The organism is Dyella sp. C11 (genome assembly GCF_003121485.1).
In the GTDB taxonomy this organism is placed as follows: Bacteria; Pseudomonadota; Gammaproteobacteria; order Xanthomonadales; family Rhodanobacteraceae; genus Dyella.
In genome coordinates, this window is record NZ_QAVX01000011.1 from 1 (window position 1) to 57671 (window position 57671).

At 64.7% G+C, this 57671-nt stretch carries 45 protein-coding genes (1 of these 45 running past the window's edge); 18 read left to right on the plus strand and 27 right to left on the minus strand.

Annotated features, from left to right (window positions below; translation table 11 throughout):
- Window positions 1-260: 260 nt before the first annotated feature.
- The 6 genes from DK366_RS11770 to DK366_RS11795 form a co-directional block, all read right to left on the minus strand.
- Entirely contained in the window at window positions 261-836 is a 576-nt protein-coding gene (locus DK366_RS11770; RefSeq protein ID WP_109125757.1) for a hypothetical protein, read from the minus strand.
- A gap of 65 nt (window positions 837-901) precedes the next feature.
- On the minus strand, window positions 902-2254 hold the full coding sequence (locus DK366_RS11775; RefSeq protein ID WP_109125849.1) for a replication-associated recombination protein A: 1353 nt from the start codon (window positions 2252-2254) through the stop codon (window positions 902-904).
- A gap of 98 nt (window positions 2255-2352) precedes the next feature.
- Window positions 2353-5475, minus strand: coding sequence for a CusA/CzcA family heavy metal efflux RND transporter (locus DK366_RS11780; protein ID WP_109125850.1), 3123 nt, complete (start codon window positions 5473-5475; stop codon window positions 2353-2355).
- Complete coding sequence (locus tag DK366_RS11785; RefSeq protein ID WP_109125758.1) at window positions 5475-6557, minus strand: efflux RND transporter periplasmic adaptor subunit; 1083 nt, start codon at window positions 6555-6557, stop codon at window positions 5475-5477. Before DK366_RS11785 ends, DK366_RS11780 begins: the two co-directional genes overlap by 1 nt.
- Window positions 6554-7801 carry a TolC family protein gene (locus tag DK366_RS11790; protein WP_109125759.1) on the minus strand — a complete coding sequence of 416 codons (1248 nt, stop codon included), beginning with the start codon at window positions 7799-7801 and terminating at the stop codon, window positions 6554-6556. Before DK366_RS11790 ends, DK366_RS11785 begins: the two co-directional genes overlap by 4 nt.
- A gap of 62 nt (window positions 7802-7863) precedes the next feature.
- Window positions 7864-8247: a hypothetical protein gene (locus DK366_RS11795; protein ID WP_109125760.1), complete on the minus strand. Its 384-nt coding sequence runs from the start codon at window positions 8245-8247 to the stop codon at window positions 7864-7866.
- A gap of 212 nt (window positions 8248-8459) precedes the next feature.
- Here DK366_RS11795 and DK366_RS11800 point away from each other — a divergent pair, with 212 nt between their 5' ends.
- Window positions 8460-11510: a ligand-binding sensor domain-containing diguanylate cyclase gene (locus DK366_RS11800; protein WP_109125761.1), complete on the plus strand. Its 3051-nt coding sequence runs from the start codon at window positions 8460-8462 to the stop codon at window positions 11508-11510.
- A gap of 9 nt (window positions 11511-11519) precedes the next feature.
- Here the strand turns inward: DK366_RS11800 and DK366_RS11805 are convergent, their stop codons facing one another.
- The 4 genes from DK366_RS11805 to ald form a co-directional block, all read right to left on the minus strand.
- Entirely contained in the window at window positions 11520-12182 is a 663-nt protein-coding gene (locus tag DK366_RS11805) for a YoaK family protein (protein WP_109125762.1), read from the minus strand.
- A gap of 7 nt (window positions 12183-12189) precedes the next feature.
- The gene (lolA, locus tag DK366_RS11810) at window positions 12190-12849 is read right to left on the minus strand and encodes an outer membrane lipoprotein chaperone LolA (protein ID WP_109125763.1); all 660 of its coding nucleotides are present in this window, start codon (window positions 12847-12849) and stop codon (window positions 12190-12192) included.
- Between the two features lie 167 nt (window positions 12850-13016).
- On the minus strand, window positions 13017-15284 hold the full coding sequence (locus tag DK366_RS11815; protein WP_232821024.1) for a DNA translocase FtsK: 2268 nt from the start codon (window positions 15282-15284) through the stop codon (window positions 13017-13019).
- A 150-nt stretch (window positions 15285-15434) separates the two neighbouring features.
- Complete coding sequence (gene ald / locus DK366_RS11820) at window positions 15435-16499, minus strand: alanine dehydrogenase (RefSeq protein ID WP_109125765.1); 1065 nt, start codon at window positions 16497-16499, stop codon at window positions 15435-15437.
- A gap of 444 nt (window positions 16500-16943) precedes the next feature.
- Between ald and trxB the strand changes: the two genes are divergently transcribed.
- Both trxB and DK366_RS11830 read left to right on the plus strand, forming a co-directional pair.
- Window positions 16944-17909 carry a thioredoxin-disulfide reductase gene (trxB, locus tag DK366_RS11825; protein WP_109125851.1) on the plus strand — a complete coding sequence of 322 codons (966 nt, stop codon included), beginning with the start codon at window positions 16944-16946 and terminating at the stop codon, window positions 17907-17909.
- Window positions 17910-18014: 105 nt separating this feature from the next.
- A complete protein-coding gene (locus tag DK366_RS11830) occupies window positions 18015-19157 on the plus strand; it encodes a GNAT family N-acetyltransferase (RefSeq protein WP_109125852.1) in 1143 nt (380 codons plus the stop codon).
- Window positions 19158-19161: 4 nt separating this feature from the next.
- Here the strand turns inward: DK366_RS11830 and DK366_RS11835 are convergent, their stop codons facing one another.
- Window positions 19162-20559 carry a serine hydrolase domain-containing protein gene (locus DK366_RS11835; RefSeq protein ID WP_157956509.1) on the minus strand — a complete coding sequence of 466 codons (1398 nt, stop codon included), beginning with the start codon at window positions 20557-20559 and terminating at the stop codon, window positions 19162-19164.
- Between the two features lie 100 nt (window positions 20560-20659).
- On the opposite strand from DK366_RS11835, the gene aat reads away from it, so the two are divergent.
- The gene (gene aat, locus DK366_RS11840) at window positions 20660-21394 is read left to right on the plus strand and encodes a leucyl/phenylalanyl-tRNA--protein transferase (RefSeq protein WP_109125767.1); all 735 of its coding nucleotides are present in this window, start codon (window positions 20660-20662) and stop codon (window positions 21392-21394) included.
- A 20-nt stretch (window positions 21395-21414) separates the two neighbouring features.
- Here aat and DK366_RS11845 read toward each other — a convergent pair whose 3' ends face one another.
- From DK366_RS11845 to ispG, 5 genes are all read right to left on the minus strand, one after another.
- Window positions 21415-22092, minus strand: a complete 678-nt coding sequence (locus DK366_RS11845; RefSeq protein ID WP_109125853.1) for a MarC family NAAT transporter — start codon at window positions 22090-22092, stop codon at window positions 21415-21417.
- A gap of 70 nt (window positions 22093-22162) precedes the next feature.
- Window positions 22163-22981, minus strand: a complete 819-nt coding sequence (locus DK366_RS11850) for an HD domain-containing phosphohydrolase (RefSeq protein ID WP_198651523.1) — start codon at window positions 22979-22981, stop codon at window positions 22163-22165.
- 97 nt (window positions 22982-23078) lie between these two features.
- The gene (locus DK366_RS11855) at window positions 23079-23372 is read right to left on the minus strand and encodes a DUF1905 domain-containing protein (protein ID WP_109125768.1); all 294 of its coding nucleotides are present in this window, start codon (window positions 23370-23372) and stop codon (window positions 23079-23081) included.
- Complete coding sequence (locus DK366_RS11860; protein WP_109125769.1) at window positions 23329-24051, minus strand: class I SAM-dependent methyltransferase; 723 nt, start codon at window positions 24049-24051, stop codon at window positions 23329-23331. Before DK366_RS11860 ends, DK366_RS11855 begins: the two co-directional genes overlap by 44 nt.
- An 8-nt stretch (window positions 24052-24059) precedes the next feature.
- Window positions 24060-25316 (minus strand): flavodoxin-dependent (E)-4-hydroxy-3-methylbut-2-enyl-diphosphate synthase, encoded by a 1257-nt coding sequence (gene ispG, locus DK366_RS11865; RefSeq protein WP_109125855.1) that lies wholly within the window; start codon window positions 25314-25316, stop codon window positions 24060-24062.
- 175 nt (window positions 25317-25491) lie between these two features.
- Between ispG and DK366_RS11870 the strand changes: the two genes are divergently transcribed.
- On the plus strand, window positions 25492-26229 hold the full coding sequence (locus DK366_RS11870) for a helix-turn-helix domain-containing protein (protein WP_198651524.1): 738 nt from the start codon (window positions 25492-25494) through the stop codon (window positions 26227-26229).
- Window positions 26230-26233: 4 nt separating this feature from the next.
- On the opposite strand, the gene DK366_RS11875 is transcribed toward DK366_RS11870, so the two are convergent.
- Complete coding sequence (locus DK366_RS11875; protein ID WP_109125771.1) at window positions 26234-28183, minus strand: acetyl-CoA hydrolase/transferase C-terminal domain-containing protein; 1950 nt, start codon at window positions 28181-28183, stop codon at window positions 26234-26236.
- A gap of 78 nt (window positions 28184-28261) precedes the next feature.
- On the opposite strand from DK366_RS11875, the gene DK366_RS11880 reads away from it, so the two are divergent.
- From DK366_RS11880 to DK366_RS11905, 6 genes are all read left to right on the plus strand, one after another.
- A complete protein-coding gene (locus tag DK366_RS11880; protein ID WP_232821019.1) occupies window positions 28262-29734 on the plus strand; it encodes a phospholipase D-like domain-containing protein in 1473 nt (490 codons plus the stop codon).
- A gap of 125 nt (window positions 29735-29859) precedes the next feature.
- Window positions 29860-31245, plus strand: coding sequence for an exodeoxyribonuclease VII large subunit (gene xseA, locus DK366_RS11885; protein ID WP_109125773.1), 1386 nt, complete (start codon window positions 29860-29862; stop codon window positions 31243-31245).
- A gap of 80 nt (window positions 31246-31325) precedes the next feature.
- Window positions 31326-32969: an acetolactate synthase large subunit gene (locus DK366_RS11890; protein ID WP_109125774.1), complete on the plus strand. Its 1644-nt coding sequence runs from the start codon at window positions 31326-31328 to the stop codon at window positions 32967-32969.
- 22 nt (window positions 32970-32991) lie between these two features.
- Window positions 32992-34422 carry an aldehyde dehydrogenase family protein gene (locus DK366_RS11895; protein WP_109125775.1) on the plus strand — a complete coding sequence of 477 codons (1431 nt, stop codon included), beginning with the start codon at window positions 32992-32994 and terminating at the stop codon, window positions 34420-34422.
- 134 nt (window positions 34423-34556) lie between these two features.
- Entirely contained in the window at window positions 34557-36140 is a 1584-nt protein-coding gene (locus DK366_RS11900) for an inorganic phosphate transporter (RefSeq protein WP_198651525.1), read from the plus strand.
- 179 nt (window positions 36141-36319) lie between these two features.
- Window positions 36320-37345, plus strand: coding sequence for a TraB/GumN family protein (locus tag DK366_RS11905; RefSeq protein ID WP_157956510.1), 1026 nt, complete (start codon window positions 36320-36322; stop codon window positions 37343-37345).
- Window positions 37346-37418: 73 nt separating this feature from the next.
- Here DK366_RS11905 and DK366_RS11910 read toward each other — a convergent pair whose 3' ends face one another.
- From DK366_RS11910 to DK366_RS11920, 3 genes are all read right to left on the minus strand, one after another.
- Window positions 37419-38870, minus strand: coding sequence for a peptidase S10 (locus tag DK366_RS11910; RefSeq protein ID WP_232821025.1), 1452 nt, complete (start codon window positions 38868-38870; stop codon window positions 37419-37421).
- A 250-nt stretch (window positions 38871-39120) separates the two neighbouring features.
- Window positions 39121-39825: a DUF4386 domain-containing protein gene (locus DK366_RS11915; RefSeq protein WP_109125858.1), complete on the minus strand. Its 705-nt coding sequence runs from the start codon at window positions 39823-39825 to the stop codon at window positions 39121-39123.
- Between the two features lie 114 nt (window positions 39826-39939).
- Window positions 39940-42909: a sensor histidine kinase gene (locus DK366_RS11920; RefSeq protein ID WP_198651526.1), complete on the minus strand. Its 2970-nt coding sequence runs from the start codon at window positions 42907-42909 to the stop codon at window positions 39940-39942.
- 218 nt (window positions 42910-43127) lie between these two features.
- On the opposite strand from DK366_RS11920, the gene DK366_RS11925 reads away from it, so the two are divergent.
- Window positions 43128-43760 carry a response regulator transcription factor gene (locus DK366_RS11925; RefSeq protein WP_255412600.1) on the plus strand — a complete coding sequence of 211 codons (633 nt, stop codon included), beginning with the start codon at window positions 43128-43130 and terminating at the stop codon, window positions 43758-43760.
- Here the strand turns inward: DK366_RS11925 and DK366_RS11930 are convergent, their stop codons facing one another.
- The 4 genes from DK366_RS11930 to DK366_RS11945 form a co-directional block, all read right to left on the minus strand.
- Window positions 43761-44720 carry an AraC family transcriptional regulator gene (locus DK366_RS11930; RefSeq protein ID WP_232821020.1) on the minus strand — a complete coding sequence of 320 codons (960 nt, stop codon included), beginning with the start codon at window positions 44718-44720 and terminating at the stop codon, window positions 43761-43763.
- Window positions 44721-44899: 179 nt separating this feature from the next.
- Window positions 44900-45667, minus strand: a complete 768-nt coding sequence (locus DK366_RS11935) for an SEL1-like repeat protein (protein ID WP_157956511.1) — start codon at window positions 45665-45667, stop codon at window positions 44900-44902.
- 74 nt (window positions 45668-45741) lie between these two features.
- A complete protein-coding gene (locus DK366_RS11940) occupies window positions 45742-46335 on the minus strand; it encodes an HAD-IB family phosphatase (RefSeq protein ID WP_109125780.1) in 594 nt (197 codons plus the stop codon).
- Window positions 46336-46416: 81 nt separating this feature from the next.
- Window positions 46417-47355: an AraC family transcriptional regulator gene (locus DK366_RS11945; RefSeq protein WP_198651527.1), complete on the minus strand. Its 939-nt coding sequence runs from the start codon at window positions 47353-47355 to the stop codon at window positions 46417-46419.
- Window positions 47356-47533: 178 nt separating this feature from the next.
- Here DK366_RS11945 and DK366_RS11950 point away from each other — a divergent pair, with 178 nt between their 5' ends.
- Window positions 47534-48592 (plus strand): NAD(P)-dependent alcohol dehydrogenase, encoded by a 1059-nt coding sequence (locus DK366_RS11950; protein ID WP_109125782.1) that lies wholly within the window; start codon window positions 47534-47536, stop codon window positions 48590-48592.
- 53 nt (window positions 48593-48645) lie between these two features.
- Here the strand turns inward: DK366_RS11950 and DK366_RS11955 are convergent, their stop codons facing one another.
- Together DK366_RS11955 and DK366_RS11960 are read right to left on the minus strand one after the other, a co-directional pair.
- A complete protein-coding gene (locus tag DK366_RS11955; protein ID WP_109125860.1) occupies window positions 48646-50412 on the minus strand; it encodes a chloride channel protein in 1767 nt (588 codons plus the stop codon).
- Window positions 50413-50584: 172 nt separating this feature from the next.
- Entirely contained in the window at window positions 50585-51340 is a 756-nt protein-coding gene (locus DK366_RS11960; protein ID WP_109125783.1) for a YdcF family protein, read from the minus strand.
- Window positions 51341-51485: 145 nt separating this feature from the next.
- Here DK366_RS11960 and DK366_RS11965 point away from each other — a divergent pair, with 145 nt between their 5' ends.
- From DK366_RS11965 to DK366_RS11985, 5 genes are all read left to right on the plus strand, one after another.
- Window positions 51486-52919 carry a phospholipase gene (locus DK366_RS11965; protein ID WP_109125861.1) on the plus strand — a complete coding sequence of 478 codons (1434 nt, stop codon included), beginning with the start codon at window positions 51486-51488 and terminating at the stop codon, window positions 52917-52919.
- A 145-nt stretch (window positions 52920-53064) separates the two neighbouring features.
- Entirely contained in the window at window positions 53065-53619 is a 555-nt protein-coding gene (locus DK366_RS11970) for an RNA polymerase sigma factor (protein ID WP_109125862.1), read from the plus strand.
- Window positions 53616-54419: a hypothetical protein gene (locus tag DK366_RS11975; protein WP_109125784.1), complete on the plus strand. Its 804-nt coding sequence runs from the start codon at window positions 53616-53618 to the stop codon at window positions 54417-54419. Before DK366_RS11970 ends, DK366_RS11975 begins: the two co-directional genes overlap by 4 nt.
- Window positions 54412-55008 (plus strand): YigZ family protein, encoded by a 597-nt coding sequence (locus DK366_RS11980; protein WP_109125785.1) that lies wholly within the window; start codon window positions 54412-54414, stop codon window positions 55006-55008. The genes DK366_RS11975 and DK366_RS11980 overlap by 8 nt, the downstream gene beginning before the upstream one ends.
- 69 nt (window positions 55009-55077) lie before the next feature.
- The gene (locus tag DK366_RS11985) at window positions 55078-56847 is read left to right on the plus strand and encodes an ABC transporter transmembrane domain-containing protein (RefSeq protein WP_109125786.1); all 1770 of its coding nucleotides are present in this window, start codon (window positions 55078-55080) and stop codon (window positions 56845-56847) included.
- Window positions 56848-56850: 3 nt separating this feature from the next.
- Here DK366_RS11985 and DK366_RS11990 read toward each other — a convergent pair whose 3' ends face one another.
- A protein-coding gene (locus DK366_RS11990) for a DUF308 domain-containing protein (protein WP_109125787.1) crosses the window boundary here: on the minus strand, window positions 56851-57671 show its 3' portion. The gene runs 538 nt beyond the window's last position; the window shows 821 of its 1359 coding nt (coding positions 539-1359); the start codon falls outside the window, past its right edge; the stop codon is at window positions 56851-56853.

The window sequence follows — 57671 nt, forward strand, 5'->3', positions numbered from 1 at the left end:
TGTAGGAGCGCACTTGTGCGCGACCAAACCCCTGTTTCGGGAGGTATAGCGGCGGCGAGTCGCGCACAGGGTGCGCTCCCACACACAGGCGACTCCGAAACCCTGTAGGAGCGCACTTGTGCGCGACAAGCCTCTGTTTCGAGAGGTATTGAGGTGGCGAGTCGCGCACAGGGTGCGCTCCCACAGGGCTGCGGCAGCTCTTGTGTGGGAGCGCACCCTGTGCTCGACTCGGCCCGCCAAACCGTCCCTACAGGCGACGATCAACCCACCCGCCGACCATCCCTGCCCAGCCACCACGCCATTACCGCGCCGGCCAGCAGCCAGCCGATGACCTGTTCGATCAACGCGGCGACGGTGAAGTTGGTGGGGAAGCGATACCAGTTCCAGTAAGGGACCATGGTGCTCAGCCATGCAAACACGGCGGCCGCCAAGGCAATGCTCAGCCGCGTCATGAAGCTGAAGGCGGCCAGGCCCATGACGAAGGCCAATGCGAGCGCGGACAGCGTGTCCGAGGCCCATTGGCGCGGCAGCTGGCCGCTCATGTCGGAGAGGTCTTCGCCTTGCGGCATGTAGACCATGAAGGCGTACGGCGACACTTTGGTCTTGGCCGAATAGGCCGCGATGGTGGCCTTGTCGCCCATCTTGGCCGGATCGACCGAGGGCAGGATGAAGACGCCGGCCTGATCGCCCAGGCCCGGATGCAGGGCGGCGAGCACGGTGTCTTCCGCCACGGGCTGCCGCATGCCCACATTGCCCAGACCCAGCGCCATGTGTGCCACGGCGCCCCAGAGGAACATCACGATTCCGCCGAACAGAGCTGCTACGAGCACTCGCATGACGACGACTCCCGTGTGGCTTTCGGTGCCGTGAATCTATGCCCCTGAGACGGCAGCCGGCAACTTTACTTTCGGCCAGTACGGCTTCGTGCGTCGCGACGGGCTTCGCGCAGGCTCAGCAGTTTTTCGCGCAGCTTCAGCTCCAGGCCGCGCTCCACCGGCTCGTAGAACACGGTGCCGTCGAGCGCATCGGGCAGGCATTGCTGGTCGAGCGCGACACCGCCGTCACTGTCGTGGTCGTACTGGTAGCCCTGCCCGTAACCCAGGCCCTTCATCAACTTGGTGGGCGCGTTGCGCAGGTGCATGGGCACGTCCAGCGTACCGGTTTGCTGCACCACGGCCCGCGCGGCGTTGTAGGCCTTGTAGGCAGCGTTGCTCTTGGGCGCGATAGCCAGCCAGATGGCGAGCTGCGCGAGACCGAGTTCGCCCTCGGGACTGCCGAGGCGCTCGTAGGTGTCCCATGCGTCCAGCGCCATGCGCCACGCGCGCGGCTCGGCCAGGCCCACGTCTTCCACGGCCATGCGCGTCATGCGACGGGCGAGATAGAGCGGATCGACGCCACCATCGAGCATGCGCGTAAGCCAGTACACGGCGGCATCCGGATCGGACGACCGCACGGATTTGTGCAGCGCCGAGATCTGGTCGTAGAACTGCTCGCCGTTCTTGTCGAAGCGGCGCGTGCGATCGGCGAGCACCTGGGTGAGCGTGGTTTCGTCGATGCGATGGTCTTCGGCCAGCTCCGAGGCAATTTCCAGCAGTGTCAGCGCGCGGCGCACGTCGCCATCCGCCGCCTGCGCAATGAGCTTGAGCGACTCGTCCGCCACTTGCAGCTGCATGTCGCCCAGGCCGCGCTCGTGGTCTTCCAGCGCGCGCTTGAGTGCCACCACGATGTCGTCCGGTGTCACCGACTCCAGCACGTGCACGCGGCAGCGCGAGAGCAATGCGGAGTTGAGTTCGAATGAGGGGTTTTCCGTGGTGGCACCCACGAAGATGATCACGCCGCGCTCGATGTGCGGCAGGAAGGCATCCTGCTGCGCCTTGTTGAAGCGGTGCACCTCGTCCACGAACAGCACGGTGCGACGTCCCTGCGCGAAATTCGCCTCGGCTTCGGCCAAGGCCTTGCGCACATCCGGCAGGCCGGAAAGCACCGCGGAAATGGCGCGAAAATCCGCGTCCGCATAGCGCGCCACCAGCAAGGCCAGCGTGGTCTTGCCGCAACCGGGCGGCCCCCACAGGATCATGGAATGCACGCGCCCCGCTTCCAGCGCACGGCGAAGCGCCTTGCCGGGCGCCATCACGCGCTGCTGACCCACGATCTCGTCGAGATCGCGCGGGCGCATGCGCTCGGCCAGGGGCTTGAGTTCTTCGGGCTCGCCAAACAGCCCGGGCGTGGGAGACAGCGTGGACATGGCGGACATCACATCTCTGAGCGAGCCATGCAGCGCCACGGCAAAGGCCGCGGCCGGCTCGGAAGTGCCCATGATAGGGCACCCTCCGGCCGGCCGGGACACCGCGTTCAGGCGGATGAATGCACCGACTGGCCGCGCCGCTCCGCGCGCTGCTCCATCCAGTCGTAAAGCACGGGCAGCAACAGCAGCGTGAGCAAGGTGGAGGTAATCAGCCCACCCACCACCACGGTGGCCAGCGGTCGCTGCGTTTCCGCGCCCACGCCGCTGGACAGCAGCATGGGCACCAGGCCGAGGATGGCGACGCTGGCCGTCATCAGCACCGGCCGCAGGCGCAACGCGGTGCCGCGCAACACGGATTCACGCACACCCATGCCCTTGGCGCGCAGTTCGTTGAGAAAGCTGACCAGCACGATGCCGTTCAACATCGCCACGCCGAACACCGCGATGAAACCGATGGCCGATGGCACAGAGAGATACTGCCCCGTGATCGCCAGTGCCACGACACCGCCGATGGTGGCAAACGGCACGTTGGCGAGAATCAACGCGGCGTACTTCATCGAATTGAACGCGGTGTAGAGCAGGATAAAGATGAAGAAGATGGTCGCCGGCACGATCAGCGACAACCGCTTCAACGCACGCTGCTGGTTTTCGAACGCCCCGCCCCACTCCGTGTAGTAGCCGGCAGGCAACTGCACTTTTTGCGCAATGGCGGCGCTGGCCTCCTTTACGAAGCCATCGATATCGCGACCGCGCACATCCATCTGGATCACGGCATAACGCTGCAACTGTTCGCGGCGTATAAAGGAATAACCCTCTGCCTCTGTCACCTCGGCCACCTGCGACAACTGCACGATGGCGCCACCACGCGACTGAATGGGGATGCGCTGGATAGCCTGCAGCGAACGCTTGTCCGCATCGCCCAGCCGCACGGCGATGTCGAAACGCCTTACGCCGTCGATCAGCGTAGTGACGGGCTCGCCACCGATGCCGTTGCGCACCACGGTGAGCACGTCATCGGCGTTGAGGCCGTAACGCGCCAACGCATCGCGATCCACCTTGATGCGGATCTGCGGCTTGCCGAGATTGGCTTCCAACGCCAGATCGGCCACGCCGGGCACGGTGCCGAGCACATCCTTGATACGCGCACTGAGGCGATCCAGCTCGCCAAGGTCATCGCCATACAACTTGAATGCCAGCGTGGCGCGCACGCCGGAGATCAGTTCCTCGATGCGCATCTGGATGGGCTGCGTGTAACTGACCACCGCCGTCGGCAACGCTTCGGACAGTTCACGCTGCATGTCCGCCTCGATGCTTTCCAGCGTTTGGCCTTTGCGCCATTGCTCGCGTGGCTTGAGCGGCGTGTAGACCTCCATGTAGTTCACGTCCGCCGTTTCGCCTTTCTCGGCGCGACCGATCATGGCCAGCGTGGTTTCCACTTCCGGGAATTTCGCCTTGATGCGATCAGCGACCTGTCGGGAGACATCGATGGACTCGTCCAGTGACGCCGAGGGAATGGAGGTAATGCGCCACATGATGGCGCCCTCTTTCAGGTTCGGCATGAACTCCTTGCCCAGGAACGGGAACAACGCAAGGCTGCAGACGAGCGCCACGCCCGCCATGCTCAGCACCCACTTTCGACGCTGAAGCGACCAGGCCAGCACAGCGGCGTAATGCTTCTTGAGGAAGGCCACCAGCCGCGTGTCGCGTTCTTCCTTGGGCTTGAGTACCAACGCTGCCAGCACGGGAATCAACGTGAGTGCGAGCAGCAGCGAACCCGCCATCGCAAAGCTGATGTTGAACGCCATCGGCTTGAACATCTTGCCTTCCAGCCCTTGCAGGCTGAACAGCGGCAGGAACACCACGATGACGATGACGATGGCGAAGGCGATGGGACTGGCCACCTCCTTGGCGGCGGCGAGCACGGCAGCGGTGCGATCCACCGGCAAGCCATGCGCCTTGCGCTCTGCCATGATGCGGAAGGCGTTCTCCACCATCACCACGGCGCCATCCACCATCATGCCGATACCGATGGCGAGACCCGCCAGCGACATCAGGTTGGCCGACAGCCCCGCCTGCTCCATGCAGATGAAGGCAATCAACATGGCCAACGGCAACGCAACGACAACCACGAGCGCACTGCGGAATTCACCCAGGAACAGAAACAGCACGATCGCCACCAGAAGGGACCCTTCGATCAATGCCCGCACCGCCGTGCCGACCGCCTTGTTCACCAGGTCGGTGCGTTCGTAAACCGGCTTGACGATGACGCCTTCGGGTAACGCCTGGCTCACGGTATCGAGCTTGCCCTTCACCGCGTCGACCACGCTTTTCGCGTTCTCGCCGATACGTGCCAGCGCCTGCCCCATCACCACTTCCTTGCCGTCCCGCGTGACAGCGCCCGTGCGTGGCGCGCCGGCCTCTTCCACCGTCGCCACGTCGCGCACGTAGACGGGCGTTCCATCTTCGGTCTTCAGCACGATCTGCCCGATGTCGTGTGCGCTTTGCACCAGGCCAAGGCCGCGCACGAGATATTGCTCTCGACCCACGTCGACAAAATTGCCGCCAACCTGCGCGTTGTTGGTCTGCAGCGCCTCGATGACTTCCTTGAAGCCCAGCCCGTGCGCGATGAGCTTCAGCGGATCGATGCGTACCTGGTACTGCTTTTCCTGGCCTCCCCATGACGTGACGTCGTCCACGCCCGGCGCGGTGCGAAGCATGAGGCGGATGGTCCAGTCCTGCAGCGTGCGCAGGTCGCGGTCGTTCGGTGCGTTCTGGCCTTCGTTATCGGCACGCTCCACCGTGTACCAGAACACCTGGCCAAGGCCGGACGTGTTCGGACCCATTTCCGGTTTGCCATAACCCGCAGGCAAGCGGTCACCCACCTGTTGCAGGCGCTCGTTCACCAGCTGGCGGGCGAAGTAGATGTCCATGTCGTCGCTGAAATAGACCGACACGAAGGACAGCCCGAACAGGCTGACCGAACGCACCTCCTCCACTTTGGGCAAACCCGCCAGCGAGGATTCCACCGGCGTCGTGAGCATCTGCTCGACGTCTTCCGCTGCCAGTCCGGGCGCCTCGGTATAAACATTCACTTGCACGGGCGTGACATCGGGGAAGGCATCGATGGGCAGCTTGCGTACGGCCTGATAGCCGAGCACGCCCACCACGACGAACAGGATCAGCACCAGCAACTTGTAGCGCAGCGAGAGTTCGACAAGACGCGTGAGCATCATTCTTCTCCCAGTTGCGAGCGCAACAGACGTGCCTTGAGTGCGAAGGCACCCTTGCTTACGTAGGTCGCATCGGGCTTCAAGCCCTGGCGCACTTCCACCCAGCCGTTGCGGTTTTCGCCCAATTGCACGGGTACGGGATCGAACACGTTGTTGCCCCGCGCGACGAATACCGTCGACTGGTTTTGCAGCAACACAATGGCGTCCGCGGGAACGGCAAGCGCCTGGCGTCCGCCCACGGCAACACGCGCGTCGACCAGTTCGCCGGGATGCAGCAGATCGCGCGTGTTGTCCACGGCGATACGCACGGCGACAGTGCGGGTCTTTTCGTCCGTCTGATGCGAGCGCTGCACGACCTTGCCAGGCAGCTCCTGATCATGGATGAGGATGCGCGCCGTCGCGCCCGTGGCGGTGCGCTCGGCGTCCGCGGGCGGCATCCGCGCTTCGACCCAGACGGAATCCTCCTTCACCAGCGTAAACAACAGGCGACCGGCATCCACGCGCTCACCCACCAGGAACTGATCGGTGGTGATCCGCCCGTCGGTAGGTGCCAGCAACTCGTAACTGCCATCCGCCTTGGCGGAACCTGCGCGCAACACGCCCTGAATCTGGCCATCCGACAAACCATAGGCACGCAGACGCGCACGCGCGTGGTCGCGTTGCACCTGCACTTCCGTATAGCGCCGCCCCGAAACCGCCTGCGAGCCGAGCGACGACACGCGACGCCAGTCCTGCTCGGCCACGATGAGCGCGCCCTGCGTTTCGGCGACCTGCACGCTGGACAACACCACCAGCGGCTGACCGGCCTTCACCACGTCACCAAGCCTCACCTTTCGCGACAACACCATGGATTCGATGCGTGGCGATACCAATACGGTGGAGTAAGCATCGACCTTGACTTCGCCGGGCGCCCTGATTTCATCAGCGAGTTCGCGTGTGGCGAGTTTGGAGACGACGATGCCGGCGTCTTGAACGGCGCCAGCATCCAGCGACAGCGGGTTGCCGTCCTGTTGCGCGGCGACAGGCAACGCGATGCAAACCAGCACCAACACGCAGGCAGTGAGTTGAATGAAGCGATTCATGGCGAGACATCCTGTGTGCGGCCTTCCAGCCAATCGGTCAGGCGACCTGCGGAAGCGAGGTAATCGAACCAGGCCTGCCAGGCCTGGCTTTCGAGGGCAAGCGCGGAAAGCGCGGTGTCGAGGCTTTGCTTGAGCTGAACCAGGTAATCCGACGTGCTGATTTCGCCGGCACGCCAGAGCTTCTCCAGCAAGATCGCCCGGTCGTCGAACGCGGCGGCGCGACCGTCGCGGAAGGCACGACCGGCAGCGCGCAAGGCGTCGTAACGCGATTGCGCTTCACGCAGGGATGCCTGCGCCACCTGCCGTTGCGAACGCACCGATGCCGCGGCGGCGCCGGCTTCGGCAAGCGCGGCATCCACTTCCGCACGCCCGCTGTTGAGCACCGGCAGCGGCACGGAAACGCTCAGGCCGATCACCTGATCGGTCACGGCGCCGGTACGCACACGCCCACCCGTCACGCTGATGGTGGGGTCGGGAACGCGGGCTCGCCGGGCGACGTCGATGGCTGCCTGCGCCGATGCTTCATCGGCCTGCGCCTTGAGCAACACGGGCTGGCTGTCCACCGGGCGCGGCTCGATGTCCGCGGAAGCGGGCGGCAACTCCAGCGGCAACGCTGGGGCCGACTTCACGGCATCGCCTGCCACCGACTGCAAGGCGGAGAGTGCGGTCGCCTCGTTGCCGACCAGCGACGCTTGCTGGATCTGCGCCTCTCCCAAAGCCAGTGCGGCGAGATCCCGCTCGGGGCTGCTGATGTCACCGACCGCAAGGCGCTCTGCCGCCAGGGCGTCGAAGCGACGCATGAGCGTGACGCGCTGCTCGCCGAGCTCGCGTTGACGCGTCGCCAGCGCGGCGGCGGACCAGCCCTTCAGCCAGCGCGAGGCGATATCGCGGCGCAAAAGCTCCAGCGAGGCCTCGCGGCTACGCGATTCGGCCTCCGCGAGGGATACACGAGCGCGACGCTTGCCTGACAGATCCAGCGGCAACGACACGCCTGCCGTCCGTCGATCAACGTCGGCATTCTCCGCGTCCAGAGTCAGTGACGGGTTGTAGACCGGCTGACCGGCGGCGCGCACCCGGGCCTGGGCAGCCTCCCACTCGGCACGCGAAGCCTGGACTTCGGGATTGGATTCCCAGACGGCCTGCACGGCTTGCCGCAACGACGGCGCGGCAACCGGCACGGCCTGGACGCGGGCAATGCAAAACACACAGGCAGCCCCGACAAGGGCTGCACGCAAGAAAAACATGGGACGATCTCCTGAAAACAATCACGACGAATGCGCCCGCAAGGGCGCGCGGCATGGCGTTTTCAGGCGATGGGTGGGCGCAGCAGAGAGCCGGTGACGGCGGGTACGCGCCCCACCTCAAAGGAAGGAGGCACGAAGGCCGTCACGGCGTTACCGATGGCCAGTGCAACCGACGCAGGCAAGGTGGCACTGTGTGCGCAGGCGCAATGGCAGGACGCGCCCTCACCAAGAAGGCAGTCATCGCCAGCCGACTGGTTGGCGGGCGCAGCCACCAGGGCTGCCCCGGCAACGGCCGCGACACCCGCTACACCCACGTCACGTTCCCCGCCATCGGCCAGGCACAGCGAACCGCTGGCCAGCTTGATCAGCATGACGGCCACGACCAACAGCCACAGGCCGCGATGGCGGCGCAGGCGATTCATCAGTGACGGAGAACGCAAGGACATGCGGTGGATCGTAGGTGGCCAGGCCCGTGTTAGACAATTTCACTGAGCACGGCTGTTTTGTGACGGCCCGAAAACCGGGCACAACCGCAGCGCGCCCGGTGCTGCGGTTACTGCACACACGCTGCCGTGGCTATGATGTGCGCCACGGGGCGGGACGGAGTCTGCAAGTGACGCAAAGGCTGGGGCGAGCAAGCGCGCAGATCGGGGAAGGCATGCCACTCGCCGCTGGCCGTCGGCGCCTTGCCGCGTGGCGGTTTCTGCTCGTCCTGTGCCTGCTGGCGGCGTCCTTCGCGGGATCGGCGCGCGAAAGCGATCCCTGGGCTCCTTTCGACACACCCTGGTTCGACCGGCTGGGCGTTACCGACGGCCTGCCGCACTCCATTACCACCACGGTCGAGCAGGACACACGCGGGCTGATCTGGATCGGCACGCTGTCGGGCCTGGTGCGCTACGACGGCTACCGCATGCAGGTATTCACCGGCAACACCGGTGGCAAGAACGACATCCCGGATGCCTACGTGCGCTGCCTGCTGCCCTTGCCGGACGGCAGTCTGCTGGTAGGCACCAACGCGGGCGGCCTGAGTCGGTTCAACCCGCTCACCAACACCTTTCACAACTATCCGACGGGGCGCGGCGGCACCAGCGACCGCAAGATCTACGCGCTGTCGCCCGACGGCGATCGCGGTGTGTGGATCGCCACCGAGCACGGCCTGGATTACCTGGACCTTCGCACCAACCGCATCACCACCATTCCACCGGTGGATGGCATGTCGCCGCGCAACTTCACGGTGATGCAGGATCGCGAAGGCAACCTGTGGGTTGGCAACAACAACGGCCTGTATGTTCGCCGCGCCAAGGAAACCACTTTCACGCGTGCCGAATCCACGCCCCAGGAAAACGGCATCGATGTCGTGTTGAACGACGGCATCTGGGCGCTGCTGGAAGATCGCGAAGGCCGCTTGTGGGTGGGCAGTACGCAATCGGGTGCCGCGTACCGCGACGATGCCGGCCACTGGCACGCCCTGCCCGGCTTCACCGGCTACCAGAAAGACCGTTCGCGGCGCGCCACCGTGCGTGCCTTCACTGAACTGGCCGGCGACACCCTCTGGATCGCAACCGATGGCGGCGGCGTGCTGGCCTACGATGTGGCCAACAACAGCATGCACGCCATTGCGCACGACACGGCCATGCCCTCGTCGCTGCCCGGCGACTCCGTGCGCGCGCTGCTGCAGGACACCTCAGGAAACGTGTGGGTGGCGACCGACCTGGGTGTCGCGCGCTACAACCCGAATGCTCGCAAGGTCTTCGCACTGCTGCCTTCGAGCAGCGACGCTCGCTCGCTGGGCAACACGAATGTGCGCGGCATTTTCGTGGACAGCCGGCAACGCATCTGGCTGGGCATGAGCTCGGGCCGTATCGATGTGGTCGATCTGGCGGATGCGCAGATTCGTCATCTCGAACTCGGCGGCTCGCAGACGCGGCGCGACGTGCAGGCCTTCGCGGAAATGCCCGATGGCACGATCTGGGTCGGCACGCAGGGGCTGGCGTGGATCGACCCGAACACGTTCGCGATCCACGATTCCGCCGTGCCGGAGATGGACGACAAGCCGGTGCTGCATCTGCTCCCGGACGGTCAACGGCTGCAGATCGCCACGTACGATGGCGTTTATCGTTACGACACGCGAACGCATGCACTGTCGCATTTCAGCCATGACGCCAACGACGCCAGCAGCCTCGCCAGCGACACCGTGCGGCGCATTGCCCATATCGGCGCCGATATCTGGTACGTCACGGGTCGCGGCATCAGCATTGCCACCAGCACCACGCAGACCAAGGGATTCGAGAACCTGCTGAACCGCCCGGGCGACACCACCAGCCTGCCCAACAACCTGGCGAGCTCCATTGCACTGGATGCACAGGGCACGCTGTGGATCGGCACCTACGGTGGCCTTGCCATGCTGCAATCGCGCAGCGCAGGCGACCCCTACCGATTCACCACCATCGGCACGGCCAACGGCCTCGCCAGCGAAAACATCAACGCGGTGCAGCCCGATGACCTGGGCAATCCCTGGGTGAGCCTGGCCAACGGCCTGGCCATGATCGACGCCAACACGCACGCCGTGCATAACCTCAGCGTGCGCGATGGCCTGCGCATTTCCAGCTACATCTATGCGGCAGCCGCCCGCGCACCGGGCGGTGAACTGCTGTTCGGCGGACTGGGTGGGCTCACCGTGGTACGCCCGGAATGGCAGCCACCGGATCGGCCCGATGCATCACTGGCCATCACCTATGCGGCGGTCAACGGCCTGCCGATGGCCTTCGGCAAACTGCCGCGCAATGACGAATCGCTGACCATCCGGGCGCGCAACCGCAGCCTGCGCGTGGATTTCGCCCTGCTCGATTACGAAGCTCCCGCCGAAACCAGCTACAGCTATCGCATGGAGGGCTTCGACGAAAGCTGGATCGAGATTCCGCGTGGCGGCCTGCCCACCGCGCTCTACAACAACCTGCCCCACGGCGACTACAAGCTGCACCTGCGCGCACAGACGCGCGGCATGCAGCCACGCCTGATCGAGTCCACCGTGGACGTGAGCGCCGAGCCGCGCTGGTATGAAACGGTGGCCGCATTCATCGTGGCGGGCCTGCTGTTACTGGCCGCGATCATCGGCATCATCCAGTTGCGCACCCTGTACCTGCGTCGACAGGCCAAGCAGCTGCAGCACCAGATCGACCTGCGCACGCAGGACCTGCTGGTCGCCAACAAGCGCCTCGATGAACTCGCCAACACGGACGCCCTGACCGGCGCATGCAATCGCCGTCGCGTGCTGGAATTCGCCGAGGAAGTCCGCGCGCTCAGCGCGGATGGCAACGCCTGCATCGCGCTACTGGACCTGGATCGCTTCAAGCGCATCAACGACACGCATGGCCACCTTGCCGGCGACGCCGTGATTCGCCACGTGTGCCAGATCATGACGCAGCAGAGCCGTGAGTCCGACTGCGTCGGGCGCTACGGCGGCGAAGAAATGCTGGCCTGCCTGCCGGAATGCCCGCTCGACCAGGGCATGCTGGTCGCCGAACGCGTTCGCGTGGCGCTCGTGGAAAATCCGCTGATCTATGAAGGCCAGGCCATCGTGGTCACGGTAAGCATCGGCGTGGCCGCCTATCGCGCAGGCGAAACCTTGTCGCAATGGCTGACACGTGCGGACGGTGCGCTCTACGAAGCCAAGCATGGCGGCCGCAATCGCTGCGTGGCCGCGCACTGAGGCGCCCGATCAACCGAAGTGTCGGTGGCGATAGATGGCGTAGCCCAAGCCGACCAGGCCGGTCAGTGTCGCCGGCACCAAGAGGACGCGCTCCTGGATGACGGCAAAACCCAGCGCGCCCGCCGTCGCCCCAACAATGAAACACGTCGCCACCAGCAGGCAGACGTGGATGCGCAACATGTCCACGTCGAGGCCGCGCAAACGCTGGCCCAGATAAATGCCCAGATCCGTAAAGATGCCCGACAGATGCGTGGTACGCAGCGTGGCGCCGCTGTACGTGCTGACCATGGCGTTCTGCAGCCCGCAGGCCATGGATGCGAAGTAAAGGCCGAGATCGCTTTCGCGATGGATCAGCGGCGTTGCCACGAACAGCAGCAGCGATTCCAGCATCAGCACCACGCCGTAACGCCGACCCAGCTGCAACGTACGCTGCTGCACGATGAAACCGCTGACCATCGCGCCAAACAGGAAGGCGCCAATCACGAAACCCCAATGCAGGATTTCGGCGGCATCGAGCCCGGCAAGCGCAATACCCAGTTCCGTGCTCGTGCCCGTGAGATGGGTGACCGGCTGATGCCGGAAACACAGGTAACCCACCGTGTTGATGCTGCCCGCGATCATCGCGAGCAGACCACCACCTACCCAGGCCCAGCGCGGCAGCTGGCGCAGCATGGGCCGATCAGTTCTTGATCGGCTGCGTCTGGATCACCGGCAGGTCGCCGATCACGTCGGCACCCGGCGGAGGCACGAAGTTGAAGGTCTCCGGCGGAATCGGCACGTTGCGCTGCCACCCCGAGAAACGAATATCCGTGACGGCACCCAACTGGTCACGGAAAACCATGCGCGCCAGACCGTTCGCATCGAAACCCAGGTCGGCGTAGTCGAACTGCGGGTCTTTCGCCTTCGAGGTCAGGCGCAGCCAGCTCAGGCCATCGTGATCGCCCTGCTCGACCGTGTTGAAGTCCTTGTCCATCTGCTTCACGTCGGTGAGCACGGTGAGCGGACTGTGCGATTCCTCGGAACTTTGCACGCGCACCGTGACCTGCTCCAGGTCCGGATCGTAGAGCCACACGCGACTGCCGTCGGCGACGATGGTCTGCTTGGACGGCGCCAGCGTTTCCCAGCGGAACTGGCGCGGCGCTTCGAGCGCCAGCGTGCCGTTGCTGGCCTTGCCGCTATTGCCGTTCGCGTCCTTCAGCGTCTGCGTGAACTTACCGGTGAGCGAGTGCAGGCCGGTGGTGAACGTATCCAGCCTGGTACGCGCGGGGCCGGCAGCCATGGCGAGGCTACTGATGGAGAGCGCGACGGTGGCGGCGGTGAATAGGAGGAAGCGTTTCATGGTTGCCTTCAGGGGTGAGGCCGGGTGGATTCATGCGGAGCGGTGGCCACAGGCCGCCTCACTCTACTTATCGTCATTCCCGCGAAGGCGGGAATCCAGTGCCTTTCGGTTCAGCCGTGCGCCATAAAGTCACTGGATTCCCGCCTTCGCGGGAATGACGGTCAAAATCAATGCTTCGGTGGCGGCGGTGCCAGCACTTCGCGGTTGCCATTGTGTTGCGGCGCACTCACCACGCCATCCTGCTCCATCTGCTCAATCAGGCGGGCCGCACGGTTGTAGCCAATGCGCAGGTGACGCTGCACGCCGGAAATCGAAGCGCGACGGGATTCGGTGACGATGCGCACCGCCTTGTCGTAAAGCTGCGCGTCGGCATCGCCACCCTCCTCGCCTTCCTGCGGCAGGCCGGAGTCGTTGATGAACTTGCCGTCGCTGGTCGCCTGCACTTCCTCCAGCACGCCCTCGATGTACTGCGGGGCGCCCTGCGACTTCAGCCAGTTCACCACGCCATGCACTTCATGGTCGTCGACGAAGGCGCCGTGCACGCGCTCCGGCGTGGCGGTGCCGGGCGGCAGGTAGAGCATGTCGCCGTGACCCAGCAGCGCTTCGGCGCCGGACTGGTCGAGGATGGTGCGCGAGTCGATCTTGCTCGACACCTGGAACGCGATGCGGGTGGGGATGTTGGCCTTGATCAGGCCGGTGATCACATCCACCGACGGACGCTGCGTCGCCAGCACCAGGTGCACGCCGGCGGCGCGCGCCTTCTGTGCAAGGCGTGCGATCAACTCTTCGACCTTCTTGCCGACGATCATCATCATGTCGGCGAACTCGTCGATGATGATCACGATGTACGGCAGCGGCTCCAGCGGCTCGGCCGCCAGGTTCGGCATCTCGGGATTCGGACGGAACAACGGGTCCAGCAACGGCTGGCCGGCATTCTCGGCGTCCTTCACCTTCTTGTTGAAGCCGGCCAGGTTGCGCACGCCCACGGCAGCCATGAGCTTGTAGCGGCGCTCCATTTCGGCGACACACCAACGCAGGGCGTTGGCGGCCTCCTTCATGTCCGTGACGACCGGCGCCAGCAGGTGCGGAATGCCTTCGTAGACCGAAAGCTCCAGCATCTTCGGGTCGATCATGATCATGCGCACGTCTTTGGCGCTAGCCTTGTACAGCAGGCTCAGCACCATCGCATTCACGGCAACGGATTTGCCCGAGCCCGTGGTGCCAGCCACCAGGAGGTGCGGCATCTTCGCGAGATCGGCCACCACCGGACGACCGGCGATGTCCTTGCCCAGTGCGAGCGCCAGCGGCGACTTCATGGCGTCGTACTTGTCCGAGCGCAGGATCTCAGAGAGGTAGACGATCTGCTTGCGCGTATTGGGAATTTCCAGGCCGATGACGTTCTTGCCGGGAATCACGTCGACCACGCGCACGCTGACCACGGACAGGCCGCGCGCGATGTCCTTGTCCAGGCTCGACACCTGCGAGCCACGCACACCGGCGGCGGGCTCCAGCTCGAAGCGGGTGATGACCGGGCCGGGATACACACCCACGACCTTGGCCTCGATGCGGAAATCCTTGAGCTTCAGCTCGACCTGGCGCGAGAGCACTTCGAGCGTTTCTTCCGAGTAACCCGGACCCTGCTCCGGCGCCTCGTCCAGCAAGGAGAGTGGCGGCAATTCGCCCGGCGCGGAGGCGCCGGTGAACAAGGGAATCTGGGTTTCAAGCTTGGCGCGCTCGCTTTTCACGACGGGCGCGGGCGCGGTTTCGATGCGCACGGGTTCGCGCCTGGCCTGCTTCACGGCCTCGGTCTTCTTGACCACTTCGCGCTCGGCGCGGGCCTGGCGTGCCGCCATCACTTCCGGCGCCTCGCGCAGCTTGCCGCCAAACCAGCCGGCGAGCTTCAGCACGCCCTGCCCGGTGAGATCGGCCAGCTTGAACCACGACAGCCCCGTGGCCAGCGTTACCGCAATCAGGAACATGGCCAGCAGCAACAGCGGCGCGCCCTTGTCACCCAGCGCATGCGACAGGCCGCGACCCACCCACATGCCGATGATGCCGCCCACGCCCTGAGGCAGAACGGGCTCATCGATGTTGAGGTACAGCAGCGCCGGCAAGGTGATGAAGAAGAACACCGAGCCGATCAGGCGCAACGAAGGCTCCCACGGCTGCACGGTGCGCTCGCCACGATGGCGCAGCACCTGGATGCCCAGGAAGAGCAGCAACAGCGGGAAGAAATAGGAAACCAGGCCGAAGATGTAGCGCAGCACGTTGGCGATGTTCGCGCCGATCTCGCCGCCGAAATTGCGCGCGTGATCGACCGTGCCCGCGTGGCCCCAGCTCGGGTCCTGGTCGTTGTAGCTGAACAGGCAGACCAGCAGATAAAGCGCCAGCGGCAGCAACAGCAGCGCACCGGCCTCGCGCAGACGGCGCTTCAGTTCTTCACTGAGGCCTTCGCGCTCTTTCTTGTCCTTCTTGACGTTCGCGGTACGCGGCACGTGGTCCTTATCCCTAGCTTCAAGCGTGAGTCCGGCCGCCAAAAGGGCGGCCGGACGGTACAACATCCGCCGAAGCGGCAGGGCTAGACCTTAAATCATGCCCTTGAGCGCCGGATGAACCAGCTCGCCGCCGTCGACGTTGATGCCCCCACGCAGCGGTTCGAACTGGCGCCATTCGTTGCCGGCGGCCAGACGCTGCACGTACGGCAGGATAGCGGCAGAAATGGCCACCGACGAGGTCTGCGGCACGGCACCCGGCATATTCGTGACGCAGAAGTGCGTTACGCCGTGCACATCGTAGGTCGGCTCCTTCCAGGTGGTCGGACGCGAGGTCTCGAAGCAGCCGCCCTGGTCGATGGAGATATCCACCAGCACCGAGCCCTTCTCCATGGTCTTGACCATTTCCTCGGTGACCACGCGCGGCGCCTTGGCGCTCGGGATCAGCACGGCGCCGACCACGATGTCGGCGGTGGCGACTTCTTCGGCCACGGTCGACTCATAGGCGTACAGCGCGGTGACGTTCGGGCCCATGGCCATCATTTCGGCCAGACGATCCTGGCGCTTGTCGAACACCACCACGTTGGCGCCAGCAGCGGCAGCCAGGGCAGCAGCATTGCCACCGGCAGCGCCGGCGCCCAGCACCACCACCTTGCCGCGCGGCGTGGAGGCCATGCCGCCCAGCAGCTTGCCCTTGCCACCCTGCGGACGATGCAGCAGCGTGGTGCCGATCTGCGTGGCAATGCGGCCGGCGATAACCGACATCGGCAGCAGCAGCGGCAGGCCGCCGTTCTCTTCCACCGACTCGAACGCCACGCCGGTCAGGCCGATGTCCAGCAGGCTCTTGGTCAGCGCCGGCTCGGCAGCCAGGTGCAGGTAGCAGAACAGCAGGTGGTGCTTCTTGAGCAGGGCGAGGTCGCCAGCAATCGGCTCCTTCACCTTCACGATCAGCTCGCCGGCGTCGTACAGGGCTGCGGCGTCCGCCACGACCTTCACACCGACCTTGGAGTAGGCCTCATCGGAGAAGCCGCTCTTGTCGCCAGCGCCGGACTGGATGAACACCTCGTGGCCACGACGCACCAGGTCGGCGGCAGCGGCGGGGAGGAGGGCAACACGACCTTCAAGGGTCTTGGTTTCGGAAGGAATACCGATACGCATGGGGAGTGGATCCTGTGGGGAACTTGAGGTGGCAACGACGCCCGGCCCGCGGGCCCGGCAAATCCGGCGCCGACAGCCTTGAATCGTCCCGGCGTCTTCCCCATCCTTCCGGGTTCGGACGCATCGCTCCGTTTTCGCCTTTCAGCCGTAGGAAACCGCTGGAAGCGATGGAGCGAATGACTGTTCAAGTCGCCAGCAAAGCCGAAGGATTATAACCATGATGGGCAGGCCGTTTTCACACTCCCGCAACGGTGAACAAGCAGACCACCTTTGCGCAGTTGCAGCAAAGTCAACGAGATACGACCGCTCCTGCTGAAAACCAGCTGACAGCCCCCATATAGCGGCGATAGCCGGCGGACCATGCGGCAGAGCATGGTGAAGCCGGCAGAATCGAACTCCATTCACCACGAACACCACCGCCCACCGGGCGGACAGAAGGAACGCATGAACGCATCCACCAAGCACAGCCGCCTGCTGATCCTGGGCAGCGGCCCCGCCGGTTACACCGCTGCCGTCTACGCGGCGCGCGCCAACCTCAAGCCGACCATGATCACCGGCCTGCAGCAGGGCGGCCAGCTGATGACCACCACCGAAGTGGACAACTGGCCGGGTGACGACAAGGGCGTGCAGGGTCCGGAGCTGATGCACCGCATGGCGCAGCATGCCGAGCGCTTCGAGACGCAGATGGTGTTCGACCACATCCACAGCGTGGACCTGAAGCAGCGCCCGTTCCGCCTGAAGGGTGACTCGGGTGAATACACCTGTGACGCGCTGATCATCACCACGGGCGCTACCGCCAAGTACCTGGGCATCGCCAGCGAAGAGAAGTTCAAGGGCAAGGGCGTGTCCGCCTGCGCCACGTGCGACGGCTTCTTCTTCCGCGACCAGGAAGTGGTGGTGATCGGCGGCGGCAACACCGCCGGCGAGGAAGCGCTGTACCTGTCCAACATCTGCAGCAAGGTTTACCTGGTGCATCGCCGCGACAAGCTGCGCGCCGAGAAGATCATGCAGGACAAGCTGTTCGACAAGGCCGCCGCCGGCAAGATCGAGCTGGTGTGGAACCACAGCGTGGACGAAGTGCTGGGCGACGACTCCGGCGTCACCGGCGTGCGCGTGAAGGACGTGAACACCGGCGAGACGCGTGACATCGCCGCGATGGGCTTCTTCGTCGCCATCGGCCACACGCCCAACACCGGCATCTTCGACGGCCAGCTGGACATGCACGACGGCTACATCAAGATCCGCAGCGGCCTGAGCGGCATGGCCACCATGACCTCCGTGCCGGGCGTGTTCGCCGCGGGCGACGTGGCCGACCACGTGTATCGCCAGGCGATCACTTCCGCTGGCTTCGGCTGCATGGCGGCGCTGGATGCAGAGCGCTGGCTGGATCAGCAGGGCCCGGCGAGCTGAGCTTTTTTGATCTCCCGCCCTTGACCGTCATTCCGGCCTGCGCCGGAATGACGGGAATGAAGGCTGAGGCAGGCTGAAAATCTTGTTGCAACTTTGCGGATTGACGTGATCGAAGCCCGCTTCCACGACAGCATCGAACGCATCCCTGCCGAAGCATGGGATGCGCTTCGTCCCGACGACAACCCCTTCGTTTCGCACGCCTTCCTTGCACTGCTCGAACGCACCGGCTGCATTCGCCCGGATTGGGGCTGGCAGGCTCATCACCTGGGGCTTTACGACGACGGCACGCTCGTTGCCGCCGCACCGCTCTACCTGAAAGGCAACTCGCACGGCGAATTCGTCTTCGACTGGAGCTGGGCCAGCGCATGGGAGCGCGCGGGTGGCGACTACTACCCCAAACTGCTCAATGCCGTGCCCTACTCGCCCGTGCCCGGCCCGCGACTGCTCGCCGGCAACGATGCACACACCAGTGAACGACAGCAGGCGTTGACGACTGCCATGCGCACCTTCGCGGAGCGCATGAATCTCTCATCCGTACACGCCAATTTTCTGCGCGACGACGAACTTGCAGCCTTCGAAGGCGAATGGCTCGATCGATCGGATGTGCAATTTCATTGGCACAACCGCGGCTATGCCGACTTCACCCAGTTCCTTGCCGCGCTCAATCACAAGAAGCGGAAAAACATCCGACAGGAACGCACGCACGTCGCACAGAGCGGACTATCCATCGAGATGCGTAGCGGCAACACGCTCGACAAGGATGAGTGGCGACGCGTCCACGCGTTGTACGAAGCCACCTTTGACGCCAAGGGGAATCATGCCGCGCTGACCCGTTCGATGTTTCTCGGGCTGGCCGAAACCCTGGGCAACGGCGTACAGCTGGCGCTTGCACGTCACGATGGCCTTATCGTCGCCATGGCCCTGTTCCTGCAAAGCAGCGACACGCTGTACGGCCGTTACTGGGGTGCGGAGGTCGACGTACCCGGGCTGCATTTCGAACTGTGCTACTACCAGGGCATCGAACACGCGATTGCCCGCGGCATTCAACGTTTCGAGCCAGGCGCGCAGGGTGAGCACAAGCTGGCTCGCGGATTCCTTCCCGTACGCACGCATTCGCGCCACTACCTGGTGAACACGAGTTTCCGCGATGCGGTGCGCCACGCGCTGGCACGCGAGGCCGAGGGCATGGACGACTACGCGCAGGACCTGCTGCAACACAGCCCCTACGCGCACACGTCGTCGCCCTGATCCTTCAGCCCAGCGAAATGCCGGTCACCCGGCCCTCGTTGTCCAGCTCCACGCCAAACTCCAGGTAGTTGCCGGGGCCAAAACGAATCACGTAGTCGTTCCAGGCCTTGTCGTTGTCCTTGCGCCGCCCCTTGAAGATGAAAGAGGAAGGCTCGCCAAACGGCGACACCTGCTTGGCCAGACGTTCGGACAGACCCGAGGCCATCTTTGTCTTCAGTCGTCCAGCGAACATCGCCGGGTCTTCATTCCCTTTCTGCATTTGCGCGAACGCCTTGCGCGCGGTCGCGGTGACAGCGGCGTCTTCACCAGCCGCCGGCTTGCGTGCCGCCGCGGCAATATCCGGATACAACGCCTCGAACGTGGCCGTGACCAGCATCTGGCCCGGTTCCGGATTGTCGCCGTTGTTGGTGAACGCGATGACCTGGATGCCCTGCTTCGGGAAATACTGGTTCGACGTGGTGAACCCGAACGAACCGCCGGTGTGGCCAATGCGCGGCTGGTCGTCCAGCGTGTCGACGAACAGGCCCAGGCCGTAGTCATTGCTGCCGTCCACGGGCTTGGTCATCAACGCATAGTCGGCGGCATGGACAATCTTTCCGCCACGAAGCGCGACGTTCCAGCGTTCCAGGTCATCCACCGTGGAGACCAGGACGCCCGCCGCCCAACCGACGGTAGCGTGGATGGTGGGCGCGGGTTCCAGCTTTCCGTTCGCATGGCGATAGCCCTTCGCCATGCCCGCCAGATGGGATTCGTCGTCCACGGTATAGGTATGGACCATGCCTGCTGCGGCCAACAGGTGCGTCTTCACATAGCCGAGGTAGGACTCGTGCGACGTCACCTCGATCACACGCCCCAGTAGCGCGTAGCCGCTATTGGAGTACGACCAGCGACTGCCCGGCGGGAAATCAAGCGGCTTGTCCTTGATGCGCGCCATGATCTGATCGAACGTGGCCGGCTTCACCGCCCACTGCTCCACGTCCGGCCCGTCCAGATATTCCGGCATGCCGCTGGTATGCGACAGCAACTGCTTCAGCGTCACCTCCTTGGCATGCGGCGCATCCGGCAGGTAGGTGGCCAGGGTGGCGTTGATGTCGAGCTTTCCGGCCTCCTGCAGCTGAAGGATGGCCGCGGCAGTGAACTGCTTGGTGATGGAGCCGATCTCGTAATACGTCGACACCGTGGCCGGCGTCCTGCGTTCGCGATCGCTCAGGCCATAAGCGTGCTGATAGACGAGGTTGCCGTCGCGGTAGATCGCGAGGGTCGCGCCGGGCGTTCCCGTACGTTGCAGCACCATGTCGGCATCACTGTCGATGCGCTTGGCCAACGCCGGATCAAGACCGGGTGACGACGCCATGGCCGCCGGTGCAAGAAGTGCCAAACACCACAAGAAGCGACGCCGCATGCCTGATCCATCGGTTTGTGAAGGAAGGGGCATGCTAACCACATCGCCATGCCAGTAGCATGTACCACGACTCCCGCATGCGCTTTACCCCGCCCACCCCATGATTCGACTGCCCCTGCTCGACGCGACCAGGCCGGAGCACTTTCCTGATCCGCGCAAGGCACTGGACGATCCGAACGGCCTGCTGGCGTTCGGTGGCGACCTGTCGCCGCGCCGGCTGCTGGCGGCGTACGCGCAAGGCATCTTTCCCTGGTTCAACGAAGACGAGCCGCTGCTGTGGTGGTCACCCGATCCGCGCTGCGTGTTCCACACGGAAGCGCTTGTGCCCAACCGCAGCCTGCGCCGACGACTGGCGCAGGTGGATTGGCACGTCACCATCGATCACGCGTTTCGCGACGTGGTGGAGGCATGCGCAGCACCACGCCCCGGACAAAGCGGCACGTGGATCGTGCCAGCCATGATCGATGCCTATGCGCGGCTTCACACCATGGGTTATGCGCACAGTGTGGAAGTGTGGGAACAGGACCGCCTCGTCGGCGGCATCTACGGCATTGCCGTGGGGCGCCTGTTCTGTGGCGAATCCATGTTCAGTCGCGAAAGCGGCGGTTCACGCGTTGCCATCATGGCGCTCGCCAAAGTGCTCCGGCTGTGGGACTTCCCGTGGATCGACGCCCAGGTGACGAATTCGCACCTGTTGCAACTGGGCGCGCAGGAATACCCGCGTACGCAGTTCCTTCGCACCGTCGCCCAACTCACGCAGCTACCGGGGCAGCTTGGCAACTGGTCGTCGTTCACGCACCTGGCACAACTGACCGATTCCATTGCCGACCGCTAGGCGTTCGCGGAAACGCACCGTCACGCCATCGTGGTGATGAAGCCCCATGCGGTCAGCAGATCGTGCACGCCATTGATGGCGAACTGCACGCCAATGCATACCAGCAGGAAGCCCATCAGGCGCGCCATCGCATCGATGCCGGTTTCGCCCAGGAACCGCATGATGCGCGTCGCGCCACGAAGGCAAAGCCAGAACACCACGGCAAACAACACGATGGTGGTAAACACCACGGCGTGAACCATGGGCGTGAGCTTGCCATCGGGAATGGACGACGCCGCGCTGATGATGAAGGCAATGGTGCCCGGCCCTGTCGTGCACGGCATGGTCAACGGAATGAACGACACATCCGGCAACCGGGCGCTGGATTCCTCACCCGCCATTTCCGCCTGCACTTCGTCTTCGGCGGCGCGCGCGGGAGGAAACAGCATGCCGAAGCCGATGTAGCTGACGATCAACCCGCCCGCCAGGCGCAAACCCGGAATGGAAATGCCAAAGCCGCCGATCACCGCATTGCCTGCGTAGAAACAGATCAGCAGCACGACGGTGACGTACAGGGTGGCCCGGTTGATCTGCCGGTTGCGTTCCGCGTCGGGGTAACGCCCGGTCAATGCCAGCAATACCGTGGCACTTGTCAGTGGATTGGCGATGGGCAGCAGGCCCAGCAACCCGAAGGCAACGTAATCGAGGAATTCGATCATGAGCATCCTTTTCCGCGGCACGGCTCAAGACTAACCGGTCAAGCAGCCCTGCAGACAGCACGAACGCTCGTCAATCCACCGCCAGCTGCTCGAGCCCAACCGCCTTGATCTCGTCGTAGTGCTCAAGAAACAAGCCCACGACACTGGGGTCAAGCTGACCGCCCGCGGCATTGCGCAGGTAATCGACGACTTCCATTTCCGGCCATGCCGGCTTGTACACGCGCGGAAAGCTCAATGCATCCCACACATCCACCACGCTGAAGATGCGTGCCGCCAGCGGAATCTCTTCACCCTTGAGGCCCTGCGGATAACCCGTTCCGTCCCAGCGCTCGTGATGCGAATAGGGAATGTCGATGGCCGGACGCAGGAACGCCGTGCGCATCAACAGGTCGCGACCCAACGCCGGATGCGTGCGCATCAAGGTCATCTCGTCCGGTGTCAGCGGACCGGGCTTGATCAATACCGAATCCGGCAGCGCCAGCTTGCCGATGTCATGCAACAAGGCGCCGAACCGCACATGACGGAGCGCATCGTCCTCCATGCCGACACGGCGGGCGAGCGCCACGGTCATGCGCATCACCCGCTCGGAGTGGTCGCGTGTTTCCTTGTGGCGCACGTCCATCGCGGACACCAGCGCACGCAGCGATTGTTCGTTGCCGCTCAGCAGCAGGTGATTGAGGCGATCCATGCGCCGCACGACGCGGCCGATCAGCCAATACAGCAATGCGCCCGTGACCACCACATAAAAACAACCCTTGATGGTGTGCCAGAAGCTGAGCGTTCGCTCGTCCAGGTGAAGGGAAAGCAGCAGCCGATCGGAGAACAGCACCCACAGCAACGCCACCGATACATAGATGGCAACGATGCGAATTTGAGGTTTGACCGTCACCGCGCCTCCCATCGACGTCCACTGCACGCCCACCACGCACAGGCGGCCAGAGCATACCTGCCCTGCGCCCTGCGTACTGCGATGGCAGTCGCCGTGTTCAGGCGTCTTCCGGCTCGATCAATACATCAACGAACTGCCCTGCCCCCAATCCGGCAGCCGCTGCGTACGATTCCTCGAGCTGCAACCAGAACGTGCCGGACCGCTCGACGACGGCACCCCGGAAATCCCGTCCATTGACGCTGCCGCGCACGCGATGACCGTGGCCGCATTTCCATAGCGGCCTCGCTGGCGTGGACCATTGGCTGACTGGATCAAACGGCAGCGGCACCAGCCACGGCCGGTGGTCGCTATGTACGGTGGCGCGAAACGCTACGGCGCGATGCCTGTTCATCCCCGTCCCCCTGACGTGCCCCGGCCAAGAAGATAACGGAGGCGGGGCGTCCGGTGTGAGGGTGAATGGGTTCTTTGATCGACTGGACGTCCAAACCGGCGGTCCGCAGGGCGCCCACCCAGCTCCCGAGGGTACGGAAATACCAGGGCGCCGGCTGGCTGAAGCCCTCGCCACAGCCCACCCAGGAGCCCTCCCGCCAGCCATCGGCATAGGGCTCGATGCCGGCCATGAGGGGGTGAAGGGTCTGGATGACGAGCACACCGCCCGGCGCCAGCAACCCGGGCACGGCCGCCAGCAGCGCATCGACGGATGCGCCACCCAGCAGGGAGAAGTTGCAGACCACCACGTCGGCACGCTCCGCCAGCCTGCCAGCAGCCACGTCGTCGTAGGACGCCACGCGGAACTCGCCTCCACCCTGCATCCTGGCGGCGTCGATCAACGAAGGAATGGCGTCGATGCCGAGCACCTGCACGCCGTTGGCGGCGAGTGCGCGAGCCAGCCACCCTTCGCCGCAGCCCAGGTCGATCACCGTGCGAGGCGATTGTCCGAGCACGGCGTCAACGATGGCCTGGTCCGTCACCAGCCTGCGGCTTTCGATGCGTCCTTCGCGCACGGCGCGTTCCCACGCCTGCGCATTGTCCTGCCACGCATCGAGAATCAACGTCTCGCTGGCAGCCACGGACCGGATCAGCCCGCGCGACTGGTGTATTTGGACGCGACGTAGTTGTCGAGAATGCCGATGAACTCGTGGGCGATATTGTCGCCACGCAAGGTCATGGCCTTCTGGCCATCGATGAACACGGGAGCCGACGGCGCCTCGCCGTTGCCCGGCAGCGAAATGCCGATGTTGGCGTGCTTGGATTCACCTGGACCGTTCACCACGCAACCCATCACGGCCAGCGTAAGGTTCTCCACGCCGTCGTACTTCACGCGCCACAACGGCATCTGTTCGCGTACGTGGTCCTGCACGGTGCGCGCCAGCACCTGGAAGAACTCGCTGGTGGTGCGGCCGCAACCGGGGCAGGCCGTGACAAGCGGCGTGAAGGCGCGCAGGCCCATGGTCTGCAACAGCTCCTGCGCCACGATGACTTCGCCGGTGCGCGAGGCACCCGGTTCGGGCGTGAGCGAAATGCGGATGGTGTCGCCAATGCCTTCCTGCAGCAGCACGGAAAGCGCCGCCGAAGAAGCGGTGATGCCCTTGGAACCCATGCCGGCCTCGGTAAGGCCCAGATGCAAGGCGTAGTCGCAGCGGTCGGCGATGTCGCGATACACCGCGATCAGCTCCTGCACGCCCGACACCTTGCACGACAGAATGATGCGATCGCGCGGCAGGCCGATATCTTCAGCGCGCCTGGCCGAATCCAGCGCGGAACGGATCAATGCCTCACGCGCAACATGCGCCGCATCCCACGGTTCGGCTCGCCCGGCATTCTCGTCCATCAGCGTGGCGACCATGCTCTGGTCGAGCGAGCCCCAGTTGGCACCGATGCGCACCGGCTTGTCGTAACGCAGGGCCATCTCGATGATGGAGGCGAACTGCGCGTCCTTCTTCTTGCCAAAGCCGACGTTGCCCGGATTGATGCGGTACTTGGCCAGCGCCTCGGCGCAGGCAGGCTCCGCTTCCAGCAGCTGATGACCGTTGTAGTGGAAGTCGCCAATGATCGGCACGTCCACGCCCATCATGGCGAGCTTGTCGCGGATGCGCGGCACCGCGGCGGCGGCAGCCGGCGTATTCACGGTAATGCGGACCAGCTCCGAGCCGGCGCGCGCCAGTTCGGCGATCTGCTTGGCAGTACTGGCCGGGTCTTCCGTATCCGTATTGGTCATCGACTGCACCACGATGGGTGCACCGCCACCCACCGTGATCTTGCCGATCTTGACGCCGACACTGGGACGGCGCGGGGCGGAATGGGCGTGACGCGGAGAAGAAGTGGTGTCGCTCATGAGGGGATCGCGCTTGAAGGGACGGCAACGGACGAAAGGATACCCGAAGCGCCCTGCACGCCCTAACACGCGTCGCACCGCGCCGCGCGATGCGGCAAAACCGCACATTGGAACCACTCCTGCTTCTTGAACGAGGATCATGAAGCCATCCCCACGATGGACCCTGGAGTTCCCCATGCTTCACACCTCCTGCCAGGACGGCACCCCGCGCATGGCGCCCTCCACCTCCTGCGCCGGCTGCGGTCACGCGGCCGTCTGCCAGGCCAGCGGCTATGACCGCCCGGAACTGTCAGGATTGCGTCATATAGCTGAACGCGTGGGCCCGCTGCGTACCGGCGAATACCTGTATCGCCCCATGTCGCCGTTCCGCGCGCTCTACGCGGTACAGACCGGCATGGCCAAGACGGTGGCCGTGGATGTGGCCGGGCGCGAACAGGTACTGGCGTTCCACTTGCCGGGCGAAGTGATTGGCCTGGACGCGATGGAACGCGAGATTCACGACAACGCCGTCGTGGCACTGGGCAAGACGCAGTTCTGCCGTTTCCCCTATACCGCCGTACGGCAGGTCTCCCAGCAGCAGCCGGACGTGCCGTGGCATCTGGTGCAATCGGCAAGCCAGCGGATTTCGCGCCTGCAGCTGAGCAGCGGCAACTACATGGCGGAGGAGCGCTTCGCGGCATTCCTGGTCGACCTGCGCGATCGCCGTGCGGTGCTTGGCCTTCCCGCGGATTACCTGCCGCTACCCATGTCGCGTGCCGACATCGGCAACCATCTTCGCCTGACCACGGAAACCGTCAGCCGTCTGCTGGGCCGCTTCCGTCAGCGCGGCTGGGTTCGTGCGGATCGCGAAGGCCTGCACGTACTCGACTTGCCGGCCCTGCGCGAACAGGGCGCCTCATTGCTGCTGCACTGAGGCGCTACACCGCGTTCGTCCTGCGCAGCGCGGCTTTCAGCAGGCGCTGCAGCAGGCGGTCGCGGATGCCGTGCGGGTGCGTGAGATCCATGCGAGCCAAGGCCTCGTCCTCACCACTCACGGCATCGCCGGGCGCCAGCATGGCCTTGAGGATGTCGGACTTTCCCCGCCAGCTGGTGCCACGCTGCTTGAGCCAGTTGAGTGCCGGAAGCAGTCGTTGCTCCACCTCGGTGAAATCGCTGCCGAACGGAAACGCGGGCAGCTGCCCCTTGGATTGCCAGGGCGCCAATGCTTCCCGCAGTTGCTCCGGCCGGTTATTGCGCCAGCGCTCGGGCACCTGGAAATCCGCGGCCAGCTTGCCGTGCGACTTGGCCTCCGCGCACAGCGCATCGATGAAGCGTGCATCGGTAATGGACAGCATCGCCTCGATGCATTCGCTGTCGGTCTTGCCGCGCAAATCGGCCACGCCGTATTCGGTAACAAACAAGTCGCGCAGATGGCGCGGAATGGTGGTGTGCCCGTAGTTCCAGCGGATGTTCGTCTCGACGCCACCACGCCCCTGCCGCGTGGAACGAAGCAACAGGATGGATCGGCCGTCCGCCAGCTCGTGGGCCATTGCCACGAAGTTGTATTGCCCACCCACGCCGCTCACCACCTCACCGTCCTCCAATCCATCGGAAACGGCGGAGCCCAGCAGCGTGGCCATCATGCAGGTGTTGAAGAAGCGTGCGCCGCGCCGCTGCAACGTGGCCAGCATCTGGTGATCGCCATACAGCTGGTTGACGTTGGAGACACGGCACATGTCCAGCGCGTCCGGATCGGCAGCGTCCAGCTCGCCAATCCACCGGTACAGCTCGTGCGAGCCCAGGAAGAACGCGCCGCGAAGGTAGTGCCCGCCGGGGGTTTCCGGGGAGATGCGGCCACTGGCTGCGGCGCGCTCCAGCGCCATGTTGTCCCACGCACGACGCTTGAGGATGCCTGCGCGTTGCAGGTGCATGAAGCCGTCCATCACCATTTCGCTGGCGCCGTAGAGACCCGCGCGAAGTGGCGCCAGGCCACCCAGTCGCGCGGCCAGCGCATGCGTTCCGCCGCGCGGGTCCAGCGCGACCAGCGCACGACGCCACTGCGTGTTGTCTTCCTGCCGCCAGCGCAACCCGTAAACCAGCGCGTCGGACAACGCGCCGATGCCGATCTGCAGGCAACCGCCATCGCGCACCAGCGCGCTGGCATGGATACCTAGCGCGTATTCGGTCACATCGATCGGCTGACGGGGCACGGCGAACAACGGCGGCGCCTTTTCCGTGCGCAGTTCGACATCGAAGTAATCGCTCTTCACCTCGGCGTGCCCGGTGATGTACGGCAGGTCCGGATGCACCACCGCCACGCACAGTGGCCGGGGCTTGCCGGCCTGCACCACGCGGTCGATGAAGTCGAAGGTAAGGTCGGGGTTGCACGAAAGGCTGTAACGCACGCCATCGGGCGTTTCACGACGCGCCACGAGCTGCACGAGCAGGTTGATGTCCTGCACGGCAAGGTCGCGCGCCACGTGCGTGTAGTTCTGGCTGATGTAGTTGCGCTGCGCACTGCCCGAATGCAGCAACGCGCCGGACTGCATGTAGAACTCGTGCACCGCCACGTTCGACGGTAACTGGTTGCGTGCCTGGTCGATGGCGTATTCGGGGTCCACCGCATCGACGCCGAAATGGCGCTCTACGAACGGACCAACGAATCGCGCCTCCAGGCCCGGTGCGGGCCGGGGCCGTGTCAGCGACAGCGCCGTATAAAGCGCGAGCGAACGGGACGTGTCGGCGCGGGTCAGCCGGTAGATCGCATTGAGCAGGTCATGCGGCTTGCCCAAGCCAAGCGGCGCGGCCACGCGCAGATCCGGGCCGATGCGTTCGGCAATCTGCTGGGCGCAGGTGTCGGCGTCGGTGTGACATTGCTCAGGTGACATGGAGCCCGCATGACCGTGACGATGCCGCGTATTGGAGACATGCCCCAAGTGAATACGGCTTGAAGACGCCCCGAAGCCATGTCCTACACTCAGGCCATGAGCCAACCCGCCGCATCCACCCACGCCCGCCTTCTCGCCGAACAGGCATTGAGCCGCGCCGCCGGCGCACCGCTGCTTTCCGGCAACCACGTTGAGCTGCTGATCGATGCCGCCGCCCACTACGAGGCATGGCTGGCAGCCATCCGGGGTGCGCGCGAGCGCGTGCTGCTGGAGAACTACATCATCCGCGACGACGACGTGGGCCGCGAATTTCGTGCCGCCTTGGTGGAATGCGCGCAGCGTGGCGTGTTTGTCGCGGTGGTGTACGACTGGCTGGGCTGCAAGGGCCAATCCCGCGACCGCTTCTGGGCACCCTTGCGTGCCGCTGGCGGCCAGGTGCGCGCGTTCAACCCGCCGCAGTTCGGGCAGCCGTTTGGCTGGGTGAGTCGCGACCACCGCAAGCTATTGGTGGTCGACGGAACTCACGGGTTCCTTTCCGGTGTATGCATCAGCGAAAAGTGGCTGGGCGATGCGTCACGCAACGTGGCGCCCTGGCGGGATACCGGTGTCGCCCTGCATGGCCCCGCCGTGGCCGAGCTGGAGCTGGCATTTGTCGAAAGCTGGGGAAGCATTGGTACGCCGCTGCCGCCCTTGCCGGCCATGGCATCCCAGGAGGAAGCGGGTACGGTCGCGCTGCGCGTGATTGCGACTCAACCAGCCACCGCAGGCATGTACCGGCTCGATCAACTGATCGCCGCCATGGCACGCAAGACGCTGTGGCTTACCGATGCGTATTTCATCGGCGTGGCGCCCTACGTGCAGGCACTGGCCGCCGCTTCGCGCGATGGCGTGGATGTGCGCCTGCTAGTACCTGGCAGCAGCGATATCCCGGCGGTGGCGGGCATGTCCCGCTCGGGTTACCGGCCCCTATTGAAGGCTGGCATCCGCGTGTTCGAGTGGAACGGCTCCATGCTCCACGCGAAAACGGCCGTCGCCGACGGACTGTGGGCGCGTGTCGGGTCATCGAACCTCAACATCGCCAGCTGGTTGAGCAATCGCGAGATCGATGTGGCGGTGGAAGACACAGGCTTCGCCAACCAGCTGGCCGCGCAGTACGAACGCGACCTGGAGAACGCCACCGAGATCGTGCTCGCCCCGGGCCGCTGGCGCCGCCATGCCGACCACGTGCAAAGCAACACCCCGCCACCGCAGCGCGCGCGCCACGTCGGCGGCAGCTCGGGCCGCGCGGCGGCAGGTGCGCTGCGCATCGCCAACACGGTAGGCGCAGCACTCACCGATCGCCGCGTGCTTGGCGACACCGCGACGATGCCACTGGTGATCGGCACGGTCGCCCTGGCGGCGCTCGCCGTGGTCGCCATCCTCTGGCCCGCCGTCATCGGGTGGCCTATCGCCGTGCTGGCGTCGTGGTTCGCGCTGAATTTCGGTGCGCGTGCCTGGCGACTGCGCCAACGCTTCCGACAGCAGGTGAACGAGCTGGACGATCCCGCCTGAGCGGCAATCAATCAATAAATACAGTCAGATAGCCGTCATGCCTTAGGTCGTGACTGCGCTTGATGGGCCAAGCAGATGTAATCCCAGCATTCGACCGACGAATCTCATGATAGGCTCCGTCCTTCATGCGCTCGCCCGACGACTACAGCAACGACCAGGCCGGTCCGCCGCCGCGCCAGATCCTGACGCCCAGTACGCTCAACCGACTGGTGCGGGATCTGCTGGAAGACGCGCTGCCGCTGATCTGGATCGAAGGTGAGCTGTCCAACGTGGCGCGCCCTGCCTCGGGGCATATCTATTTCACGCTGAAGGACGCCGGCGCCCAGGTGCGCTGCGCCATGTTCCGTCCCAAGAGCACCTGGCTGAAGTTCCGCCCGGCGGACGGCATGCATGTACTCGTCCGCGCCCGTGTGGGTCTGTACGAACCGCGCGGCGAATTCCAGCTGGTGGCCGAACACATGGAGCCGGCGGGCGAAGGCGCGCTGCAGCGCGAATTCGAACAGCTCAAGGCGCGACTGGAAGCGGAAGGCCTGTTCGATCCCGAGCGAAAGCGTGCCCTGCCCCGCTATGCACGACGCATCGGCGTGATCACGTCGGCCACCGGCGCTGCTATCCGCGACGTGCTCAGCGTGATGGAACGCCGCTGGCCGCTGGCGGAAGTCGAAGTATTGCCCGTACCCGTGCAAGGCCGCGAGGCGCCGCCGGCCATCGTGCAGATGTTGCGCAAGGCGTCGGCCAGCGGCAGGTACGACGTGCTGCTGCTGACGCGCGGCGGTGGCTCGCTGGAAGATCTCTGGGCGTTCAACGACGAACAGGTGGCGCGAGCCATCCACGCAAGCGCGGTGCCCGTGGTATCGGCCGTGGGCCATGAGATCGATTTCAGCATCGCGGATTTTGTCGCGGACCTGCGCGCACCCACACCCTCCGCTGCAGCCGAACTCCTGGTACCGGACGCCGCAGCCCTTCGTCGTCACTTGCACCAACTTCAACAACGACTGGTGACACTGGAGCAGCGACGCCTGCAGGCCCGCATCCAGCGCGTGGATCATCTGTTCGCACGGCTGCAGGCCCAACGCCCGCAAGCTCGCCTGACACGCGACCGCGAACGCCTGACGCATCTTCAGCGTCGATTGCTCGGCGTGCAGCGCGAACAGACGCAACAGCGACGCAGCCAACTCGAACGCGCCCATGCGCGACTCGTTGCACAACACCCGCGCTTGCGGTTGATGCTGCTGAAACGCCAGCTTGCCGAATTGAACCAGCGCCTGCGCAACACCATCGAGCGCAAGGTGGAACGCGACCGCCTTACCTTGCAGCAAACGGGTCGTGCGCTGCACGCCATCAGTCCGCTCGCCACCCTGGAACGCGGCTACTCAATCCTGTTCGATGCCAACGGCAAGGTCGTGCGCTCCGCGCAAGGTGTCGATGAAGGCACGCCGCTGCGTGCCCGCCTCGCCGATGGCGAGCTGCCGCTGGTGGTAACCCCCAAGCGTTCCTCGCCGAAGAGCTAGTGCGACGCAGGGGCATCGCAGCTCACGCGGCGTGAACGATGCCTATCGCATGCTGCAAGCTTACCTGCGAGGAGCCAGGCATGAAGGCAGCGCAACTGTTCGTAAAGGCTCTGGAAGCCGAAGGCGTGCATCGCATTTTCGGCGTACCAGGCGAAGAAAACCTGGACTTTGTCGAAGCGCTGCGCGACTCCCCCATCGAACTCATCGTGACCCGCCACGAACAGGCCGCCGGCTTCATGGCGGCCACTTGGGGACGGCTCACCGGCGAAGCCGGCGTGGCGCTTTCCACCCTGGGGCCCGGCGCCACCAATCTGGTCACCGCCGCCGCTTACGCGCAGCTCGGCGCGATGCCCATGCTGATGATCACCGGGCAGAAGCCCATACGCGAACACAAGCAGGGCCTGTTCCAGCTGGTCGACGTGGTCGACATGATGCAGCCGCTGACGAAGTACACGCGGCAGATCGTGTCGGCCTCCACCATCCCGGCCCGCATTCGCGAGGCGTTCCGTCGTGCGGAGGAAGAACGCCCCGGCGCCGTGCACCTGGAGCTACCGGAAGACATTGCGCGCGATACGGTGGAAGAAGCCATCCTGCTGCCCACCGAATACGCGCGACGCCCCGCACCGGACGACGCCGCGCTGGTGCAGGCCGCCGAGGCCATCAGCCGCGCCAGGCATCCCATCCTCATGATCGGCGCCGCCGCCAACCGGCAACGCACCACCGTGGCGCTGCGCGATTTCGTCGACAAACTCGGCATCCCGTTCTTCACCACGCAAATGGGCAAAGGCGTCATCGACGAGGATCACCCGCTGTGGCTCGGCAATGCAGCACTCTCCGATGGCGACTTCGTGCATCGCGCGATCGACGCGGCGGACGTGATCATCAATGCAGGCCATGACGTGGTGGAGAAACCGCCCTTCCTCATGCGCAAGGGACGACGCACGGTCATCCACATCAACTTCTCCAGCGCGGAAGTGGACGCCGTGTACTTTCCGCAGATCGAAGTGGTGGGCGACATCGCCCATACCATCGAGCGCCTGACCGATGCGCTGCAAGCGCAGGCGCACTGGAACTTCAGCTATTTCGATCGCGTGCGCAACGCCTTTCACGAGCAACTGAAGTTCCACGCGCGCGATGATCGCTTCCCGATGCACCCCGTGCGCATCGTGGACGACACGCGCCGCTTCATGCCCGACGACGGCGTGCTGTGCCTGGACAACGGCATGTACAAGATCTGGTATGCGCGCTACTACCGCGCACGCCAGGCCAACACCGTGCTACTGGACAACGCGCTCGCCACCATGGGCGCAGGCCTTCCCTCCGCCATGGCGGCGAAGATGGTCTACCCCGAGCGCAAGGTGCTGGCCATCTGCGGCGACGGTGGCTTCATGATGAACGCGCAGGAGCTGGAGACCGCCGTGCGCCTGAAGCTGGATCTGGTGATCCTGCTGTTGCACGACGATGCCTACGGCATGATCCGATGGAAGCAGGCCGAAATGGGCTATGCCGACTTCGGCATGGTGTTCGGCAACCCTGATTTCGTGAAGTTCGCCGAAGCGCACGGCGCGCACGGGCACCGCCCTGGCAGCGCCGATGAATTCCTGCCCACGCTGGAACGCGCATTCAATGCCGGCGGCGTGCATCTGATCGATCTGGCCATCGACTATTCCGATAACCACCGCATCCTCAACGAAGAGATACCGCGGCTCAGTGCAGCCGTCTGACCGCTTACGCCCGGAGCCATCCATGCTTGCCAAGAGTTACCCCTACTACCTTGCCAACCAGCCACAGACGTCCAAGGAAACCATGGACGTGCTGGACAAGTTCAGCGGCAAGGTAGCCACCAAGGTGGCCGTGCCCGATGCGAAGGCCACCGAAAAGGCCATTGCCGCCGCGGTGAAAGCCACCGTTCCCATGCGCGAATTCAAGCCCTGGGCAAGGCAGCAGGTGCTGCAGCATTGCGCCGAGCGCTTCAAGGAGCGTCGCGAAGAACTGGCCTATGCGCTGTGCGTGGAGGCGGGCAAGCCCATCAAGGATTCGGATGGCGAAGTCACGCGCCTGATCGAAACCTTCACCATCGCCGCCGAGGAAGCGGTGCGCACCAACGGTGAAACCATCAACCTGGAAATCGCCAAGCGATTGGACGGCTATCATGGCTACACCAAGCGCGTGCCGCTGGGCCCCGTGTCGTTCATCACGCCGTTCAACTTTCCGTTGAACCTTGTCGCCCACAAGGTGGCACCAGCTATCGCCGCGGGCTGCCCGTTCGTACTGAAGCCCGCCGAGCGCACGCCGATTGGCGCATTGATCATCGGCGAGGTGCTGGCCGAAACCGACCTGCCCAAGGGCGCGTTCTCCGTGCTCACGCTCGATGGCAAGCACGCCAACCCACTGGTGGAAGATCCGCGCTTCAAGCTGCTGTCGTTTACCGGCAGCCAGATTGGCTGGGACTTGAAGACGCGTGCCGGCCACAAGAAGGTGACACTGGAGCTGGGTGGAAACGCAGCGTGCATCATCGATGCCGACCAGGCACCGAAGCTGGATTACGTGATCGATCGCCTGGTGTTCGGCGCGTTTTATCAATCGGGCCAAAGCTGCATCAGCGTGCAACGTATTTATGTGCACGAGTCGCTGTACGACGAACTGAAGAAGCGCCTGGTCAGCGCGGTGAAGAAGCTCAAGGCAGGTGACCCCAAGAAGAAGGACACCTTCCTCGGCCCCATGATCGACGAAGCCGCCGCCGAACGCCTGCACGGCTGGATCGAAGATGCACGCAAGGGTGGCGGCAAGGTGTTGTGCGGCGGCAAGCGCAGCGGCGCCATGCTGGAAGCCACGTTGATGGAAAACGTGCCCACGGACGCCAAGGCCAACCGCATGGAAGCCTTCGGCCCGTTCGCCCTGCTCGCACCGTTCAAGACCTTCGACGACGTGGTCGCCATGGTCAACGACTCTGATTACGGCCTGCAGGCCGGCATCTTCACCGACAGCCTGTCCAACGCCATGCGCGCCTGGAACGAACTGGACCAGGGTGGCGTGGTAGTGAACGACGTCCCCAGCTTCCGCGTGGACAACATGCCGTATGGCGGCGTGAAGCTGTCCGGCATTGGTCGCGAAGGAGTACGCTGGGCGATTGAGGACATGACAGAACTGCGTCTCATGGTGATGCGCGAGCGCTGATTCCGTCACCGGAATCGCCAGCCCAAAGGCCTGTTACATAGCCGTAGCAGGCCCCCTGGGACCGCCCCTGGCTTGTCACCTTTCTGTCTTGCGCGGGTGTTTAGCTTGCGCGAGACCGACCATGAGGGCATGTCATGCAGACCGAAGCCGCTGTCGTCTCCACCGCACCATCACGCCCGGGATCCGGTCGCATCTTTGCCCTTGTCTTTGGTGTGATCCTGCTGATTGGCGCGGGTTACGCTGGCCTGCATCTCGTGCAAGATCTTTCGGCCGTCCGTGCCCAGTCCATTGGCCCCTTCGTATTGCTGGGCGTCGCACTGCTGATTGCGCTGGCCTTCGAATTCGTCAACGGCTTTCATGACACCGCCAACGCGGTGGCCACGGTGATCTACACCAACTCCATGCCGGCCAACCTGGCAGTGATCTGGTCGGGTGCCTTCAACTTTCTCGGCGTGCTGCTTTCTTCCGGCGCGGTGGCCTTTACCGTGGTGTCGCTGCTGCCGGTGGAACTGATCCTGCAGGTGGGTGGGCAGGCCGGCTTTGCCATGGTGTTCGCTCTGTTGATCGCGGCGATCCTGTGGAACCTTGGCACCTGGTATTTCGGCCTGCCCAATTCCTCCTCGCACACGTTGATCGGTTCGATCATCGGCGTAGGCCTGGCCAACCAGCTGATCTCGGAACACACCGGCACCAGCGGCGTGAACTGGGATGCCGCGATGGGCGTGTTCCGCGGCCTCGTGTTCTCCCCCATCGCCGGTTTCCTGCTGGCCGGTCTTTTGATGCTGCTGCTGAAAACGCTGGTGAAGATCCCCGCGCTTTACCGCGCACCAGAAGGCAAGAAGCCGCCGCCGTGGCCCATCCGCGCCCTGTTGGTGCTGACCTGCACGGGCGTGAGCTTCAGCCACGGCTCCAACGACGGCCAGAAGGGCATGGGCCTGATCATGCTCATCCTGATCGGCACGGTGCCCACGGCGTATGCATTGAATGGCGCCGTTTCCGGCGGCCAGGTAAAGACGTTCCACCAGGTGTCGGTGGATGCGCAACACGTGCTTAGCAGCCTGCCCGGCAACGCGACGTTCGACGGCGACCCGCGCGCCACCGTCACTGCCGCCGTGCAGCAGCGCACGGCGCAGGCCACCACCGCACCGGCACTGGCCCTGCTGATCGGCGACATCAATCGTCAGGTGGGCGATCGTCCCTCGCTGAAGTCGGTGCCGCCGGAGCAGATGGGCAACGTGCGCAATGACATTTACCTTGCCAACGCGGCGATTCCGCTGGTTCTGGCGGAACCGGGCCTCAGCAAGGAGCAGACCGCCACGCTCACCAGCTGGCGCGGCCTTGGCACGCAGGCCATCCAGTTCATTCCGCCGTGGGTGAAGGTGGCCGTGGCGCTCGCGCTGGGCCTGGGCACCATGGTGGGCTGGAAGCGCATCGTGGTGACGGTGGGCGAAAAGATCGGCAAGGAACACCTGACCTACGCGCAGGGCGCATCCGCCGAACTGGTGGCCATGAGCCTGATCCAGGCCGCCGACATGTACCACCTGCCAGTCAGCACCACCCATGTGCTTACCTCCGGCGTGGCCGGCACCATGGCGGCGAATGGCTCGGGCCTGCAATGGTCCACCGTGCGCAACCTGCTGATGGCATGGGTGCTGACCCTGCCCGCCTCCATCCTGCTGGCCGGCGGTCTCTATATTGTCCTCCGCCACCTCTTCTAAGCGTTAGACGGAGCGGGCGCCCCGGCGCGCGCCCGGGATCGCTGGCGAACGGCAGCAGCGGGCCGGTTGAGCGGTCATCTTCACGCGCCTCTTGTAGCGTCGCGTCTCAGGCTATTGTTCAATCATGTCGCCCGCCCATGCGGGATTTAGCCGTCGCGTCCCTACAAGGAGCTTGCCGGATGCACGCAAAGACCGCCCTTTGGCTTGCGGCGCTGTTGTTGACCACCTCTGCGCTTGCGCAACAGGCACCTGTTTCATCCAGCACGGCGCCCGCGCCGGCAGCACCTGCGCGCGCGGTGGATCTGCAGACCATCACCGTCCGTGGCGAACAGCCCGGACCGGCCCTGTGGCAAGTGCGTCGCGGCGATCATGTGCTGTGGATCATCGGCACCATGTCGCCGCTGCCCAAACATGCCGAGTGGCAGTGGACCAAGCTTGAAGCGGCACTGGGCCGTTCCACCGAGCTGCTGGAAGCGCCATCGGCCCGTTTGAGGATGCCGCCCAGCCTGTTTTCGCGCCTCGCGCTGCAGCCGTCGGCCAAGCTCAATCCGGGCGGCGCCACGCTGCAGCACCTGCTGCCACCGGATATGTACCAGCGCTGGCTCGTACTGCGTCACCAATACCTTGGCGATGACGATGCACTGGAATTTCAGCGCCCCATCATCGTCGCCCAGCAGCTCTACGAAAAGGCCATGGCCGCCGAGGACCTCACCAACGATGTCGACCTGGAAAGCATCGTGGAAAGGCTGGCGCGCAAGCACGGCACGCGACTGATCGGCGTGCGCTACGAGTTGCTGATCACCCACGCTCCACCCACCAAGACCGCCGACCAGGACCAGCAACAGGGCATCGCCTGCCTGGACGAAACCATGCACATGGTGGAAAACGACCTGCCCAAGCTCACCCAGCGCGCCAATGCATGGGCCACCGGCGACATGAAGACCCTGCAGGAACTGATGCCGCAGAAACGCTACGAGCCGTGCATCGTGGCAGCCATCAATGGCGATTTCGAACACCAGCTCAATATTCCGGACTTGCCGCAGCGCATCGAGGCGGCATGGATGGATGCCGCCGAACAAGCCATGGTCCGCAACCGCAGCACCGTGGCCATCCTGTCGATCGATCAACTGCTTTCGTCCGACGGCTACCTGGCGAAGCTCAAGGCCCGCGGATTCACCGTGCGCTCGCCCGACGAAATCCAGTAACGCCGTCCAGCCGTCCAAAACAAAGGCCGCGCCTCTTTCGAAGCGCGGCCTTTTGCTATCCAGCAATGACTGCTTACTTGGTGGAACCGTACAGTGCCGCCGCATCCGACTTGAACGACTCGGCGCTGCCCGGACGGCTGTAGAACATGTGGCCGCCCGGATACACCGAGAGCTTCACGCGCTGTGCCTGGCCGAACGTCGGCATCTGGTCGATGATCAGGCGCGAGGTGAAGAACGGGCACGACAGGTCGTTGTAACCGTGCACGATCAGCACCTTCATGTTCGGATCGTTGCCGATCGCCTTGCGCAGGTCAGCCACCGGCTTGTCATCGGCGTTGCCACGATCCCAGGCCTTGTTGACGGCGTAGGACAGCGCTTCGTAATGCGCATCCGTCTTCCAGCCCACTTCACGCGTCACGAAATCCACCATGGCGCTGGTGGTCGGTGCGAGCAGCGCTTCGAGGATCGGGTCGCCGGACTGGCGATCGGCCGAGCCAGGGAACGGATCGAACGCGGTGACGTTGGAGTCGTAAACGCTGCCGATCTTCTTCTCGTTGCGATGCACTTCGCGCAGGAAGGTGCCGATGTCGACACGACCATCCACGCGCGACACCACCGCCGGATCGAGGCCGGTGTACGCGGAAACCTTCTGCACGATGCGGCCCGTGGCACCCGGGTCGGAACGGCCTGCGAGGAAATCGGTGACGAACTGCGTGCGCACGTAGTTCTCGACATCCGTCATGGCTGCCGGCGTCAGTCTGCCCTGGCTTTCCAGGTGCGCGGCAGTCATCGACGGCAGGTTGATCATCCACGGCAACGGGGACAGCCCGTCGCCGTCGCCAATAGCGGCCGGATCGAGATACGGCGACACCATCACCAGGCCATTCACGCCCACGCCCATGCGCGTCTGCAGTTCATAAGCGATGCGCGGCGCGCGATAGCCGCCGTAGCTTTCGCCCATCACGTACTTGGGTGCGCGCAGGCGGCCGTTCTTCACCAGCCAGTCGTACACCACGCGCGAGAGGTACTTGATGTCGGCCTCGGTGGAATAGAAATCCTTCTTGGTCTGCTCGTCGTCTTCCAGCGAGCGCGAGAAGCCGGTGCCGACCGGATCGATGAACACCAGGTCGCTCATGTCGAGCCAGGTGTTGGGGTTGTCCTTGGTCACCGCGGCATCGGAAGGCGCATCGCCGTCCACGCCGAACTGGATGCGCTTGGGACCGATGGCGCCCATGTTGAGATACACCGACGATGCGCCGGGGCCGCCGTTGAAGGCGAACGTCACCGGGCGATGCGGATCGCTGCCCGGGACCACATAAGCGGTGTAGACGACATCGGCGATCTTCTTGCCCTTGTCGTTGCGCACGGTAATGGTGCCCACCGTGGCCTCGTAGGACACCGTGCGGCCACCGACGCGCACGCTCTGCTTGATGGTCTTGTCCGCCGGCAGCGGGGGCAGCTCGCCATCGGACTTCTTGTCGGCAGCCTCGGCCGCTGGCTTGGCATCCTTGCCTTCAGCGGCCATCGCCGCCCAGGGAGACAGCGCCACGCCCAATGCAAACACCGCCGCACACCACGCGGCACCACGCCCCACGCGGGCGGCACGACCTCGAACAGGCAGAACAGGATTCATCGACACTCTCACGCAAAGATCCACGGGAATCGGCCCACGGCAACGCGCGGGCGAAACGGCATAGATGAGGCAAGCGGCGAAACGCCACCAGTGCCGTAAGACAGGGGCAGGACCTTGCGACCGCCCCGGCAAACGCCCCGCGTCACGCCACCGGCGTGGCCACGACGTCGCCCTTGGGCCGCGCACCCATGATCACCAGCCACAGCACGAAGGCGACTTCGCCCAGCTGCAACGGAAAGGCCAGCTTGTCGATGATGTCTTCATAGGCTGGAAACACCACGCCTGACACGCACAGCGCCAGGTAGGCCAGACCATTGAGGATCAACCAGTAGCCCAGGAAACGCGGCAGGAAGCGCGAACGAATCACCAGCAGCGCCAGCGGAAACAGCCACAGGCCCCAGAACATTTCCGCGCAGGAAATCATTTCCCCGTGCAGGCGCAGGAACAGCGCCGCCAATGCGTTTCGCTGGGCCGGCTCAAAAGAAGCAAACAGATCGTTGCCCTGCACGACAAGAAGCGCCGCGGCGTCGTTGAGCACGTTGAAGAAATACAGTGGCGTATCCATGAAACCGAGCACGAACATCAGTGCCGCCAGTTTCTTGTCCACCCCCTTGAACAGGTGATAGAGGGTAAAGGTGAGGAACAGGCTGATCACGCCCGTGACCAGGTCACCGAACATGCCGAAGCGGAACAGCAGTTCGTGCGTCGCGATGTTGCCTACCGTCGCCGCGGGATCGCCATGGACGAAAAGCTTGCCGGGGATATAGATGAGTCGAAATGGCGCAACCAAAGTCAGCGCCAGATAGATCAAGCCTGCGATACGTGCATCCCGCTTGAGCGATGACATGGCCATTCCCTCCGGTACGCAACGAGTGTGTCACCCCATCGACAACCCGCCTACTGTCACCCGCCCACGACCTTTCCCGCAAGAATGACCTTTGGGTCACACCGCCTGCGGGCGTCAATGCATCGCGCCGCGAGCGCCTCGCGCCTTGCGCCGCGGCCGCCACCGCGCCAGATGACGTGGCACGACCAGGCGCACACGCGTACCACCTTCGGCCGGGCATACGTGCATCAGGTGCGCACCGATGCGCGCTGCTCGCTCGCGCATTCCCGCCATGCCCCAGTGCCCGGCGCGGCCACCGGCAGCCAGTACGTCCTCGTCGATGCCACGGCCGTTGTCGCGCACCACGACTTCCAGGCTGCGCCGCCAGTGGCGGATATGCACCCGCACTTCGCTGCCCTCGGCGTGCACGAAGGCGTTGCGCAACGCCTCGCGTCCAATCTCGATGACTTCGCGCATGATGTCCGCGTGCACGGGCAGTGGCTTCCCTTCCTCGTCGAGGAAGAACATGGCGGGAAAGGTGAATGCGTAGTCATTGCCTGCAATACGCAACGCGTCGGCAAGATCGGCAGGTGGTGCATCGTGCTGGCGCAGCGTGACGATACGATCGCGGCCGTCCATGATCATCTCGCGCGCATGCGCCGTGGCCGTGCGCATTTCCTGGCGGCGATGCGGCGGCAGCGACTCATCGCCCGACCACACCTGCAAGCGCAGCAAGAGGCCCTGCACACTCTGCAGAAGCGTGTCATGCAGCTCGCGCGCGATGCGCTCGCGTTCCCCGTGCAGCGCCTCCAGCCTGACACGCAGGGTTTCCTGCGCGCTACGCATCCGCGCCAGATACGCCAGCCACATCATCACGAGTATCAGGAGCACGCAGACGATCCTGAAGGCGGTGGTCTGGTACCAGGCTGGCAGGATGGCAAACGCAAACTGCGCGTCGCCCTTGCTCACCACGCCGTCTTCATTGATCGCCCGAACAAGGAATCGATAGCTGCCCGGTTCCAGGTTGGTATAGAACGCCGTGCGGCGACGGCCGGCATCCTGCCAATCATCGTCCACGCCTTCCAGGCGATAAAAGAAACGCGTGCGCTGGGCATTGGTCAGCGATGCCGCCGAGTATCGAAACTCCACGCGGCGCGTCAACGCCGGCAATTGCACGACGCCGCGTGCCGCATGATGAAAATCGCCACTGGCGATGTCGTCGATCACCACGGTGGGCGGCGTGGTATTTCGCATGATCTTCTGCGGGTCCAGCCACGCGACCGACGAGGTGGTGGTGAACCACAGTTTTCCATCGGCCCCCTCCACCAGCGACGGCAGCGGGCGCATGAGATCGGGCGAGCCAATGCGCCCATCGTCATGGCCGAAATACTGGAAAGGCACTGCCCGCGTCGCGCCCGCACGTGCCACGGCCATGTCCGCAGCCGCGATGCGATAGGCGCCATCCAGGCCACTGAGCCAGAGGTCGCCACTGGCGGTCTCCACGATGCCCGTGATGCCGCGAAAATGCTCGCCACCCTCGCCACTCCAGGTGACGAAGCGGCCACCCTCAAGGCCTTGCACGCCGTCATCGCCACCGACCCATACATGACCACCGCGCATGCCCAGTGCCATCGGATTGCCCACGGACAGGCCCTGGGCTGACCCGAATCGGGTCATGCCATGGGAGTCGACTTTCAGCAGCACATTGTGTGGATAGGCAAACCACAGGCTGCCCTGCCCGTCATTGAGCATGCGCGTAGGCGGACCCACGGGGAACGCGTTGCCTGTTTCCTTGCTCCAGTCGCCATCCTTCCATCGATACAGACCGAACGCCGATGCCGACACCCAAAGCGTCCCCTCATCGTCAAACGCCAAGGACTGGAAACGCGTCCCCACGCTCTTGAGGTCCTCAGGCAAGGGGATGGACTCAACGCGGCCGTGGCGATACACCGATAGCCCGCGAATGCCGGCCATCCACACGCCACCATCGCGATCCCGCGTCATCGTGGTGACGGTGTCCGGCAGACCGACAAGCGTGTCGAGGGCGTGCCCATCCGTGCTCACGGGCGGAAACCAGAATCGGGTAATGACGACGCGATTGCCCTCGCCGCGCTCAACCGCCGGTGACTGCAGCACCTCGGAGAACGTCACGGGGCGCAACTTGGACGCCCGGAACTGGTCGACACCGCCATCCGTCAGTGCCCACACGTTGCCGGAACGATCCTCGAAGAACTCATGCACCCGGTTGGACGTAAGGCCGTCCACCTGGGAAAACCGCTCGGTGATGCGATGGGTCTGCCCATTCGCGTCTTTCAACCAGCGATGCCGCTCGAAGCCCTTGTCGGTGCCCAGCCAGAACGCGCCGGAGGAATCCACAAAGCCATTGCCATCCGTATCGGCGTGGTAGCTGCGCACCGGTTGCCCCAGTCGCTCGCGCCCCTGCTGCAAGGCCTGATCGTGGTCCATCCGCTGAAAACGCGTTGTGCCCGGGTCCAGGTGCCACGCACCCGCGACGTCGAGAATCCACAGCACGCCCTGGTTCAACATCATGCTTTCGGGCTGATGGCCACCGTATCCTTCGGCCTCGCCCACGGGTTGCCAGCGCCCATCCACCAGGCGCGCCACGCCCGAGGTCGTGGCGATCCACAGACGGCCGTCGGGCGCGCGAAGAATCGAGAACAGCGACCCGTCGGGAATGCCCTCGCCTGCCTCGATGGTGTTGACGGCATCGCCCTGCACATGGCTCAGGCCGCCCAATCGATAACCCACCCACAGGCCATCCTGTGCATCGCTGTACAGCGCGAGTATCTGCCGCTGCGGAAGCCGTCCTGCATACGGCGCTTCGAAATGCGCACCGTCGAAGCGCAACAGTCCGGACGAACCGCCGAGCCACAGGAAGCCGTCGGGTGATTCGGCCGCCGTGCCGATGGCGCCCACGGATGTTTCGGCCTCGGGGTAAGCGGTGTGATGCAGCTCGCTGAGCGGCCGATCCAGCGGGCTGTCCGCCCGCCGCTCCATCACTTCGAATTCTTGCGCGTGCGCGCTGGCCATGGCGCCCAATGCAAGCAGCACGAGGGCACACCATCGCCAGCCAAACTTTGCCATGCGCGAAGTTCGATCAACCATCAACGGAAAGGCAGTGACACGGAAGGAAACGACGCTTCGCGCAGGGCAGCGTCAACGAATCAGGTGGAAACATACCGCAGCATTCCTGCCTGAGCTTACACTTTAGGGTATTGCGGCGGCGCTTCAACGCCTCCCTTAGTCGTAACCACGCCAGCCCATGCATCGGCCGGCTTTGCCAGCCCATGAGGAAGACCACGTTGCCCAGCACAGACGACACCATCAGGGTCCTGGTGGTCGACGATCACCCTTTGATGCGCGACGGACTTTGCGCGGCCATCGATAGCGAACAGGGCATGTCAGTGATCGGAGAGGCCGCCGAGGGCACCGAGGCCGTGGCACGGTATCGCCAGCATCACCCCGACGTCACCCTGCTCGACCTGCAGATGCCCCGCATGGATGGCCTGCAGGCGATCACCGCGATCCGCGATGAATTTCCAGGCGCGTGCATCGTGGTGCTGACCACGTATCCAGGCGATGCCCGTGTCACGCGGGCGCTTACGCTGGGCGCGACTTCCTACCTGCTGAAGACCGCCGGCCGCGCGGACATCCTGCGCGCCATCCGCAGCGCCACGGTGGGACGGCATGTCATTGCGCCCGAGGTGGCCGCCGACGTGGCTTCCTACCGCGGCAGCGAGGCGTTGACCGTCCGCGAATTGAGCGTGTTGCGCCTGGTGGCCGAGGGCAAGAGCAACCGCACCATCGCCGGCATGCTCAACATTTCCGAGGACACGGTGAAGGCGCGCATGAAGAACATCCTCGCCAAGCTGGATGCCTCGGATCGAACACATGCAGTGACCACCGCCGTGCAACGAGGCTTCCTGGACATCTGATCACGCCTCGGCGCGCACCGGGCTCGCGCCGATCATTGGGCGGGAACGTCGTCCCTGGCGAGCGTTCCGCCAGGCACCCGGACTCACGCCGGTCTTGCGGGCAAATATGCGCGTGAAATGGCTCTGGTCGGCAAAGCCGGTCGCAATGGCGATGTCGGCCAGGGGCGTGCCGGGGTCACGCATCAGCTCAATGGCGCGATCGACTCGCTGTGCGAGCAGCCATTGATGGGGTGACACGCCTGCGCTCTTCTTGAAAGCGCGAACAAAAGCGCTGGTGGACAGACGGCATTCTGCGGCAAGTGCCGCCAACGACGTGCCTTCCACCAGATGCCGTTTCATCAGCTCCGTCGCGCAGCGGTATTGCCAGGGCGCCAATCCACCCCGCTCGATCCGCTCCACTTCGCGGCGACCGCCATAGGTTGCCGCTACATGACTACACAACGCATGCAGCACATGATTCACGAAACGCTGCCCGTACTCGCCATGCCCATTCATCAGTGGTAGCAGGACCTGCCCGAGGCTGGCGATGATGGCATCGTCGATGGGTACATCGTGGCCAAGGCGCCGCTCGTCCCACGCGACATGCGCGTCACCGCAGGCTTCCGCCAGTGCGGCGCGGGGCACATAGAACGCCAGCACGTGCATGGGCTCGCCCACGTAAGCGATAGGGTTGCGCGTAAGGTCCAGCACCACCGTGCCATGGCAGGGCGGTGGATTCATCGCCACCGGCACGCCGTCCTGCCACAACTCGAAGCCCGAAAGCTCGCGCAGATGCAGGCAAACCAGGTAGGCATCGTCATGGCCGATGGGTGCAGTGAGCCCACAGCCTTGCTCAAGCCGCAGCTCTGTCACGGCCAGCACATGGCCATTGCGCGTTTCAGTGATGAGTGCGGGTGGCCGGCGCAGATGAAACGATCTCCCTAGTCGTTCACCGCAGGCGCGCAACGGCATGGCTGTCATGGCGAGCTCCGTTCGGTGCCCCATGGGTGAGGCGCATGGATATGCTATGAGTCCAACGCGCTCGCCAATGCCCCCGTTCGGGTAGTTATTTATCACGCATGCGTGTGATCGATGCGAGCGCATTGCGCGGCAGCCTGTTGCATGCATGCAACAGATGCACCGCAACCGGCCATGCCACCTCAGTGATTCGTTGTGCCTTGCTGCTGCAGGTCGCCTACGGTGACCGTGCCCATCCACGTGGCATCGCGCACGTCGAAGTATTGCTTCGGGTCCCAGCGCCAACTGACGAAGAGATTGTCGCAACCCGTGATGGGTGCGCCATCGATCGACCTGGCACCGCAGGGCGGCATGGCATTTGCGCCCATGCGGCCCAGCACATTGGCACCCGCACTTGCGACAAATTGCGCGTACGTCAACGATCCGGTGTAGCTGCTGCCGTAGCCGACCAGCGAACCCGTCATCGTCGTGCGGGTCTGGCGGAGTTCGCGCTCCAGCCTCCGCTTTGCCACCTCATCGCCGTACTCGGAGGACAACTGTGCGAGCACTTCGGATGCCTGCGCGCGTTGCCCGGCGTCAAGCTGCTTCCCGACAGCATCGCGGGTAGCCACGTAGCGTGGATAGTTTCGCTCGGCGGCCAGCGACAACCATGCGTAGGCCATGACGGGATTCTTTTCCACGCCTTCGCCGTTGAGATACATCAACCCGATGCTCAACTGAGAAAGCTTGTCGGCATAACGCGCACCCATGTCGAAATACTTCATGGCCTTCGCGTAGTCGCCGCTGGCGTAGTACCGCATGCCGACGAACTCGCCAAACTCATCCGGATGTCCCCACGTGGACGTCCGCGCCATGGCGGCCAACACTTCGTGTGATGCGGGATCGTCCATGGTTGCCGCCGACACGGCACACGATGCCAGCAACAGCGCGCCCATGACCATCGTCTTCATGACGAACCCCTCGCGTAGAAACGTCATTGAAGATCCGCGGCCATTCACGGAACGTGAAAAGCCACGCATGTGCATCAGGCCACTTCCTGCCACTGGTAGTAGCGCCGGTGCGCCATGCCCAGCAGATCGCGATCTTCCGGCGTGTCGCCGTAGGCGTAGATCACCGGGTATGCCGCCACGTCGTACTCGGCGCGCACCCGACGCGATTTCTCCGCGCTCACGCATTGCGCACCACGATAGCGACCGGTAAGCGTTCCATGCCGCACTTCGAGGCGCGAACAGACCAGCTCCAGCGCGTGCTGCCCGCACCAGTGGGACAGATAGACGTCCAGCGCACCGGAGACCACCACCACGCGGTCGCCCTGCGCCTTGTGCCATTGAATGCGCTCTAGCGCCTCCGGCCGAACGACGCCGGGGAGCACCTCACGCGCGAACGCGGCACCTCGATCAAGCGCATGAGCCTCCGAAACGCCACGGAGGCCGACGTGGACTGCGCAACGACGCATGAGGTTGGGCGCCACCCATCCCAGCTTGTAGCCGGCCACCATGGGCGCGAGCAAGGCGCCACCCAGGGCTAGGCGCCGCGGCGAGGCGGCGAATTCAATGAAAGGACGGAACATCTCCCGGGTGGTGATGGTTCCATCGAAATCGAACAACGCGAGATTCATGGCGGTCCCTGGCCCATCGCTTGCGCAGACATTCCTGTGGCCGCGCATCCTCGGAAGGTGCGCGACAAGCGTCAAGTGCCGTCAGGCGGCCGTATCCGCATCCGCCAGTTTCAATCGCGCCACGTCGCGCAACGGCGGCGCACCGAACGCGCGGCTGTATTCCCGACTGAACTGCGAGGGGCTCTCGTAACCGACGCGATGCGCTGCCGTGGCCACGTCGCACTGGTCGGCAAGCAGCAGGCGTCGCGCCTCGTGCAGGCGCAGTTGCTTCTGGTATTGCAGCGGACTCATGGCGGTGATCGCGCGAAAGTGGTGATGCAGCGACGATGCACTCATGTTCACGCGCATGGCGAGCTCGTCGATACTCAGCGGCTCGTCAAAATGCGTACGCAACCATTCAATGGCGCGGGACACCTGGTGACTCTGGCTGCCGGACGTGGCGATCAATGCCAACCGGGCGCCCTGTTCGCCCGTCAACAGGCGATACAGCAATTCGCGTTCGATCAACGGCCCAAGCACCGCAAGGTCACGCGGCGATTCGAGCAGGCGCACCAGGCGCAGCAACGGATCGAGCAAATCATGATCGAGCGGGCTCACGGACAAGCCAGGCGCCAGCGCCCCCGCCCCTCGCTGCCACTCCACATCGGGAAGCAGCTCCCGGATGCGCAACAGGTCCAGGCGAAACGTCAGGCACAGGCACGGTTCTTCGCTTGAGGCCCGAACCACTTGCGATGAAACCGGCACGTCCACCGATGTCACGAGATACGACGCCGGCTGGTGCAACAGCGATTGCTGGCCCACCAGAATCTGCTTGGCGCCCTGCAGCGCCAAACCAAGGCTGGGTTCGTACATGGCGCAGGTCGGCACGCCCGTGGAGCCGGCGCGAAACAGGGTCAGCCCCGGCCACGCCGTGCCCTGCACGCCTTCCTGCGAGGCCAATCGTTCAACCAGCGCTGTCAATTCCTCGCAATTTTTTGATGTGCTGGCGGCAGGCGTCGATGGTGAAACGTTGTCGTTCATGGACTTATCGCTGGTTTGTGCGGAACAAGCTTGCCTGTTCCTCCGCGTCATGGCGAGTCCTTGGCAGGCATCCTTGCAGGATCGGGCAATCATCTCGCAGGATTCGGCTACCCGCGCCGCACCCCGGGCGCCCATACTCCGCCACCTTGCTGTTCCGTTCCCCCCAAGGAGTCTCGTCATGACGCTTTCCATCCGCGGCTTTGCCGCCCAGTCCGCCACCACGCCGCTGGCCGCGCATCAGTTCGAGCGCCGCGATCCTCGTCCGGACGACGTGGTGATCGACATCCTGTATTGCGGCGTGTGCCATTCGGATATCCACCAGGCCCGCAACGAATGGGGCGGCAGCGTGTATCCGATGGTGCCCGGCCACGAAATCGTGGGCCGCGTCAGCGCCGTCGGCAGCGACGTCAGCAAGTTCAAGGTGGGCGACACCGTGGGCGTCGGCTGCATTGTCGATTCGTGCCAGCACTGCGGCTCGTGCCACGCCGGCCTTGAGCAGTACTGCGAGAACGGCGCCACCTGGACCTACAACGGCACCGATCGCCACGACGGCCGTCCGACGTTCGGCGGCTACTCCGAGCGCATCGTGGTGTCGGACAAGTTCGTGGTGTCCATTTCCGACAAGCTCGACCTGAAGGCTGCCGCGCCGCTGCTGTGCGCAGGCATTACCACGTGGTCGCCGCTGCGCCACTGGAACGTCGGCAAGGGCAGCAAGGTGGCGGTGATCGGCCTCGGCGGCCTCGGTCACATGGGCCTGAAGTTCGCCAAGGCCATGGGCGCCGATGTCACCCTGTTCACCCGCTCGCCGGGCAAGGAAGACGAAGCCCGTCGCCTGGGTGCCGATCACGTGGTGCTGTCCACGGACGAGAAGCAGATGGCCGCCGTGGCTCGCCAGTTCGACTTCATCCTGGACACCGTGCCGAACCCGCACGATCTGAACCCGTACCTCAACACGCTGACGCTCAACGGCACGCTGTGCCTGGTGGGCCAGCTGCAGCCGCTGGAGCCGCCGGTGCAGGCCGTGTCGGTGATCCTCGGCCGTCGCTCCATCGCAGGCTCGGCCATTGGCGGCATCGGCGAAACGCAGGAAATGCTGGACTTCTGCGCGGAGCACAACATCGTCAGCGACATCGAAGTGATCGACATGAAGGACATCAACGCCGCGTACGACCGCGTGGTGAAGAGCGACGTCCGCTACCGTTTCGTGATCGACATGGCTTCGCTGAAGTCGGCCTGATATACGCACCGGGCAGCACAATCGCCCGTTGAGCAACACGGAAAACCGGCCGTTTACGCGGCCGGTTTTTCTTTGGACCCAAAATGGCGACTCGCCTTGCGCGCCTCACGCAAACGCTGGCCATGTGCCCTGAGCAGATCGCCACGCGTCAGGAAACCGACCATCTTGCATGCATCGCGATCCAGCACGACAAGACGACCAACGTCCGCCTCCACCATGTGGTCTGCGGCCTCGCGCAGCGTGTGATCTTCCCGCACCACGAGTGGTGCGCGCCCCAGCAGCGATTGCACGGTGGCACCGGCTGAAACGCCCGTGCGCAGCAGGTCGCGTCGCGTTACTACGCCCAGCAAACGGCCCTGCCCGTCCATCACCGGAAAACCCTGGTGCTTTGACGATGCCTGCTCTGTTGCCAGCCACGCACGAACCTCTGTCAACGACTGCAACGCCTGAAGACTGACCACGTTGCGGCTGCACGCCTCGCCCACGGAAATACGCTCCAGGTAATCCGCGGCGTATTCGGAGGGAACGCGCACGCCGCGACGCGCAATCTTCTCGGTCATGATGGTGTTGCGCATCATCAGCCCGGACACGAGGTACGCCGCAGCGCAAGCACCCAACAGTGGCAGCAGACCGTGCGGCTGCTGCGTGGTCTCGAAAGCAAACACCACCGAGGTGAGGAACGCGCGCGATGCGCCGGCAAATATCGCAGCCATGCACACCAGTGCAGCAACGCGCGGATCCACCTGCAGCCACGGCAGCCACATCGTGCAGAGCCATCCCAGTACGCCACCCAGCGCGCCGCCAATGGTGAACAACGGCGCCAGCGTGCCGCCGGATGTACCGCTACCCAACGCCACGGACCACGAAAGCAGTTTCAACAGGCAGAGCGAAAGCATGCCCGCCAACCCGATCTGCCCGGCAATCACCGAGGCAATGTTGTTGTAGCCCACGCCCAGCGTGGCAGGCATGAAATACCCCACCACGCCGACGACCAAGCCGCCGATGGCCGGCCACCACATCCAGTGGATGGGCAGCTTCTCGAAGCCATCCTCGATGGCATAAGTGAGCTTGGTGATTCCCACACTGACCACGCCCGTCAGCGCACCCATGGCAACGTAGGCGGCGACGGCAACGAGAGTTGGCGTGCCAATCGCAGGCATGGGAAACAGGGGTTCGTTGCCCTCCAGCACGTAGCGCACGGCGGTGCCCACCACGGCGGCAAGCGCCACCGGAATGAGCGACCGCGCGCGGCGCTCGAACAACAGCAGTTCGATGGCGAGCAGTACGGAGGAAATGGGCGCGGAAAATACCGCCGCCATGCCAGCCGCGGCACCCGCGGCGAGCAGCGTCTTGCGTTCGTCCGCCGTGACGTGAAGCCACTGTCCCACCAGCGACCCGCGCGCGCCGCCTGTTGCGATGATCGGTCCCTCGGCGCCGAACGGACCGCCCGTGCCGATGGCGATGGCCGCAGACACCGGCTTCAACCAGGTGATGCGCGGCGCAATGCGGCTTTCGTTGAGTAACACCTGCTCCATTGCCTCGGGAATGCCGTGGCCACGAATGGCGCGCGAACCCCAGCGTGCCATCGCGCCCACGACCAGGCCGCCGATGACGGGGACCACGATCACCCAAAGGCCCAGATGATTTTCGGCCGGGCTGCTGAAATCGGTACTGAGGCGTCCGTAGAACGCGAGATTGGTCACCAACCCGATCAACGCCGTCAGCAGGCGCGCCACCAGCGCCACCACCGAGCCCAGCGTCATCGCGAGGAAACAGATCCAGAGAACCCGCCGCCCCAGCGGCCGGAAATGACGCGGCATGTGCGCCGCCATCAGCGTCGGGTCCAAACTCGGGGCGAGCGGAAGCGCCGCACGTGAGTGCGGTTCGGAAGCCATATCGGGGTGCATAGGGAAGGACCGGCGAGGTAAGCCCGGCAAGGCTACGCGATTGGGAGCAGCGTAGCTGGCTGGAAAATGAACAGCCTCTCCGTCGTCATGCGCCGAGCGGCGGCGCCTTCGGCGCGTTCCAGCCCAGCACGTTGTAGACGTCGTAGCGAAGGATGCCGAGAACCTCGTGCAGCGAGGCATCCATCAACATGAAGTTCCACGAATCCGGCGCCAGTTCCCAGCGTGCATTGACCCAGTCACCCGCCACCGGCTGCGGCACGATGCCGAAGTGCGCGAAATAGATCAGCGAGCGCTTCAAATGGATGCCCGATGTGACCAGCACGATGTGTTGCGGCGCGTATTCCGCCAGGATCGGGCGACTGAACTGCGCGTTCTGCCATGTGCTCATGCTGCGCGATTCGAGCGACAGGTCCGCTTCGGGAATGCCAAGCTGGCGCAACGCACGCCCGTAGACCACCGCTTCCGGTTCACCGTGACTCTGCGAGTCGCCACCACTCACGACCAGACGGCATTCCTTGCCGGCTGCCTTGCAGGCGCTATAGAGCTGCGCCGCACGCAACACGCGCCCGTTGACGAAGAAGGACGGCTGCAGGCGATGCCCTTCCTCGACCGCCGTGCCGGCACCCAGCAGGATGATGGCGTTGCGCGGCGCCCATGCGATGGCCGGCTCGCTCTCGTAGCGACCTTGCAGGTTTTCCGAAAGCAGGCGCGGCAGCAGCCCGCAGCCGATGCCGAAGAACACCAGCACGCAGACCGCCATCAGCGCAGCCGACGTCTTGCGCCAGCGCAGGCGACGCAGGCAGAGAGCCAGGACAAGCACAATGAACAGAACGGCCAGCATGCAGATTCCCTGCTCCATGGAAAGGCATGGCATCTTAGGGCCTTACGACACGTCGAGGCGATAGCGCACAAGCCATCGATGCGTCGCCCTATGGACACGCCGGCATTGCGCCGAGCGATCAATGGAACGTCGCGGGGAACCGTTCATGACCACCCTGGTTTTCGTGCACGGCTGGAGCGTCACCAACACATCGACCTACGGCAGCCTGCCTTCGTCGCTTCAGGCACAGGCCTCCGCCGCAGGCATCCCGCTGACAACGGCGGATATCTGGCTGTCCGAATACGTGAGTTTCGACGACGCCGTGACCATGCCGGACGTGGTGCGCGCCTTTGATCACGCCTTGCGCGATCTGCATCTGCAGGACGCCAGCTTCGCCTGCATCACCCATTCCACCGGCGGCCCGGTGGTGCGCGAATGGCTGCGCGCGCAGCGTGAGCGGCCAGGCGCGTTCAGCACCATCCGCCTGACCCACCTGATGATGCTGGCGCCGGCGAATTTCGGCTCGGCGCTCGCCCAGCTCGGCAAAGGCGTGCTGGGGCGATTGAAGGCGTGGGCCGGCGGCGTGGAACCGGGGCAGCGCATCCTCGACTGGCTGGAACTGGGCAGCCGCGAATCGCTGTCGCTCAACCTCGACCATATCCATGGCGACGATCCGGCCGAGCGCGGCCAATATCTGTTTGCACTCAGCGGTGACCGTCCGGATCGCTCGCTGTATGACCACATCAACAGTTACACCGGCGAGGATGGGTCCGATGGCGTGGTACGCATGGCCGCGGCCAACCTCAACGCGCGGCACGCCGTGCTCACACGCGAAAGCGGTGGTGACGTCAACGCGCTGGCGCTCAATGTCACCACTGCGCCACGCTCGGCATTCAAGCTGATTCCCGGTGCATCGCATTCCGGTACCGACCAGGGCGTGATGGCCTCCTCGCCGCCCGCCACCGTGGAAGCGCTGCTGCGCTGCCTCAAGGTGCGCGATGCCGCTGGCTACAGGCAGCTGTGCGACGCCTTCGATGCGGAGAATGCACAACGCGACGCGAACCGCGTGGAGAAGGAATCCGTCGGGCCGTTTCCGGCGCGCGTACATATCCACGATCCGCGCAGCATGCTGGTGATTCGCCTCGCGGATGAAGGCGGCGAGCCGCTTCACGGCGCACGGCTGCTGTTCAAGGCCGGCACGCCACCGAACCCCGACTGGATGCCGCAGGGATTCATGCTCGATCGCCAGGCCAACAGTCGCGACGGCAACGTGGTCACGTTCTTCCTCAACCACGGATTGCTTGCCGGCGTACCCCGCGTGGCCGATCCGGACAGCAGCCGTCGCACGTTGCGCCCCGCGATGGACAGCCATCGACCTTACAGCGCGACGATTGAGCCCACGGACCTGAGTGGCCTCGTGCATCACGCCCTGGCCACCACGCTGGCCCGCGACGATCTTTTCCCGATCTTCGGCCCGCACCAGACCACCGTGCTCGACGTGGTGCTTCCGCGTCACGTGCGTGAAGGCGTATTTCGTCTCACGCAATCACGCGCCCCCGAAGATTTCCACCACCCCGAGCCGGGCGACGTGATTCCATGAATGGGCCGCCCCGCCATCAACCCCATGAAGGTGTGTGGCGCGTTTCATGGTCATGCTCGCACGTACGCGCCCCAAACACTCCAGCGGTCTCACAACCGACGCCCGTGCTTACCTCGAACGTCCGTTTGCCTTAACCTCGCCGCCCATGGATGCTCCGGTGGACGATGATGCAACGCTGATGCTCGCTTACGCACGAGGCAAGACAGCTGCGTTCGATGCACTGTATGCACGCCACCGCGGCACGCTTTATCGCTTCCTGCTGCGCGCCTCGCGCGACACGCAGGTGGCCGACGAGCTGTTTCAGGAAACCTGGAGCCGCGTCATTGCCTCGCGTGCCCGCTATGCGCCACAAGCGAAATTCACCACGTGGTTACTGCAGATCGCGCATAACCTGCTGATCGACAGCTACCGGCGCAAGCGACCGCAAGCCACCGGCGAGGAAGCCGAACGCATTTTCGATACAACAGCCACACCGGAGCACGAGCAACCCGAGCACGTGCTGTCGGAATTCGAACGGCGACGTCGCCTGCAGATGGCCATCGAACAATTGCCGGACGAGCAACGCACTGCCGTACTGTTGCGGCTGGAGAACGACCTGAGCGTGGAGGACATTGCACACGTCACCGGCGTAGGACGCGAAACCGCCAAGTCGCGACTGCGCTATGCCATGAACCGCTTGCGTGAGCAGTTGGCCGAATGAATACGCACGACGACAACGACATGCTCTCCGGCGACGACGACCTGAAGGCGCTCTATCGCAGCCTGCCGCGAAAGGAACCGTCGCCCGCGCTGGACAGCGCGATAAAGCGTGCTGCCGCAGACGCCGTGCGCCCGCGTCACTCGCTGCCCCGCTGGCCCATCGCTGTGGCGAGCACGGCTGTCATCGTGGTGGCGGGCGCCCTTGGGTGGCGCATGGCCCAACAACCATCGGCTTCGCATCATTCTGTTAGCCAGACGGTTGCCGCGAGCGCGGCGCCTCAGGCACCACCCGTACTGGCTGCCCCACCTGCAACCGGCAACCTTGATGCCGCGCCCTCTCTCGCACCGGCACCCGCTTCTCTCGCCGTCGCCCGCGAAACGCCGCATGAAAACATTCGATCGGCCATGAAGGCCAAGGTGGTGGCTCCCGCGGCTCCCGCTCGGCAAGCGCCCGTGGCCGCTGCCGAATCGGCACCGGTCGTCGCCATGACCGAAGCCGCTGCCCCCGCGCCGGCGCCAGCCGCGCCGGCTTATGCATTGCAGGCCGCTCGTTCAAGCGTGACGAGCGCCGAACCCCGGATGGCCATGAAGGCGATGGTGATGCCCGCCGCCGCGCCTCAGCGAGATGCCACCGCCGCCGACACGGCAGATACGCCCGACCAGGAACTGGCCAAGATCCGCGAGCTTTTCGCCTTGCAGCGCCACGACGAAGCCGTGCAGCGACTGGCCGCCTTCCAGAAGGCGCATCCGGACGTGCCGCTGCCCGACGACCTGCGGACACAACTGCCTGACCATGAGTGAGCCGCTGTACACCCTCCTCGCCCCTTGCCAGCACGTCGAGGACATCAAGAAAAGCCGGTTCCTTGCCCAGGCCGCACCCGTGCAGACACCCGAACAGGCGCTCGCCTTTTTGCGACAGGTAAGCGACCCCGCGGCGACGCACAACTGCTGGGCTTATCGCATCGGGCAGGACTATCGCTTCAACGACGACGGCGAACCGGGCGGCACTGCCGGTCGCCCGATCCTGCAAGCCATCGAGGGACAAGGCATCGACCAGGCCGTCGTGGTGGTAACCCGCTGGTACGGCGGCATCAAGCTCGGCGCTGGCGGCCTGGTGCGAGCCTACGGCGGCGCGGCAGCGGAATGCCTGCGACGCGCCGACCGCGCCCCCATCATCGCCATGGCGCGATTGGCCGTGCGCTGCGACTTCCCGGAGATGGCCCTGCTCAAGGCGCGATTGCGCGAGCTCGATGCGGACATCGTGCAGGAACAATTCGACGCGGAAGGCGTGATGCTGGACATCCAGCTGCCCGCCCAGCGCGTGGACGAGGCCCAGGCGCGCGTCATCGACATCACGCGCGGGCGCCATGCCGCCAAACGCGTGGATTGAATCGCCCCACGATCCACCCCACGTTGGCATGGATAGCCGGAAGCCGACATTCACTGCCCGCGAGACTTCATGAGCGACACCGCCGCCACGCCACGCCCCACCCGCCGCATCGGCGCCCTCGCACGGCTCTGGCCGTTCATCAAACCCCATCGCAACCTCGCCATCGGCTGGCTGGTGTTTCTCGCCATTTCCTCCAGCGCCACGCTGGTGTTGCCCATGGCGGTGCGGCACATGATCGACGAGGGCTTTGCCCATTCCAGCCTCGCGACCATCAACAGCACCTTTCTCGGCCTGTTCGGCGTGGCGCTGGTGCTGGCCTTTGCCACGGCGGCCCGCTACTACTGCATCGCGTTGCTGGGCGAGCGCTCGCTGGCGTCGCTGCGTGCCGAGCTTTATGCGCACGTGATACGACTGGACGTGGGCTTTTTCGAGCGCAGCCGTGTCGGTGAACTGATCTCGCGCCTGGGCACCGACACCGAAGTCATCCAGGCGCTGATCGGCTCCGGCATTTCCGTGGCGCTGCGCAGCGCCGTGATGCTGCTGGGCGCCACCGCCATGATGGTATGGACCAGCCCGCGCCTGGCCGGCCTGACCGCGCTGGTCATTCCGGCCGTCATGCTTCCCATCCTGGTGTTTGGCCGTCGCGTGCAGAAGCTTTCGCGCGCCAGCCAGGATCGTCTTGCCGACGCCGCCGCCGTGGCCAACGAAACGCTCAACGCCGCGCCTGCCGTCAAGGCGTATGCCCGCGAAGAGATCGAAAGCGAACGCTACGGTGGCGCCATCGCTCGTGCGCTCAGCACGGCACGCAGCCGCATCGGCATGCGCTCGATACTCACCGCCACGGTCATCGTGCTGTTCTTCGGTGCGATTGCCTTGGTGTTGTGGGCTGGTGCGCGCGACGTGCTCGCTGGCACGCTCGATGTCGGCGTCCTCGCCCAGTTCGTGATCTACGCCTTTCTTGCCGCCGGTTCGCTGGCCGGCCTTTCCGAAGTGTGGGGCGACGTACTTCGCGCCGCGGGCGCCACGGAACGCATCAGCGAGTTGTTCGAGGAACGCGCCGACATCACCAGTCCTGCGCAGCCCGCTCGACTGCCACGACCCGTGCAGGGAGCGCTGAACTTCGAGGGTGTCCAGTTCCACTACCCTTCCCGCCCCGATGCCCCTGCGCTGCACGACTTCAACCTGAGCATTCGCCCGGGAGAAACCGTTGCACTGGTAGGGCCCTCCGGCGCCGGCAAGAGCACCGTGTTTGCGCTGCTGCTGCGCTTCTACGATCCGCAAACCGGTCGCATCACGCTCGATGGCGTCGACCTGCGCGCACTGGCGCTACCCGAACTCCGCGGCACCATCGCCCTGGTGCCGCAGGAAACCGTGATCTTTGGCGGCACGGCCGCGGACAACATCCGCTTCGGACGCCAGGATGCCGACGACAACGAAGTGCGCGAAGCCGCTCGCGCCGCCGAAGCGCACGACTTCATCAGCGCGATGACCAAGGGCTACAACGAGGAACTGGGCGAACGCGGTGTACGCCTTTCCGGCGGCCAGCGCCAACGTATCGCCATTGCGCGCGCCATCCTTCGCGATGCACCACTGCTCTTGCTGGACGAAGCCACTTCCGCGCTCGACGCCCAATCCGAAGCGGCCATCCAGCAGGCGCTGGAGCGACTGGAAAAAGGACGCACCACGCTCGTCATCGCCCACCGCCTCGCCACCGTGCAACGCGCCGACCGCATCGTGGTGATGGACGGCGGCCGCATCGTGGCGCAAGGCACGCATCAGAGCCTGCTCGCGGAAGGTGGGCTCTATGCGGAACTGGCGAGGTTGCAGTTCACGGCGTGAGCTCTATTCGACCGAACGGCGGCGCGGTGTATCCCCGGCCGCCTTGTCCGTTATGCCATCCACTCGCTCGTGTCGATGCAGCATCTGCGCATAGCGCCAGAACCGCTTGGTGGATGCAATCAACGTGTACCAGCCCAACGGCGTCGGGTGAATGGCCGCCTTGAGAGCGCGCGCGTAATCGAGCACAAGGCCGGGCGTCCAGGCCATGGCTTCTGCGCGCTTGCGCAGTTGCGCGGCCACCCATAGCTCGGGGTTGATCATGGTGTGCAGGAAGCCGCGCCTGGCTGACGAGCCTTCCAACGCCGCTTCCAGGCAATGCGCGACGCTGCTGGAGCAGTTGCGACTGGTCAGGTTGTAGGTGTTGTCCTGGCGATAGCGCGCCCAGAACGCGGCAAGGCGCTGGCGATCGTATCGGTCGAAACGTACTTCTGCGTTCGACTCGCACCATCCCGCGGACTCCTCCGCATAGCTGGGCTGGAACTTGCCCGCCACATTGTTCGCCGCCGTTGCCCGCAGCATGGCGGTGAAGTCACCGGTGGAACGATCGATCTCGACGGCCGGAGAGTGGCTGACATAGATGTCCGGCGGACATCCCAGCGCGGCATGGCCGGTGGATATCACGCCCTTGGCATCGACCGCAGCGATGTAGCGATTCACCACGGGATGCGGCACGGCATCTTCCACCGAGCCGGCGGGCGTCCATACGTAGACCACCAGGTCGTCGACCACCTCTTCCGATGGCCCGGGTACGAACCCGATATCGGCAATGGGAACGTCGCGCATCAGCAGCCACGAAAGCACCGCATGGTCCGGCAGTTTCTTGA

Bases quoted from the DNA above. Each gene is read 5' to 3' on its own strand.
- DK366_RS11770 (WP_109125757.1), bottom strand. From the start codon at position 836: ATGCGAGTGCTCGTAGCAGCTCTGTTCGGCGGAATCGTGATGTTCCTC.
- DK366_RS11775 (WP_109125849.1), bottom strand. From the start codon at position 2,254: ATGTCCGCCATGTCCACGCTGTCTCCCACGCCCGGGCTGTTTGGCGAG.
- DK366_RS11780 (WP_109125850.1), bottom strand. From the start codon at position 5,475: ATGCTCACGCGTCTTGTCGAACTCTCGCTGCGCTACAAGTTGCTGGTG.
- DK366_RS11785 (WP_109125758.1), bottom strand. From the start codon at position 6,557: ATGAATCGCTTCATTCAACTCACTGCCTGCGTGTTGGTGCTGGTTTGC.
- DK366_RS11790 (WP_109125759.1), bottom strand. From the start codon at position 7,801: ATGTTTTTCTTGCGTGCAGCCCTTGTCGGGGCTGCCTGTGTGTTTTGC.
- DK366_RS11795 (WP_109125760.1), bottom strand. From the start codon at position 8,247: ATGTCCTTGCGTTCTCCGTCACTGATGAATCGCCTGCGCCGCCATCGC.
- DK366_RS11800 (WP_109125761.1), top strand. From the start codon at position 8,460: ATGCCACTCGCCGCTGGCCGTCGGCGCCTTGCCGCGTGGCGGTTTCTG.
- DK366_RS11805 (WP_109125762.1), bottom strand. From the start codon at position 12,182: ATGCTGCGCCAGCTGCCGCGCTGGGCCTGGGTAGGTGGTGGTCTGCTC.
- lolA (WP_109125763.1), bottom strand. From the start codon at position 12,849: ATGAAACGCTTCCTCCTATTCACCGCCGCCACCGTCGCGCTCTCCATC.
- ald (WP_109125765.1), bottom strand. From the start codon at position 16,499: ATGCGTATCGGTATTCCTTCCGAAACCAAGACCCTTGAAGGTCGTGTT.
- trxB (WP_109125851.1), top strand. From the start codon at position 16,944: ATGAACGCATCCACCAAGCACAGCCGCCTGCTGATCCTGGGCAGCGGC.
- DK366_RS11835 (WP_157956509.1), bottom strand. From the start codon at position 20,559: ATGCGGCGTCGCTTCTTGTGGTGTTTGGCACTTCTTGCACCGGCGGCC.
- aat (WP_109125767.1), top strand. From the start codon at position 20,660: ATGATTCGACTGCCCCTGCTCGACGCGACCAGGCCGGAGCACTTTCCT.
- DK366_RS11845 (WP_109125853.1), bottom strand. From the start codon at position 22,092: ATGATCGAATTCCTCGATTACGTTGCCTTCGGGTTGCTGGGCCTGCTG.
- DK366_RS11855 (WP_109125768.1), bottom strand. From the start codon at position 23,372: ATGAACAGGCATCGCGCCGTAGCGTTTCGCGCCACCGTACATAGCGAC.
- ispG (WP_109125855.1), bottom strand. From the start codon at position 25,316: ATGAGCGACACCACTTCTTCTCCGCGTCACGCCCATTCCGCCCCGCGC.
- DK366_RS11870 (WP_198651524.1), top strand. From the start codon at position 25,492: ATGCTTCACACCTCCTGCCAGGACGGCACCCCGCGCATGGCGCCCTCC.
- DK366_RS11875 (WP_109125771.1), bottom strand. From the start codon at position 28,183: ATGTCACCTGAGCAATGTCACACCGACGCCGACACCTGCGCCCAGCAG.
- DK366_RS11880 (WP_232821019.1), top strand. From the start codon at position 28,262: ATGTCCTACACTCAGGCCATGAGCCAACCCGCCGCATCCACCCACGCC.
- xseA (WP_109125773.1), top strand. From the start codon at position 29,860: ATGCGCTCGCCCGACGACTACAGCAACGACCAGGCCGGTCCGCCGCCG.
- DK366_RS11890 (WP_109125774.1), top strand. From the start codon at position 31,326: ATGAAGGCAGCGCAACTGTTCGTAAAGGCTCTGGAAGCCGAAGGCGTG.
- DK366_RS11895 (WP_109125775.1), top strand. From the start codon at position 32,992: ATGCTTGCCAAGAGTTACCCCTACTACCTTGCCAACCAGCCACAGACG.
- DK366_RS11900 (WP_198651525.1), top strand. From the start codon at position 34,557: ATGCAGACCGAAGCCGCTGTCGTCTCCACCGCACCATCACGCCCGGGA.
- DK366_RS11905 (WP_157956510.1), top strand. From the start codon at position 36,320: ATGCACGCAAAGACCGCCCTTTGGCTTGCGGCGCTGTTGTTGACCACC.
- DK366_RS11910 (WP_232821025.1), bottom strand. From the start codon at position 38,870: ATGGCCGCTGAAGGCAAGGATGCCAAGCCAGCGGCCGAGGCTGCCGAC.
- DK366_RS11915 (WP_109125858.1), bottom strand. From the start codon at position 39,825: ATGTCATCGCTCAAGCGGGATGCACGTATCGCAGGCTTGATCTATCTG.
- DK366_RS11920 (WP_198651526.1), bottom strand. From the start codon at position 42,909: ATGGCAAAGTTTGGCTGGCGATGGTGTGCCCTCGTGCTGCTTGCATTG.
- DK366_RS11930 (WP_232821020.1), bottom strand. From the start codon at position 44,720: ATGACAGCCATGCCGTTGCGCGCCTGCGGTGAACGACTAGGGAGATCG.
- DK366_RS11935 (WP_157956511.1), bottom strand. From the start codon at position 45,667: ATGAAGACGATGGTCATGGGCGCGCTGTTGCTGGCATCGTGTGCCGTG.
- DK366_RS11940 (WP_109125780.1), bottom strand. From the start codon at position 46,335: ATGAATCTCGCGTTGTTCGATTTCGATGGAACCATCACCACCCGGGAG.
- DK366_RS11945 (WP_198651527.1), bottom strand. From the start codon at position 47,355: ATGAACGACAACGTTTCACCATCGACGCCTGCCGCCAGCACATCAAAA.
- DK366_RS11950 (WP_109125782.1), top strand. From the start codon at position 47,534: ATGACGCTTTCCATCCGCGGCTTTGCCGCCCAGTCCGCCACCACGCCG.
- DK366_RS11955 (WP_109125860.1), bottom strand. From the start codon at position 50,412: ATGCCGCGTCATTTCCGGCCGCTGGGGCGGCGGGTTCTCTGGATCTGT.
- DK366_RS11960 (WP_109125783.1), bottom strand. From the start codon at position 51,340: ATGCTGGCCGTTCTGTTCATTGTGCTTGTCCTGGCTCTCTGCCTGCGT.
- DK366_RS11965 (WP_109125861.1), top strand. From the start codon at position 51,486: ATGACCACCCTGGTTTTCGTGCACGGCTGGAGCGTCACCAACACATCG.
- DK366_RS11970 (WP_109125862.1), top strand. From the start codon at position 53,065: ATGGATGCTCCGGTGGACGATGATGCAACGCTGATGCTCGCTTACGCA.
- DK366_RS11975 (WP_109125784.1), top strand. From the start codon at position 53,616: ATGAATACGCACGACGACAACGACATGCTCTCCGGCGACGACGACCTG.
- DK366_RS11980 (WP_109125785.1), top strand. From the start codon at position 54,412: ATGAGTGAGCCGCTGTACACCCTCCTCGCCCCTTGCCAGCACGTCGAG.
- DK366_RS11985 (WP_109125786.1), top strand. From the start codon at position 55,078: ATGAGCGACACCGCCGCCACGCCACGCCCCACCCGCCGCATCGGCGCC.